This is a genomic window from Bombella pollinis (genome assembly GCF_026385485.1).
Lineage (GTDB): Bacteria > Pseudomonadota > Alphaproteobacteria > Acetobacterales > Acetobacteraceae > Bombella > Bombella pollinis.
On sequence record NZ_JANIDX010000009.1, the window covers coordinates 1 to 55323 of the forward strand.

The following is a 55323-nucleotide window of genomic DNA, read 5'->3' on the forward strand; positions in this document are numbered from 1 at the left end:
ATCATAAGAAATTCCTAAATTATACTGAGCGTCAGCCAACCCTTGCTCTGCTGCTTTCTGGTACCATTCAATGGCTTTCTTATAATCCTGCGGAACTCCTTCGCCGTTTTTGTAAGAAATTCCCAAATTATACTGAGCTTCAGCCAACCCTTGTTCCGCTGCCTTTTGGAAACACTCAACAGCTTTCTTATAATCCTGCGGAACTCCTTCGCCGTTTTTGTAAGAAATTCCCATATTATACTGAGCCTTAACATCTCCTTGCTCCGCTGCTTTCTGGTACCATTCAATGGCTTTCTTATAATCCTGCGGAACCCCTTCACCGTTTTCGTAAGAAACTCCCAAATTATACTGAGCCTTAGCATCTCCTTGCTCCGCTGCTTTTTGCTCCCGTTCAAATACTTTCTTATAATCCTGCGGTATTCCTCGGTCGCTTTCAAAGGACCTCCCCGAATTATACTGCACATTAGCTTTTTTAACTTTAGGATATCCATATGCTTTTAGGGGTAAGAAACTTGAGAGAATAAATAAACCAATTTCGCTCTTTCTCATATTAAGCTCCATATGAATCCATTATTGACATTATAATTATACTGAATCACTGAAATAGAGAAGGGATTATTAAGAAGCAATCCTCTCACCAAACCCCGAATTGTATAGCAACATTGGGTAACTTTATTCGCAGTCCCTCATAATAAGGATGACACTGCAAAGGAGCCTCTAAACTGAATAAAATCTGGCTTTTATGCCCAGTGCACGCATACGCCTAGCTACGGGGCAACAGTCTCCATCAATCGAGTTGCAAATGCTTCACCTGCCTTAATATCGGACGCCCAGTGCATCCCACAAATCACGCGACTTTCTGCAAATTGATGGGCTTTTGCTAGGAAGGCAGATCGATGTTCGGGGTATAATTTCGATAAAGCCAATGCTAGCGCGTAGGCACGTACCGTGTGGCCCGAGGGATAGGACCAACTTGTGAGAAAGCGTTGAATATCAATAACGCAACTTTGCCCGCCATAATCTATAAAGGGGCGGCGGCGTTGCCATATATATTTCTCTCCGCCCATAGCGCGGCGTGCCATAGCCTGCACGACTCTCAATCGCTGCATGAGGGCTTCTTTCTCCACCGGGGAGAGATGCAGTTGTTCAACCTCTACAAAAGCTTGAACAGTCCCTTCATCATTCAGTTTTGCATCCTCAACGGCTTGTTGCCATCGTGCCGATCCTATCAACTGTCGCGTTGTTAGATATATCTGCTTATCCAGCTCAGCATCTCGCGAGCCCAAAGCAGGTGGTGGCGGGAGACGTGACCTCGTAAAGGATGGCCTATGATGCCCTGCTACAAAGCCAGCATAGCCAGCAAGCCCTGCAAGAATCACCATGACAAAAGGAGTGAACCTCACCTTCTACGCCCCTTTATGGAGAGGGTTCCCTCACCTTCTAAGCGAGAGAACCCTATAAAAGATGCCCTAAGCTTTGGCTTTATGAGCAAGCTTGCTTGCATAAGCCGCCGCCGCCCCATAGAGGCCCGGCTGAGGATGCGTAATAATCTTTACAGGCATTTCGCTCATCATAGTTTCAAAACGCCCTTTCGCTAAGAAACGCTCTGCAAAACCAGAATGAGGCAGAATATTCGCTAATCTTTGCCCAAGGCCCCCAGCAACCACAACACCATGCGCACCATGAGCAAGAGCTAAGTCCCCAGCCACAGCCCCCAAACTAAGGAAGAAACGCTCTAACGCAGCCGCAGCGAGATTATCCGTCCCTTCCATCGCTGTTGTCCACAAGGCACGATTATCCTTGATAGTGACAGGGCGGTCCTGCAATTCCGCGATGACTTCATAAAGATTTGTCAGCCCCGGACCAGAGACGATTCGCTCCACAGAGACACGGCGGAAACGTGCCCGCAAGGCGCAGAGAATATGATCATCAATGGCATCAAGCGGAGAGAAATCCATATGCCCGCCTTCTGTCTCAATCACATGATACCCCTGCTCTCTCCGCAGAAGAAGTGCAACACCGAGGCCTGTGCCGGGGCCTAAAATCGTAATCGTCCCCGTATTCGGCAGGTCTGTGTTGGGGCCACAGAGATGATTCATATATTCCGGGCCGACTTGAGCAACAGCATGTCCAATCGCACCAAAATCATTGACCAACACAAAATCATCTAAATGCAACCGTGCCCCTAATTGAGCTGGCTGGATAATCCATGGATTGTTAGTCATTTTGAGGATGTCGCCGTTAATAGGGCAAGCCACAGCAATACCGGCCTCCCGTGGGGCGGAACGACCCAAAGACCGCTCAAAAGCCTCCCATGCCAATGCAAGCGAAGCATGCTCGGCACATTTTAGCGTTGTAGCCTCACCTAGAGAGACAACTTTGCCCTCTTTAACTTGCGCAATGGCAAAACGTGCGTGGGTGCCACCAATATCAACGGCAACAATTTCTTTCATGGACTCGTCCTTCATTTCACCTAAAGGCATATACCCCCCTTTTCCCACGCTACGCTGAGAGCTGCAAGTTTGATCAAAAATCACTATCCCTCTGGGTGTTGCATCACATCCAGACGCCGCAAAATCCGATGCGCAATCGGGCGTGGAAGAAGCATCTCCAACAGGCGCGTCAACTGGAACACCCATGGGAATACGAGAACAGCCCGCCCCGCATTAATGCTGCGTGCAATTTTACGTGCGGCTTTATCGACAGGCACAAGGAAGGCTTGCTCACCATCGAGACGCTGGCTCATAGGGGTATCAATAAAGCCGGGAGCAATCAGGCAAACGCGCACGTTGTAAGGGTCCATCGCGGCACGCAGAGCCGTGCTAAACCGCCCAATCCCTGCCTTAGATCCACTATACACGGTTGCTAAGGGGAGGTCATGGAACGAAGCGACAGACCCCATCAATGCGATGCGCCCACGCCGCCGCTCTGCCATACGATTTGCCATCTCTGTAGCCATAGCCACTGGTGTGGCAAAATTGACCATGGACATCCGCAAAGCTGTCTCCGCAGATTCGGCAAGGGCATTATGTGGGCGAATATCGGCCATCCCAGCTGAGAGAATCAAAATATCGACCGGACATTCATCATCTGCCTTAATTAAAGCCGCTAGAGCTTTGTCTGCCTGCGTTAAATCGATACAAAGCGTCTCTACCGCGGCCCCTTTTTTACGAGCGATGGACGCCGTATTTTCAAGACGCTCCTCATTGCGTCCCCACAATGTCAGCAACACGCCGGGACGTGCGTAATAGGCTGCTAGAGCTGCCCCAATACCGCTGGAAGCCCCCGTAATAAGAATGTGATGTCGCACTGTCATTGTCTCTTTTTCTGGTCTGGACATAGTGGCCCTTTCATTTTTTACCCTCTAGCGGGAAAGGTCATGTACGCGTATAGCCATTGCTATGCAATGTGAAGCGTCAAACCCTCAATCTGGTGAGATCGATGTTCGTCCCGTCGTAACACGGGGAGATTTGCGTCGTTTTATCACACTTCCGCGTCATATCTACAAAGGAATGACAGGCTTTGTCTCCCCTTTGGATATGGAGCAGAGGCATTTACTAAACCCTAAGGAATCTCCTGTTTTCCGGCATGCTGAGATTCAATACTTCCTTGCATGGCGTGATGGCAAGCCAGTTGGGCGAATCGCTGCTATTGTTGATCTCAAAGCCATTGAACATTGGCAGGAAGTGATCGGCCAATTTGGTGCGTTAGATGCTTTGCCAGAATCCCCCATTGTTTCCGCCCTTCTACAGAAGGTAGAGGAATGGCTACAAAAACGGCAGATTTCCAAGGTCCGCGGCCCTGTGACCCTTAGTGGAAATGCGGAGACTGGCACCATGGTGGAGGGGCAATGCTCTGCCCCTATGATTGCGATTCCTTGGCATCCGAAAGGCTTGGATGAGTTCATCCGCCAAGCTGGCTATAAAAAGACACAAGACCTCCTAAGCTATCGTTTAGAGCTAGGTGATAATACGGAGGAACGTTTTAAAGTCCCCGGTAATTTGAAGCTCGGCGAAGGGCGGTTAAGCAGCATCACAACGCGGAATCTCTCCAAAAAAGAAATCACCACCCAAGGGGAAGTGCTGCGGAAGCTCTATAATGATGCGTGGTCACATAAATATAATTTTGTGCCCATGCAGGATTATGAGATGACGGCCATGATTGAGCAAATCAAGCCGTTACTCCGCCCCGAGCATTATGTGCAGATTGACCAGAATGGTGAGCCTGTTGCCATGGCTATGGTATTGCCGAATCTTTACGATATTGCAGGGGATTTAGGCGGGGCCCCTAGCCCGCTGGGATGGGTGCGCCTCGGTTATCGCTTAGCGACACATAAGTTTCATTCCGCCCGCGTGATTCTCCTTGGTGTTACGAGCAAATTGCGCGGGACCATGCTTGGCTCACTCCTGCCATCCCTCGCGATTGTTGAGCTGATGCGCCGGGGGCATAATTTGCCTTATACATGGGTCGAACTCGGCTGGGTTTTGGAAAGTGATACAGGTATGAGAAATCTTGCCGAATCGCTCGTCCCTCACCCGCATAAACGGCATCGTTTATATGAAAAAGAACTACCTCCCGCATAGGGCGCAGTGTTTCTCTCAGAAATGCTGCCACCCGGAGCGAGAAAAACGGAGCGGCTTACCTTCCTCATCCAACATTGTAACCCCTGCTCCCTCTCTCACCTCCCCAATCCGCGTAATGGGAACAGACTGTGCAGCGCACTGCGCTTGTAGGGCTGCTTCTTTTGCGGCAGGGCATGTAACGAGCAGCTCATAATCATCGCCCCCTAGCAAAATACGCTCTTTATGCTGTGCAAGATGCTTCTGAACAGCCGGGGTAAGGGGCAATCTCTCCTCATATAGCGTGATGGAGACGCCTGATTCTTCAGCGATATGACCACAATCTTGGATGAGCCCGTCTGAAATATCCATGGCGGCACTCACAATCCCATAAAGGGATAAGCCAATGCGCGGCGTTGGTACGCGATAGGCTTGGGTTAAAGAGCCATCTTCATCCTCTAACGCTCCCAGCCGCGCCTGCAACCCAAGAGTTGCACGCCCTAAACTCCCCGTTACCCAAACACCATCGCCCGGCTGACTTCTATCCCGGCGGAGGGCTTCACCCTTACGGACACTCCCCAAAATCGTAACACCAAGCACCAACGGGGATGGGCTGCCAGTCGTATCCCCTCCTAACAGATGAAACTCAAAGGTTTTTTGGTCCTCAGCGAGTCCTTTTGCAAAATCAGTAAACCATGCCTCATCATAATGCCGATGAGGCGGAACGCTTACATTCAACATATAACCACGGGGACGACTACCCATGGCAGCGAGGTCGGAAAGATTGCAGCGTAAGAGCTTCTGCGCGATGGTTTTAGCAGGGTCATCAGGGAGGAAATGCAGTCCTTCGACCATCGTATCGCTAGAGAGAACAAGCTCCTCCCCCGCGGGAAGGTCCATCACGGCACCATCATTACGCAGCTCCATAGCACCAGCTCCCGCTAAGGGACGGAAATGCCGTGCTATGAAATCAAACTCACCCATAGATTTTACCTTTGTGTCGCGCTGTTGCCTTCAGCTTTCTGACGCGCGAACTTATCCAAAATGCCATTGACCATCTTCGGCTCATCCCCGTTAAAGAAGCCATGAGCAACATCAAGATATTCATTAATAGCAATTTGAACGGGCAAATCGGCCATCAATTCACCGAGAGCAGCGCGTAAAAGGGCACGAAGCACCGGGTCCAGCCGTCCCATAGGCCAGCTCTCGGGTAATAATTGCACCAAAGCTGCATCGATAGCGTCTTGCTTTGCTACAGCTTGGAGAACAATCTCATCTAACAAAGTAAGGTCGGCATCAGGAATATAACCATCCTCAAAACTACCGGCAGAGTTATTCCGGCGATGGCGTGAGAACTCTGCGAGGACAGATTCCGCATTCATGCCAGTTTGTTCACATTGATACAGAGCTTGCGTTGCCGCCATGCGGGCAATCGTGCGGCTGCGTTTACGAGGAGGAGCGGAAGGCGCGTTAGTCATGAGGTTTCCTGCGAGGGATTAGAAGGCATATTCATATCAGTAAGAATCTTCGAGAACGCCTCAATCTCCCGAAAATCTTTATACACGCTTGCAAAGCGGACATAAGCCACGCCATCAAGGCTACGGAGAGCTTCCATTGCTAACTCGCCAATGCGCCGCGATGGTATATCTTGCTCGCCAGAAGCCTCTAGCTGCCGCACTAACTTATTAAGCAAATGCTCTTGTTGAACATCATCAACAGGACGTTTGCGCAACGCAATACGAATAGAGCGCGCAAGCTTATCGCGATCAAACGGGATGCGGCGGCCATCAGCCTTAATGACGGTAAGCTCGCGCAGTTGCACACGCTCAATCGTTGTAAAGCGTTGGGCACATGCACAGCAAACACGCCGCCGCCGAATAGCCGCGCCATCCTCTGTGGAGCGACTATCCTTTACCTGTGTTTCTTGATGTCCACAAAAAGGGCAATGCATGGCATATTCCACAAACAATAACGGTAAGGCCACGCTTGATTGCTTGACCCAACATGCCACGCAGTCTATCGGAAATAAGCGCATTGAGGAATATGAAAGGGTCTTTTTCTTGCGCTCTTGAGGCGTTTCGTAACGTCATTCCGCGAGAATGAGAGAGGATATAATTATGCAATATAGTGCCTTTTCAGCAGCTGCGTTACTTTTAGCGTTTCAGAGCAGCATAGCAATGGCCGCTAATACACCTACAGCACCGAGTGTTAAGGACATTACCGTTAGCGATACGGCTTTACATACACGCTATAAAGAGGCCCCTTTTGCTTTTGGGACCTTCACTCTTACCAATCACAGCACAACCGATTTATTATTGCGCGGTATTTCTTCCCCTAGCTGCAATAGCGTAACCTCTAACCGGAATAGCCAAGTTGCCATTCAATCACCTAACGATATGGATGATATGTTCCAACATATGGCCATCCCGCGTGAGAGTACGCTTGTTTTTCCCACCAGTGAGTATCATCTTATTTGCCACGGGCTGAAAGTCCCTTATCAACCGGGGAATGCGCTCTCTTTTACATTTCACTTCCAAAATGTAGGGGATGTAACTGCCTCCTTTACAATGCAACCGATTGTTGAGGAGAGAAATGTCGGCCCGTAATGGCTGCTCGCACTTGCCTTATTATGCGTTCAAAATAGCCAAAACAGCATCGCCGTAGCGATCAACCTTACTTTGGCCAACCCCCTTCACCTCTCCTAGAGCGGGCTTATCCATTGGGTGAGCGCGGATAATTTCACGCAGGGTAATATCGCGGAAAATAAGGTAGGGCGGAATCTCTTGCTGGTAAGCCTCTTCACGCCGCCACATTTTTAACGCGAGGAATAAACGGTGTTCTTCTTCAGAGAGTTCCTCTGCTAGGTTCGGTCTTGATGTGACGTTTTTAAGGGCATGCAAAGAGTTATCTTCCCGCAACTGCACAGCAACATCCCCGCGTAAAATCGGACGGGCCGCATCGCGCCGTAACCCAAAGCCGCCATGTTCTCCCACCATGCCAATAGCACCACGGGCGATAAGCTGGCGTATGACCATGCGCCACCATATATCGCTTTTATCCTTCCCAATGCCAAAGACAGAAAGATGTTGGAGGGCATGACGCTCTACCGCCTCAGTCATCTTGCCTTTCAAAACAGCGATGAGCTGGACAATGCCAAATCGCTCCCCGGTCCGATAAATTGTAGAGAGTACTTTTTGCGCGGCCTCTGTCGCATCAAAGGTAGAGGGAGGGTTGAGGCAATTATCACAATGCCCACAAGGCTCATTTAGGCTTTCACCAAAACAGGCTAAGACAGCCTGTGTGCGGCATCCAGTGGTTTCGGTTAAGGAGATCATGCTCTCCAACCGCCCTTGCATAGCCTTTTTCTCACTCTCAGGGGCTTGTGATTCATCTAGCCAATAACGCGCCCGTGCCACCCCTTCACCACTATAAAGCAATAACGTATGGGAGGCTTCCCCATCTCGCCCAGCACGACCAATTTGTTGGTAATAGCCCTCTGGTGAAGTTGGCATCTCTAAATGGATAACGGTGCGCACATCGGGTCGGTCAATCCCCATACCAAAAGCAATAGTCGCCGCAATTACCATCGGCTCGCCAGAGCGAAAACGCAATAACACAGCCCGTTTATCCGCAGGGGACATGCCTGCATGAAAGGCAAAAGCCGTATAGCCTTTCTCTCGGAGTTGCCGCGCCATAAGCTCTGTTTTCTTACGACTACCGCAATAAATAATAGCCGCCCCCTGCCCCATATGGCGGCTCAAAGCGGTTAATACCTGCTGCATCTCAGCGATTTTGGGTTGCGCTTGAAGGAACAGATTCTCCCTATGAAAACTCCCCATAAAAATATGCGCATCGGGCATATCTAAAGCCGTTAAAATATCGCGGCGTGTCCGTGGGTCCGCTGTTGCTGTCAAAGCAATGCGAGGGACATGGGGAAAACGCTGTTTAAGATGGGCAAGCTCACGATATTCTGGGCGGAAATCATGCCCCCATGCTGAAACGCAATGCGCCTCGTCAATCGCAATGAGAGATAAACGGCAGCGTTTGAGGAGGTTCAAACTATACGGGGTTAAAAGACGCTCTGGGGAGATATAAAGGAGGTCCAACTGGTCACACGTTAAATCTTCTTGGACTGTAAGTTGGTCTTGATACTCCATCTCAGAATGGAGAGCCGCTGCCCGCACGCCAAGCTGCCGCAAACCTGCAACTTGATCCTCCATCAACGCGATGAGCGGGGAGATAATCAGCCCTACCCCCTCTCGGCACAAAGCAGGGACTTGATAACACAGGCTTTTACCACCCCCAGTCGGCATGAGGACTAAAGCATCCTCATCATTCATAACCGTGCGAACGGCCTCCTCTTGCAATCCTCGGAAGGAGGCAAAACCAAAAACCCGGTGCAGTACGGTCTCCGGCGTCTCGCCAATATAACGGGGGAAGCTATCAATCGGGTTTCCAAACCCTGAAGCCTCCCCTCCCACTACATTTTGAGCCTTAGTAGAAATCAATTCTTACCAAGGTGAATCGTCACACGCCGAAAAGCCACACGAGAATCCTCAAGGCTGGACGGTGTAAAAGGTACTTTATAGATGTCTGTTGGGTTAACGCCATCAACCTGTAAAAGGGCGATAACCTTATCAGCACGCGCCTCAGCGAGCTTCTTCAACACATCATCATCACCCATTTTCCCAGCAGAGCCAGAAACGGTAAATTGAGAGATGTGCCGTTTGCGAGCATCTTTCACCGCATTCGCGATAATAGCTACACCCGTTGCACTCGGCTTGACGGATTCTGTGTCAAAAAAGACGACATAGTCATTCCGCGGGGGATGAGACACGCAGCCAGCTAGCACAGTAACGGCCAAGAGCGAGGCCGTCCCCATAGGAGCCAACTGACGTATAAAAGCAGAAATCTTCCTCATGGGAGCGTCCTTCTCATTCAGTGGGAGTTTCCTCCCCAATTACAGGGTAACAGTCTGTTCCTTATGGGATATGGGATGTCAATAGACCATCCTGAAGGGTCCATAAGCGATCGAGCTGCTCTATACCTGTCAAACGGTGTGTGATTAGCAGAATAGTGCGGGAGCGGTCTAGCTGGTTCAACGTCTTGAGAAAGGCCCGCTCTGTGTCAATATCCAGCCCCGTGCAGGGTTCATCAAGAATTAAGATGGGAGCGTTAGAGAGCAACACCCGTGCCAAAGCAATACGCCGCCCCTGCCCGCCTGATAATTGGGAGCCATTTTCACCAACCCAACTCTCCAACCCATCAGGTAAAGAGCGTACAAAATCAGCTATCTGTGCTTGCTCTAACGCCGCCCATATCACTTCATCTGATGGAGCTTCACGCCCTAGGAGAAGATTAGCGCGGATTGTATCATCAAATAAATGGCTTGCTTGTGATAGCCATGCGATGCGCTCTCGCACAATCTCGGTTTTAATGTCTGCAATGTCAGTCCCACCAAGGGTAAGACACCCCTCTTGAGGCGAAACAACCTTTAAGAGCAAAGCAGCAAGGCTGGACTTCCCGGCCCCGGAAGGACCAATAAGAGCTACTCGCTCCCCTTCGCGAAGGGTGAAGTTAATGTTCTTGAGTGTGCTACGGCCTTCCGACCACCCAAAGGAAAGAGCCTTTGCTGTAATCTCATACCCTTCAGGGGCAGGACGACCCCCTTCTGGCGGCTGAGACGCGGGCATTTTTGTCGCCTCTATAATGCGCTCTGCTGCATGGCATACTTGCCCAGCAATAAGACCAGCGCGCGGAAGGTCCACAATATTATCAAGAGCTGTCATCACAACAAAGAGTACGGTGATGCCTATCACTGCTTGCTCTTTAGAGAAGAACAACCCTGCACAGCCCCCTAGAGCGCAAATCACTCCTAAGCGTGTAAGGAATAGAGCCAACGTATGAGTCCGCGCCATAGCACGGCTTTGTTGGCGTTGGGCTTGGTAAAAGGCCTCCTCTGCGGCAAAAAGACGTGCCTTTGCGGCATCCTCTTGCCCAAAAATACGAAGCTCCTTCATACCGCTTACCAGCTCAAGAGCTTGATTATTCATCTCTGATTGAGCCTGCTGCAAGACAGGCCCCCAACGATATGACATACGCGCCATAAAGGCTGGTAAGATAAAGGCTGTCAGGCAAAAAATGATAGCAATGCTGAACGCTAGCAGCATACTGCCTTTCAGGCAGATAAAGATAACAATCGGCAGGCTTAATAACGCCGTTGCTAAGGGGATAATAATCCGCAGGTAAAGACTATCGAGGCTTTGCACATCGGAGACGAGACGGGTGAGTAAATCCCCAGTACGGCGAAACCCCAACCCTGCCGCAGCACCCCGCGCTAGACGCCGATAAAACCAAAGACGAATATCCGCCAAGACGCGGAATGTAGCATCATGCGTCGCTAGCCGCTCTCCATAACGTAGGATGAGACGTGCCGAACCTGCCCAGCGCAACAGCCCAAATGTGACGAACGCCCCCGCTGTAGCGATTAACCCCAAGCGAGACCCTGTCTGCCCCATTAATAAAAATGCAGCGCAAATGGAGAGTTCAGCCAAAATCAGCCCAATGAATAAGCGCAGCCAACGGGCCTGCCAAACTTTGATTAAAGGGGAAAACCGCTTCATGACTGGCCCTCCTGCACTGTAAGCCGGCCCTGCTCCATAAGAAGATGGTACCTCTCACCAATCCCTTGAAATTGCTGGGAATGGGTGGAGATAACTGCCGTACGACCCTGCAATAGCGGCTTTAAAGCCGTAAGAATATCACCCTCAGTCTCGGGGTCGAGATGCGCTGTGGGCTCATCCATAATCAGGAGCGGCGCATCTTTCAGAAAAGCGCGCGCAATCGCAATGCGCTGTGCCTGCCCACCAGAGAGGCCGAAGCCCCCTTCTCCTAAGCGCGTCTCCACCCCTTCCGGCAAGAGGGGGAGGTAATGCGTAATCGCCGATGCCTCTAACGCAGCTTGGAATTGCGCCTCCGAGGCATGAGGGGCGGCAAACATGATATTCTCTTTCAATGAGCCTGCAAAAAGAACGGGTTTCTGCCCTATCCAACTTATCTGACGTGTTACATCAGCAGGATGGAGGGTCTGAATATCAACACCGCCAAGGCTAATCTGCCCTTCTAGCGGACGAATAAAGCCAAGCAACGCCTCTATGAGGGTTGACTTCCCCGCTCCAGAAGGCCCCGTTAAAAGCGCAATCTGACCCGGCTCTAAGTGAAAACTCACATGGTCCAACGCAAGTGGGCGGTCTTCCACCCATCGATAAGACACGTCCCGCACATCCAACGCGATTCCCGCCTTTGTACGCTCTGACGCGGCAGAGTTTGTTCTCTCCGGCGTGATTGATGCTTGTAAAGCGGGAAGTTTTTGCAAAGCCTCCCCGCTATGGGTAATTTGTGCCCGGTCTTGATAAGCTGCGGATAAAGCACGGAATGGTGCGAAAGCTTCCGGTACCATCAAAACGGCAAAAATAATGCTCTCTATTGATGAAAAAGACCCCTGTTGCAGCCTATGATGTTGGTCAATCACAATCCCTATCAAAGCCACAATCATGGCAAGGTCCGTTGAGGCAGACGTTAGGAAGGCAACACGCAGCACTTTCATAGTTCTTTGGCGTAGCTCATCTGCTGCGTGGCCAAGTTCTTCTGAATCCTTTACCGCATTGCCAGAGAGAACGATGGTGGCAATCCCACGGATACGGTCTAAAAAGCGGACTTGTAAGCGATTAAGGGCTAAAATCTGCCGCCGTGAAGCTATAGCCGTGGCTATCCCAAAAACAGCTTGGAAAACGGGTAAGAATAAGCAACATGCGCCTAAGATATAGCCAGCATGATGGTTCTGCCAAAACACCACCACAACAACAGACCATTGCGCTACAACCCACAAAGCGGACGCTGGCAACCAACGGGCGAAATAGCCCTCCAACGCTTCCACGCGGTCCGTCACCATCGCTGCAAGAGCTGCACTATGCTGATGGCGTAATAAAGATGGCCCTTGTGCAAAAAAACGCTCTACTATGCTGCGCCGCAAACGTTTGCGGGCCGTCTCCCCCGCATGAAGGGCAAGCGTCTCTTGCAGATACCCCAAAAAGACACGCACGAGAGAGGCAATGATAAAAAGCACCACCATAGAATGCGGTGTGGCATGTTGGCCGCCCGCAAGCCATGTAGCGAGCATGGACGCTAGGCTCCACATTAAGACCATACCGGTCACAACATTGAGCATCCCTATTAGGGCAAGACTCATTGTGGCCGAGCGATTAGCGCGATTTTGCTGCCGTACCCAGCCTTTTAGCATTTTCTTATCTGCCTTCATGCTGCGACATATACAAGGGAAGGCTTTAAAAGAACAACAAACAAAGCATAAGTTTTGTATCGGGAAAATCTTTCTCTCTGCCTTTTGGCGGTTTTAGGTTGCAAATCTTCATTCTTTTGCGCACATCAAAGCTATGTCTGCACCAATCTTGAATCTCCAAAATATCAGCTACACGCTCGGCGGTCGTCCTTTACTGGATGGTGCGGAGCTTTCCGTCCAACCGGGGGAGCGGCTATGCCTTGTCGGGCGTAATGGCTCTGGTAAATCCACTTTACTCCGCATTGCCGCAGGGGAGCTGGAGCAAGATAGCGGGGAACATTTTCTCCAACCGGGGTTGAAGGTGTATTACCTCCCCCAAGAGCCTGACCTCTCCGCTTGGCAGACTGTTTTTGATTACGTCACTTCTGGCTTAGACGAAACCGCTCATTACAAAGCGCGCGCTATGCTCAGCGAACTAGGAATGGATGGTAGCGAGCGTTGCTCTGCCCTCTCTGGCGGGGAAGCGCGGCGTAGTGCTCTCGCCCGCGCCTTGGCCTCCGAGCCTGACCTTCTCCTCCTTGATGAGCCAACTAACCATTTAGACCTCCCTTGCATTGCTTGGTTAGAACAAGAACTCCTCGCCTCTCAAGCGGGAATGGTTATCATCAGCCATGACCGCCGCTTTTTAGAAACATTATGCCGTGCCGTCTTATGGTTGGAGCAAGGCAAAACCCAACGCTTAGAGGCTAATTTTTCCCATTTTGAATCATGGCGAGATGAGCAAATCGAACTTGCTGAGCGCGCCGCTCATAAATTGGACCGTCAAATCGCACGGGAAGAAAATTGGATGCGCTATGGCGTCACCGCGCGGCGTAAACGCAATGTTCGGCGCGTTGCAGAGCTTGCGGACTTACGAGCTGAGCGGCGCGATATCGCCTCCCGTCAGCGTGGAACGCTCAAATTAGCAGTCAATGAGGCAGAAAATACGAGTAAAATCGTCATCGCTGCGGAAGATATTGGCTGGTCCTACCCGGAACGAACCCTCATAGACTCCCTAACTTTAACAGTAAGCAAAGGAGACCGGCTAGGGGTTTGCGGGGCCAATGGTGCGGGTAAAACAACCCTTCTTAAACTTCTTATTGGCGCATTAGAGCCCCAAAAGGGCGAGATACGCCGTAGCCCCTCCATCCAGATGGTCACACTGGACCAACAACGTAGTGCTTTAGAAGGCGACCAAACGGTGGCTCATTTCCTCACCGATGGGCATGGCGACATGGTGCAGGTTGGTACGGAGAAGCGTCACGTCATCGGTTATATGAAGGACTTTCTCTTTCGCCCAGAGCAAGCACGCACACCTGTCAGCCATTTATCCGGGGGAGAGCGAGGCCGCCTTGCCCTTGCTGCGGCCCTTGCACGTCCGTCTAACTTGCTTGTTCTTGATGAACCAACAAATGACCTTGACTTAGAAACATTGGACCTTCTTCAAGATATGCTCGGGGATTATACGGGCACTGTCTTACTCGTAAGCCATGACCGTGACTTTTTGGACCGTCTCGCGACATCCACCTTAGTGGCGGAAGGTGATGGCCGTTGGATAGAATATGCTGGTGGCTATTCCGATATGCTCGCCCAACGCAAGGGTACCCCACCACAAGAGCGGCAGGAAAAAACGGCTCCCACTTCCTCATCGCAAGAGAAGGCAGAGGCTCCCCCTACGCGTAGCAACAAGACAACGCACAAACTCAGCTATAAAGAGCAGCGTGAGCTAGACCAACTCCCCCTCACAATCGAGGCGTTAGAGAAAGACGCTATGCTCTGCCGCAAAGCCCTCGCTGACCCAGAGCTTTATAGCCGTGACCCCGCACGATTTGAGAAGATCACGGCTATATTAGCTGAAACTGAGAAAAAACTCAGCGAAGCGGAGGAGCAATGGCTGGAGTTAGAAGCCAAACGTGAGAGTTTGGAATCCTAACAACCCAGCCCTTACACTTTTATTTATGCAGGAGCCGCCCTTTGGCTTGCTCGAACTCAGCCTCGCTCAAAACACCGCGTTCTTTGAGCTGGGCGAGTTTGGCCAACTCATCAGCTGGGCTCGGCCCGCCGAAAGATTGTTCCCGGTTTTGATACGGGCCCCAATCCTGCCCAGATGACGCTAAACGCCGATTTACTGCCAAAAGCTCCTCACGCGGCCACAAAGACCACAGCAAGAGGCCAATCCATCCCAGCCCCGTCCAGCCTGATAAGACGTTTAGTCCAACGAGTATCCATCTCTGCGGGTGCCGTCTGATGAGGGCAATCACGCTCGGCAGAAAATACAACCCGAACAAAGCGAGCATTAATACGGCAAAAATGAGCAGGCTAACAAACGGATTTAACCCACCAACATGTGCGTAAGAGTAATCAACCGCATTCATTCTAGAAAATCCTTCCTCTCCAAAGGAGAGATTTAATGAGATAAAAGGCCTGAACTCTGTAATAACCGCCGTGCGCGTTGCATGTCCTCCCCAACGCGTAAAGCAGCATCCAAAGCACGCAAGCCAGCGTCTCCATCCACAATAACGGGCTTACCATCTAAGCAAGACGCAACAAACGCATCATGCTCGGCCGCCAAATTATCATGATCACGCCACTGCACGCTCTGACGCCGGAAGCCACCACTCCCCGGCATTATCAGACCTTCTTTTCGGTTAATAAAGGATAATGTGCGGCTTGTAAAATCGGCTGAGAGGTAGCCTTCTTGGCTAAATAAACGCATCTTCCGCTCTGTTTTAAACGAGATGCGGCTTGCTGTGATAGACGCTACACAACCATTGGCAAATTGTACCCGCGCATTGGCGATATCCTCATGCGTGCTAGAGACAGCAGCTCCCATCGCATCAATATGCAGGATTGGACTCTCAACCAACGCTAAGATGAGGTCGAGATCATGAATCATAAGGTCCAACACAACGGAAACATCCGTCCCGCGCAATTTATATGGGGCAATGCGTGTTGCCTCTATATAAAGAGGATGTTTAATGCGCGTGTTAATGGCCTCATATTCCGCTGAATAGCGTAAAAGGTGCCCTACTTGCAGGACTAACCCTTTATCGTCCGCACAACGGACAAGAGCCTCTCCATCCTGCCGCGTAGAGGCAAGGGGCTTCTCAACAAGAACATGACATCCTGCTTCAAGAGCCTGACGGGCTAGGCTGTAATGCGCCTCCGCTGGTGCGGCAATAATAACCGCATCACATTGCTGTAAAACTGTTTCATAATCCTCAAAAACAGTCGTCCCGACCTCCCGCGCAACCTCCTGTGCCCGCAGATTATCAGAGTCGTACAGCCCTATAAGAGCTTCTCGTGCATGTTTTGCTGAATGCAGAGCATGAAAGCGGCCAAAATACCCAGCCCCCACCACTGCGACATTAAGGACCCGCTTTTCCATCATAGGGTTCACCATATCTATAAGGCCGTATTTTACAAGCCATCCGCTGCATGCACAGCATGGCTATGTATAATGGTTGCATTAAAATCGTTAAAAGGGCATGGTTTGCACCATCTGTGCAGTAGGCCTCTGGCCTCTCCATTATTAACGTTTTTGAGGTTCTTGAACCCCCTATGTTGTATTATAGCCGCCTCAGGATGTTGGGCGTGGCGGGTGTCTGCCTTATTGCTGCCCTGCTTTGCCTACCTAACTTTATAAAGTCCCCTTGGCCCTCATTGCCTTGGCATCAAGTGCATCTTGGTCTCGACTTACGAGGCGGTTCCTACTTGCTATTGCAGCTTGATACGCAGACCCTTCAACGTGACCGTTTACAGTCTTTAGAGGGCCAAGTCCGCCAAAGCCTATTAGACGCTCATCTAGGCTATCGTGAGATTCGGCGTGATGATACCCATAGCGGCCTCATCATCACCCCACGCGCCCTTATGGAGCGTGATGCTGACCGCCAAGCCTTAGAAGGGCTTATCGCCGCTACACCGGGAGAGTTTACTCTTGAGGAAAAAGGAGGGTCTTTTGTTATTAGTCTGACAAAAGATTCCATCCGCAGCCGTGCGCGGGAGGCCGTAACACGCTCTATCGAGATTGTCCGCCGCCGTATTGATAGCACCGGGGCTATTGACCCTAGCATCGCGCGCGAGGGAGAAGACCGCATCGTCCTAGAGCTGCCGGGGATTAGCGATCCACAACGTATTAAAGCTCTGCTCGGCACAACAGCGCGGATGACCTTCCATCTCCTCTCCCCTGACCTAACCCATGCAGGGCCTGGTACCACCTTACTTCCGCTCGCAGATGGGCATGGGCAACTTGCTGTAGAAGATAAGATTGACGTTGACGGGGCCAACCTTGCTGACGCTGCTGCAACTATGAGCGAGAATCAATGGGTTGTTGCTTTAAAGTTCGATAATAAAGGTGCGGAGGATTTCGCCCGCATCACCACGGCCAATGTTGGCAAGCCATTCGCCATTGTGCTTGATGGCCGTATCCTAACCAGCCCCGTCATTAATGGCCCCATCACAGCAGGGCAAGGCATCATTACAGGGAGCTTCTCCGCACGTTCTGCTTCAGACTTGGCGTTGTTGCTCCGCGCTGGGGCTCTCCCTGCACCGCTTACCGTGGTGGAGCAACGCAGCATCGGCCCAAGCCTCGGGGCAGCCTCCATCCATGCTGGGATTATCAGCCTCGCCGCTGGCTTCATCCTCGTTGTGCTATTTATGCTCCTCTTTTACGCCCGGTTTGGCTTCTATGCTGATATAGCTCTGTTTGCCAACTTGGTGCTTATCTTGGCTGTGCTGTCACTCTTTGAAGCAACACTGACCCTACCGGGTATGGCCGGTATTCTCCTCACACTTGGTATGGCTGTGGATGCGAACATCCTCATTAACGAGCGTATCCGAGAGGAAGTACGCCTTGGGCGTAAGCCACTCCAAGCATTGCAGGTTGGCTTCCAACGCGCGACAGGGACCATCATCGATAGTAACGCCACCGCGTTTCTTGCTCATGTGATGCTCTTTGTCTTTGGGACAGGGGCGGTGCGTAACTTCGCACTCACCATCACCATCGGTATTGCCACAACGCTGTTCACAACCCTTATTGTCTCGCGCATGCTTATCATTCGGTGGTATGCGCATAAACGTCCACAAGAATTGCCGGTCTAATCATCATGTTTTCTCGTCCTCTTCTTCGTTTCGTGCGTGATGACCGTCAGATCCACTTTATGCGTGGCCGTCATGCGGGCTTAATCATCTCTGCATTGCTCTCTATCGCCTCCCTTGTGTTGTTCTTTGAGCCGGGATTGAATCTCGGCTTGGACTTCCGCGGCGGTGTCATTGTAGAGACACACTCCCCCACCGCAGAGGACCCTGCCCATATGCGGGCTATCCTCAAAGCTGGGCAGGTTGATGCGGCCTCCGTGCAGACCTTCGGGTCCCCGCAGGATATCCGCATTGCTATCAATCTCCCACGCGGTGGAGAAGATGAGCATGTCACCCAAAAGCTGGTCGATCATGTCCGCTCAGTAATTGTGCAGGCTATCCCCGGTGTGCAGATTCAACGTGCTGATGCTGTTGGTGGCTCTGTCTCCTCTGAATTATTTCGTGATGGTGTTTTAGCCCTGCTTTTTAGTTTGGGTATGATTCTTATCTATATCTGGTTCCGCTTTGAGCGTGAGTTCGCCCTTAGTGCGGTCATTACCTTGATTTTGGACCTTACCAAAACGATTGGCTTTCTCGTCATCACACGTTTTGAGTTTGACCTTGTGATGGTCGCCGCTCTTTTGACCATCCTCGGCTATTCTACGAATGATAAGGTGGTTGTGTATGACCGCGTACGGGAAAATCTGCGTAAGTACCGCACCATGCCTTTACGGGATTTGTTAGACCTCTCCATCAATGAGACCCTCAATCGCACTTTGGGTACCTCTATGACGGTCTTCCTCGCCGCACTGCCCCTCGCCCTCTTTGGGGGGAGTACACTTACAGGCTTTGCTACAGTGATGCTCTTTGGCATTGTGGTAGGGACATCATCCTCTATCTTTATCGCAGCCCCACTCTTGCTGTTAATGGGGCAAAAACGCTTACGCAAAACGATCTAAGTAAAAACTAGCGCGACATATAAAAAGGGAGGCTCACAAGGCCTCCCTTTTTTAATAGGCTCTCATCCAAACAACTTAGCGTGGGATAAGCTCCAAATAACGCGCAAGAACTTGATCTGCCTGAAAGTCTGAGCGGATTGTTTGAGCATTCATATTATGAAGAACCGCCTTGCGTGTGGCCTCATCTATTTGAATGAGCGTTGACATATCTTTTTGCCGTAACTTGCCAAGCATAAAGGCACCACGCGCCATCCCATTAATCACAAAATAGGAATAAAGATGCGCGTTGGGAGAGATGGGCACCCCAAAGGGTGCGTCATCAGCATGACCAACCCCAATAAGGCTACTCGCAAAAAGGGCAACGCTCAGCATTACCCCACGCTTAAGCATAAGGGAGGGAAGAAAACGGCTCATTTGTCGGAAGAACGCCCAGCTAAAATGTCACGGATTTCCGTTAGCAGGATTTCCTCTTGGCTAGGTGCTGGCGGAGCAACTGGTTTCGCTTCCTCTTTACGATGCAATTTACTAATCAATCTCATGGCCCAAAAGACAAAGAAGGCAATGATTAAGAATTGAATCACCGCATTAAGGAACAAACCAACATTAATGGTCACAGATCCGGCTTTTTGCGCCTCTGCCAAAGTATCCTTCACAGGTCCTTTTATGGTGATAAAAATATTGGAGAAATCCACACCACCTGTTAGACACCCCAAAATAGGGGTCAGCATATCCTTGACGGCACTATTTACAATTCCCGTAAAAGCTGCACCAACGACAACACCAATGGCAAGATCCATAACATTGCCACGCATGATGAACTTCTGGAAATCAGCAACCCAACCGGGCGTCTTAATCCGACTCATAAACCCAACCTAATCCTTAAAGTGAAACGCCCCAACAAGCCTATGCCCATAAAGGCGTAAAACAATGGGGAGACATATTGTATATGTTCGCCAAAACCACAAGCGGCCTTCCTCATAAGAACCCCATAAAAAGAAAGGAAACGCGCTTTATTTTATAGAAAAAATCCTGTAAGAGGGCTGCGTCTGCTCCGGTCGGCATCGGAGTTTCTTTCTTTTAGGTTCAGGAAATATTATGAAATCCGGCATCCACCCCGACTATCATGAAATCACAGTCGTGATGGCTGATGGCAGCGAATATAAAACCCGCTCCTGCTATGGCGAGCCTGGTGCTACGCTACGCCTTGATATCGACCCCAAGACCCATCCCGCTTGGACAGGCGTACAGCGTATTCTCGATACAGGGGGGCAGGTTGCTAAGTTCAACAAGCGTTTCTCTGGTATCGGTAATATCAAGAAGTAAAACGGTCATCTTTATAAGATGATATGATGTGAGACCCTCTCTTTCCCACGGAAATAGAGGGTTTTTCATATTATAAAGGCCCAGCACTCTCCTCTCTCAATTTCTCTGCTTGACGTTCCCCCCGTCCTAACGCATGGTAGCGTCACTGTCGTGCATTATGCAGGCACCGCCTCTTTTTGGGTGGCGGGTGATTCTTTTTCAGAGTGGCCCGGGCTTGCCAAATGCCGGACCTTCTACCATTCTGCAAAAGGACCGCGTTAACATGACCCTACCGTTAATGCCCAAAGCTACCGCTGTGTGGCTTATTGAGAAAACCGCCCTCACTTTTGAGCAAATTGCTGTCTTTTGCGGGATGCACCCGTTAGAGATTCAGGCCATTGCAGATGGTGAAGTGGGCGGGAGCATCAACGGGTACGACCCCATTAAAAATAATCAACTGACCGAGGCTGAGATTAAACGCTGCGAGGGCAACGCCTCTGCACGTCTAAAATTGAAGGCCGCGCCCAACCCTGTGGCACGCCGTGCAAAAGGTGCTCGGTACACCCCTGTGGCAAAGCGGCATGACCGGCCCGATGCGATTGCCTTCATTCTGCGCCAATTCCCCCAGCTTAACGATACACAAATCGTCCGGCTATTGGGGACAACGAAGGATACAATCGCAAAGATTCGTAACCGCGAACATTGGAACAGCCCCAATATCAAACCGCGTGACCCTGTCATTCTTGGTCTTTGCACACAAACTGACCTCAACGCAGCCGTACAAGCAGCTAATGATCGCCTCGTCCGTGAAGGGACGGCATTGCAGGATACACCTCATGAAGACGACCCGAACCGTCTTTTCGCGACCCCTGATGAATCACATGACGGTCTTTAAGGCATGACGGATAGCGCAGCCCCCTTAGTGGGTGTGATTATGGGTAGTCAGTCCGATTGGGAGACAATGCGCCATGGGTGCGAGCTGCTAGAGAAGCTCGCCATCCCTTACGAGGCGCGTATCGTCTCCGCCCATCGGACCCCGGACCGCCTCGCTTCATACGCGAAATCGGCCCATGATAAGGGGCTGAAGGTGATTATCGCCGGGGCAGGTGGTGCGGCTCATCTCCCGGGTATGTGTGCCGCTTGGACAAGCCTACCCGTCTTTGGTGTACCGGTCGAAAGTCGAAGCCTAAAAGGGCAAGATAGCTTGCTCTCCATCGTCCAAATGCCTGCTGGTATCCCTGTTGGGACTTTAGCGATTGGTCGTGCAGGGGCTGTTAATGCGGCTTTACTAGCGGCGTCTGTTCTGGCCCTCTCTGATGCAGAGTTGGCCAAACGCCTTATTGCTTACAGAGAGGCTCAAACAGCTTCAGTCGCGGAGGTCCCCGTTTAATGGCACAGCAGCCCTTACAACCTGGCGCATGGATTGGCATCGTAGGGGGCGGGCAGCTCGGCCGCATGTCCGCTATGGCTGCGGCGCGGCTTGGCTATAAGGTCCATATCCTCTCCAACACAGCCCCTAGCCCAGCGGCGGAGACATCTGCCAAAGTAACGATCGGCTCTTATGATGACCCTTCATGCTTAGAGAACTTCGCCCAGAGCTGTGATGTCATTAGTTTTGAGTTTGAGAATATCAGTGCCAGCGGCTTAAAGCATTTAGCACGTTTTTGCCCTGTTCATCCTTCAGGGCATATTTTGGAGACCAGTCAGGACCGCATTGCTGAAAAAACAATGTTGGGTTCTTATGGTTTACCTGTCGCCCCATGGCGTGAAATCAAAGGGACTGAAGACCTCACAGCACTAGCCTCCTTCGGCTTCCCATGTATTTTAAAGACAACCCGCTTCGGGTATGACGGTAAAGGGCAATTCCGCCTTCCAGATGAGGAGACGTTTCAGGCTCTATTACGCCAAGCTGATACCCTCCCTTACCCCCTCGTTGCCGAGCAGCATATTGACTTCGCACGGGAGATAAGCGTCATGGTCGTGCGCGGTCATGATGGGACTGTCCGGTGTTTTGATGTAGCTGAAAATCACCATCGTGAAGGGATTTTACGCGTCTCCATCGTCCCTGCCCCTATCATGCCTGCCTTAGCTGAGGAGGCGCAAAAACTCGCTGCACAGCTTGCTGAAAAGCTAGGTTTAATCGGCATTATGGGGGTAGAACTTTTTGAAGATAAAAATGGCAAGCTCCTTGTTAATGAGATTGCCCCTCGCCCTCATAATTCTGGCCATTGGACGATGAATGCCTGTCTGGTGGATCAATTTGAGATGCATATACGCGCGGTTGCAGGGTTACCGCTCCCCCCGCCTCGGCGTCATTCTGATGTGTATATGCATAATCTCATTGGCCCTGAAGATATGGCCCTCCTGCCAGAGATTGTAGCGGAGGAAAATGCCTCTCTCCATCTTTATGGTAAAGAAGATGCCCGCCCGGGCCGTAAGATGGGCCATGTAAACCGCATCTTCCCACGCGGTGGATTACCTGGTGCTATGGTCTTACAGCATTATAAGCCTATCCTTTCGGCCTAATTCAGTAAGACATAGATGGTAGATCATCTCTCAAGAAAGTAAGCCAAGCTGACGGAAGCTCGTTAAGGCCTTACGCGTTACAATGAGATGATCTACCACAGAGACCTCTACAACCTGCAAGGCCCTCTCCATCGATTGGGTCATGATGACATCCTTCTTAGAAGGCATAACTTGGCCCGATGGGTGGTTATGCACCATAATAAGACCAAAGGCATTTAACTCTATGCAGCGTTTTGCGACCTCACGCGGGTAAACCGGTGCGTGATTAATTGTGCCCCGCGTTTGTATTTCATCCAAAATAAGACGATGGTGTTTATCAAGAAATAAAAGCCGGAACTGCTCTACACGCTCCCGCGCCATATGAATCATCAAATAATCATAGAGTAATTCTGGATGTTTTAGCAGGTCCCCCTCTGGCAATAAGGCCCGACTATAACGATGGGCTAGCTCCTTCACTATCGCACATAAAACAGGCAGAGCTACCGTTTCTCGCGGTAATTTTTCCCAGTTTATTGTTGGAGTGCATAATAAATCAGCAAATGATTCATAATGTGCGATGAGATAAGAGGTTAAACCCTGCTGTGCATCTTCCGCTGTGAAGATGAGAGACGCAATCTCAGCAAAGATATCGTCTCTCTGTGGGGAGGCCATATGTTTAAGACTTGTCGGATGAGACACTTTTTATAATAACCCAGCCTCACTCATACTAACATGCCAATCTGGCGCGATTAACATACCCTCATGCACCGTAATATCTAAAGCCGATAAGGCCTGCTTCAACCCCCGTGCATCTGCCGCTAAAGCCGTAGCGGGGGCCTGAGGATGGTAATAGATAATAATTACCGCTGTAGCATGACACTCCAGAAGAATACAAGCAATGAGACGGTGCATTGTGTTTATCTGTCTTTGTTTAGGCAACTCCTTTTCCACAATAAGCCTATTATTACTATCCAAACATAATAAGCTAATCGTTTGCGTGGAAACATGCTGCAACGCCCCTTGGGCATAACGCATCAAGGCATCACTATTACTTAATTGCAAAGGTGCATCACCATCATGCTCCACAAGGGCGCGCGCTGCTATGATAGGCAGTTGAAGGAGCGCAATCGCCTTCTCACTCATTCCCGCATCTTTTAAAGAATCTGGCGCAACTTGTAGCAATTTGCCTATTGTCCCAAAGCGGGCGAGCAAAGCTTTAGCCTGCGGCTTTGTATCTCGCCTCGGTATGGCATAAAAAAGAAGCACCTCTAATAGCTCATAATCTGCAAGTGTTTCCGCCCCATAGGCCAGAATGCGCTCGCGCATACGGGCCCTATGTCCTGATTTAGAAGGTGCTACTTTACTCACAATCTGCGGTTATGTCCTAGCTATTAGAGGATGATCGCATTATATCAGATAATTGTGGTTGATGATCTTTTTTCCCCCCGTCTTTCGCCCTCCGAGCCTGATTATCTCGTTGGGCTAAACGCAGAGCAACGCCTTGCTGTAGAGACAACAGAAGGCCCCTTGCTGATTCTCGCCGGTGCGGGAACGGGCAAAACCCGTGTGTTAACAACGCGCTTTGCTCATATTCTGCTCCAACAGCGCGCTTGGCCGGAACAGATTCTGGCCGTGACCTTTACCAATAAAGCCGCGAAAGAAATGCGCGAGCGCATTAGCGTGATTTTGGATAAACCGGTCGAAGGGCTTTGGTTAGGGACGTTCCACTCCCTTTGTGCGCGTATGCTCCGCCAGCACGCCCCCCGCGTTGGGCTAGAGCGCAGCTTTACCATTCTTGATGCTGATGACCAACTACGCTTGCTCAAGCAAGTGATGGAACCTTGGAAGCTGGACCTCAAACGCTGGCCCCCTGCCCAGCTGATGCACCAAATCCAGTTATGGAAGGATAAAGCCCTCCTCCCGGAGGAGATTACCGCCGCACATGATACGGACCTCGCTAATGGGCAAGCGCGTGCGATTTATGCAGCGTATCAAGCCCGACTAAAAGAGCTTAATGCCTGCGATTTCGGCGATTTAATGCTCCATATGGTGACCATCTTCCGTCAGCATCCCGATGTTCTTGCTCAATATCACCATCGTTTCCGCTATATTTTGGTGGATGAGTATCAAGATACAAACGCCATCCAATATCTATGGCTACGTTTATTAGCCAAACATCCTGACGGCGATCCTGCAAACATCGCTTGCGTGGGGGATGATGACCAATCCATCTATTCTTGGCGCGGGGCAGAAATTGCTAATATTCTGCGGTTTGAGAACGATTTTCCCGGTGCGCGTATCATTCGGCTAGAGCAAAATTACCGCTCTACACCGCGCATCCTTAGTGCTGCCTCTCATATCATTGCCCATAATGAGGACCGGTTGGGCAAAACCCTCCGCCCCGGTTTAGAGAGTGATGAGGGAGAGTTAGTAGACGTCATCAGTACGCCTGATTCCGATGATGAAGCCCGTATTGTGGGGATGCGTATTCAGACCCTCCATCAAGAGGGGCAGGCTTATGGAGATATGGCTATTTTGATGCGCGCTGGCTTCCAGACGCGTCCTTTTGAGGAAGCCCTCATGCGCATGGGGATTCCGTATCAAATCATCGGGGGCCTTCGCTTTTATGAGCGGGCTGAAATCCGCGATGCAATTGCCTATATGCGGGCCGTTCTTTACCCGTTAGACGACCTCGCTTTTGAGCGCATCGTTAATCTTCCCAAACGTGGCTTTGGTAATGTGGCACTCTCCCGCCTGCGCCTTACTGCGCGCGAAGCGGGACGCTCTCTCCAACAGACCCTCCAACAACAAATTGAGCATAAGCTCATCAAAGGGAAATCTGCCGCTACATTAGCCGAGCTACTCGCGGCTTTGGAGAAAGCACGGAAGATTGTTGCCAAAGAGGGGCATGTAGTCGCAACCGAGACTATCTTAGAAGAGAGCGGCTACCTCACGATGTGGCGTGATGACCCCAAAACAGTAGAAGCCGCTGGACGCTTGGATAATATAGGTGAGCTTCTCCGCGCCATTGGGGAGTTCCCCACGATGGAGGCCTTCTTAGAGCATATTGCTCTCGTTATGGAGAGCGATACCCTCCAAGAAGAACGCGACAAAGTAAGCCTTATGACACTCCATGCCGCTAAGGGATTGGAGTTTCCTACCGTGTTCCTTCCCGGTTGGGAGGAAGGGATTTTCCCCTCTCAACGCTCATTGGATGAAGGGGGCAATCGCGCTTTGGAGGAAGAACGCCGCCTTGCTTATGTTGGGCTTACCCGTGCGCGGGAGCGGGCAATTATCCTCCATGCTGCAAGCCGGCGTATTTATGCAAATTGGCAAGATTCCATCCCTAGCCGGTTTATTGAAGAACTACCCGATAAGCATATTAAACGGCATAGCCCTGCGCGCCATAATCCGCGTCCCGGTTCCTTTTTTGCACGCCAAGCTCAGGCCAACATGAGCAGGTCTCCCTCCTCTAGTCGTTATAGACCAGAGGCCCTCTCCAACCGTCCTACCATTCCCCTTGGGGCGACTGTGCAGCATAGCCGCTATGGTGAAGGCGTGGTCATTGGTGTTGAAGGGGAGCGACTCTCCGTTAATTTTGAAGATGTCGGCCTAAAACGCATCATGGCCGGTTTTGTAAAGGTCGTATCATGAAGGCAAAACAAAGCCCCATCGCCCCATCCCATATTGGCACACGCCATGCGCGTATGTTGGAGACCCTCTCCATTGTGGTGGAGGAAGCACATGTTCCACTTTTTGAGCAAGTTCTCCTCGGGGTGTGCGATACAGTCGGGATGTTTGAGGAAGATGATGAGCAACGCTATTGGCGGTTAGAGGCCGTTAAAGAACGCGGCAAGAATGAAGATGAATTAGAAAATGGCCTCGCCCTTGTCCGTGCTATGACAGGTGTTGAGGCCCCGCTCCTCCGGCGGGAAACGGAGGCAGAAGGATGGTTAGCCCGCACACAAGAGGCCTTTCCTCCTCAATATGTCGGGCGGCGTTTTTGTATTCGTGGAACACATTTAAAAGATAAGGCGGCACGCAACCGGCTGAATATCACCTTAGATGCCGGGATTGCTTTTGGCTCTGGCGAGCATGGCTCTACGCGTGGATGCCTGCGCGCTTTAGAACGCATTGCGTACCGCAAACCACAACATATTTTAGATATGGGCTGCGGCTCTGGGATTCTTGCAATGGCTGCTGCGCGGCTGTTCCATCGTCCCGTTTTAGCGGTGGATATTGAGCCTTGGTCTGTCCGTGTGGCGGCCTCTAATGCACGGTTAAATAAATTGGGGCCGTTATTAGAGTGCCGCTTCGGCAATGGCTGGCTAACCGAGAGCGTGCGCAAAAAAGCCCCTTACGACCTTGTTTTTGCCAATATCCTCGCCCGCCCACTATGCCGTATGGCCAAGGATTTAGCCTACCATTTACAAAAAGGGGGTACGGCCATCCTTGCTGGGCTGCTCACCACGCAAGCGCGCATGGTTCTTGTCGCTCATCAACGCCAAGGGCTGGTTTTAGAACATCATCTAAAAGAAGGTGCTTGGAGCACCCTCGTCCTCCGCAAACCTTTTTAAGCGAATCCTTTCTCCTATCTGCATGGTGCCCCTATGTCTTTGTCGTCTCTTCCACTAAAAGACCGTCCCGCTCTCGTGCGCCAACAATTCCCGCATTTTGATATTGCAGGGTTTATCATAACGCGCGGGGATGAATATTTGGGGGAATATGTTGCCCCCTATGCAGAGCGGCTCGCATGGTTGACGGGTTTTACCGGTAGCGCAGGGCTGGCCATCTTACTAAACGATAAAGGCTGTGTCTTTTCGGATGGACGCTATACCGTGCAGATGAAGGACCAAACCCTCCCCGAGCATTGGGAGACGCGCCATAGTGGCAAAACCCCGCCCCGGCAATGGTTAGAAGAACATGCCCAGGGCTTACGCATTGGTTATGATCCAACATTAGTCAGCCAGCGGGAGCTTGCAGCATGGTCCTCTCCCCATATTCAGCTCATCGCCCTAGAGGGCAATCCCATTGATGCCGCTTGGACTGACCAACCCGTCCCCCCAACAACCCCTATCATCCATCATCCATTAGAGTTTACCGGCAAAACAAGCCGCGAGAAACGAGCAGAGCTTGCCCAACAATTACGCAAGGCAGGCCAAGAGGCCATGATTATAGCCGATTGCCCGTCTCTCGCTTGGTTACTCAATATCCGGGGCCATGATATTGCCATGACCCCCATAGCCCATGCTTATGGTATCCTTTATGCGAGTGGGCAGGTTGAGATTTTTGCTGAACAAAGCCGCTTTCATGATGCTGTAGAAGATGACGGCATTTTACCAAAAGCCCCATCTTCTTTACCAACGGCTTTACAACATCTTTCCGGCAAACTTGTCCGCCTAGACCCAGCAACAACCCCACTCTGGTTCCGTATGACGCTAGAGGCAGCAGGGGCTGAAATTGCTGATGGGCCAGACCTCTGCACATTGCCCAAAGCGATAAAAACCAAGACAGAGCAAGACGGTAATCGCCGGGCGCATCAGCTTGATAGTATTGCCCTTGCCCGTTTCCTCCATTGGGTAGAAAAACACGGTGTTGGCCAGCGTGAAACGGCACTTGCTGCGAAGTTAGAATCATTCCGGGCTTTATCACCTGATTATAAAGGCCCTAGTTTCGAGACAATCTCCGCAGCGGGGCCGAATGGGGCTTATCCCCATTACCGAGCGGAAGTAGGGCACGATAGTATCCTCACAGAGAATTGCGTCTATCTTGTCGATAGTGGGGCGCAATATCCCTTCGGCACCACCGACATCACCCGCACTCTATGGATTGGCCCTGATGAGCCACCAGCCGCCCTTAAAAAGGCCTTTACTGCTGTGTTGCGCGGGCATATCGCGCTAAGCCGCCAACGCTTCCCGCACGGCCTACCGGGGTATCGGCTCGATAGTGTAGCACGTTCTGCCTTATGGAATATGGGGCTGGATTTCGACCACGGTACAGGCCACGGCATTGGGAGTTATCTCTCCGTCCATGAAGGGCCGCAATCTATCTCCGTAGCACTAAGGCCAACCGGGTTAGTACCGGGCATGATTCTCTCTAACGAGCCCGGCTATTATGAGGTCGGTGCGTATGGGATTCGGATTGAGAATCTCCTTTTAGTGAAGGAAAGCACACTTAACGGCCCATCAGGCCCCTTCTTGGAGTTTGAAACCCTCACCCACACACCCATTGATAAACGTCTCATCGACACGGCGCATCTCACACCAGATGAGCGGCAATGGTTGGACCGTTATCACGCCACAGTGCAGGAAAGATTATTGCCCCTCCTAGAGAGGGAGCTTCATGAGTGGGTGAAAGAAAGCTGCGCCCCACTCACCTAAACAAGCCCATAAAATAAGGACGGTGCCTCCCCCTTAGGCAGCGGGGAGGTCCTCCTCCAACACGGTGAGGTTGACGGCATAAGAGACTTCGCCCTCATCCTCATCACGATATACCGTCCCTACAACCTCGCCTGCCACAGCGATCTCCACACTCATACCCTTACGAGGGGGGACATTCACCGTCAGCTTGGGAGAGCCCAAGAGACGTTGTAACGCCGCCTGTAAGCGCAGGATTTCAGAGTGGGACATATCAGCCATAAAGTAAGCTCCAAATACGGAATGAATCTTTCCCCTCTCTAGCCCATTGCTAAGAAGACGAAAACCCATCTTCCCGATGGAAAGGAAAACATGATAGAGCATCTCCCATATTTCGTAACTCTACACATATGGAAGAAACAATGACCCTCCCAAAGGTTGTCCGTTGCCTTGCTTACTTTTTGCCCGTCACTCTCACAGCTTGTGGCTATTGGGATGCGCGGGAAGCTCATCGCGCTCAATATGAGATGATCGGCATGACGACCTATGACCTCCAAGCCTGTGCGGGCGGCCCTAATTCGACAAAGACATTAAACGACACAACAGCTGTGTGGGAATATGACATCAGCCGCTCCATTCCTTCACTTCCGGATTCTGGTTTGATTCCTGCCAGTGCGGCCATTAGTGCGTATCAATCTATTTTTGGTGGGGCTGGGGCTAGCTGCCGTATGCTCATCCGCATAGACCATGACCGCGTTTCAGAGGTCCATTATACGGGTGATGATGATGAATATATCGGCCAAGATGGTATTTGCTCCATGCTCACACGCGGTTGTGCGCGTCAGCCAGAAGGGACCATGCGGGATGCACCGGGCATCTGGCCTATGGGGCCAATCTCTGCGTTCCATTCTACGCCAACGCCAGAGCAAAGCCCCAAGGCCACCTATTCAGACCAATCGGGTAAATATGTACCTTTCTATAAACATAAGCCCGGCACACCTCTCATCCAGCCTGCTCCTAAGGATGGAACAATACCGGATGTTCCCCGCAATCGTGGGCTCATTAACATCCAGCAGGGCGATAATGGCCTCCCCGTTATTAATGAGCCCGGCGACTAAACGGATTTATTACGACAATAAATCCTTCATCCGCCTTACCGAAGGCCCTAACCCAACAAAAATGGCCTCGCCGATTAGAAAATGCCCAATATTTAACTCTTTAAGATGCGGCAATTTTGTAATCGGCGTAACATTTTCATAGGTCAGCCCATGCCCCGCATGGAGCTCCAACCCTACCTCCCCAGCAATGCGGGCAGCCTGATGCAATCGCTCCAGCTCTCCCGCTTTGCCTGCGGCATAGGCCCCCGTATGCAGCTCAATCACCGGGGCCCCCAAGGCCGCAGCAGTACGGATAGCCTCTGGCTCTGGGTCGATGAATAAAGAAACACGAATACCTGCCTGAAGCAGGCGCGTGATATGCGGAGCAAGATGATCGCGCAGACCGATCACATCCAAGCCGCCTTCAGTTGTCAATTCCGCCCGTCTCTCAGGCACTAAGCAGCAGGCATGAGGCTTTAAGTCACATGCAATAGCGACCATCTCATCGGTAACAGCCATCTCAAAATTAAGTGGAGCGGGCAAAGCACGCAGCTGTTTTACGTCTTCATCTCGGATATGACGGCGATCTTCCCTCAAATGCGCGGTAATCCCATCAGCACCATGCTGTAAAGCAAGCTCTGCTGCACGCACAGGGTCTGGATAAGCCTCACCACGCGCATTTCGTAATGTTGCAACATGATCCACATTAATACCAAGACGAATCATCGGCTTATCCTTTCTTGCTCACTTGCAGTGAGACTCAGTCACTGCTCGTTGATGCGCCATATCATGGGCCATTCTCATCGCTGATAAAAGACTAGAACAATCCGCACGGCTTTTCTCCCCACGCCCCACGGCAATATCAAAGGCTGTACCGTGGTCAGGTGAGGTCCGAATAATGGGAAGGCCCAGCGTGATATTCACCCCCCCTGCCATATCAAGAGTCTTTACAGGGATAAGCCCTTGGTCATGATATAAACAAATCGCCGCATCATAATGGCTACGCACAGCGGCACTAAACATCGTATCAGGGGGCATCGGGCCAATAACATTAATACCCTCTTTAGTAAGAGCCTCAATAGCAGGGCGGATAATCCGCACCTCCTCATCCCCCATCATGCCATGCTCCCCGGCATGAGGGTTAAGACCCGCAATAGCCAATCTAGGATTCGTAAACCCAAAATCACGCTTTAGAGCCTTGGCCGTGATTTTGCTGACCTCAACAATACGCTCCGCCGATAAACACTTAATGGCCTGCTGGAGAGAAACATGAATACTCGTCAAAGCGACCTTCAGCTCTGGGCAGGCGAGCATCATCACCTCTTGTCCTGAAGCCTTACATAAAGAGGCAAGAAACTCCGTATGTCCCGGATGAGGAAACCCCGCAGCCGCTAATATATGCTTAGCAATCGGGTTAGTCACCACAGCCCCAGCCTGACCCGCCAAGCTATAATGCACAGCCTGTTTTATACTCTCTATGACCGCAGGGGCATTTTGCGCGGAAGGCTTACCCGGCTGCACAACCTCCGGGCACGATACCCGCTGAACGGGCAGGGCATGGGCAAAACAAGCTCTCGCCTCTGCTGGATGAGTGATCTCTTGCCATACAATCGCCTCACCCAACAAAGTCGGATCACCAATCCAGAAAAAGACACATCCCGTATCCCGCAATGCTTGCCAAACACGGCCTGTTAATTCTGGCCCTATGCCAGCGGGATCACCCATTGTGAGTGCGAGTGGTGCCGCCTTCATATCGTCTCACTCCGCTAAAGCTGCGAGAATGCGCACCCAAGAGCGGATCCCATGATGAAAAGACTCAAAACCATATTGCTCATTAGGGGAATGAATATGATCATCCGCTTGAGCAAACCCCACCATCAAGGCATCCATCCCCAAAGCATGCCGGACTTCCTCCGCAACGGGGATAGACCCACCACAACCCGTTGTAACGGCTGGCTCGCCCCATTCTTCGCTCAAGGCTTTGAGTGTTGCGGCAAGATATGGGCTTTCTTTTTCCACCGCAAAACCAGCAGAGGCCCCATGTGATGTAAAAGTGACAGTCACATCCTCTGGCAGGTTATCACGCACATAAGCCCGAAATGCCTCCCGAATCTTCAACGGGTCCTGCCCCGGGACAAGGCGAAACGATAATTTTGCTGAGGCTTGAGCCGGGATAACGGTTTTAAACCCATCATCTTGGTACCCACCGCCAATGCCATTAACCTCAAAGCTAGGGCGACACCATGTTTGTTCTATTGCGCTAAAGCCTTGCTCCCCTGCCGCGTGAGACAAGCCAACCTCACCTAACAAAGCGGCATCATCAGGGTATAAATGCGCCCATTGTGCCCGCGTTTGCTCATCTGGCACGGCCACACCATCATAAAAACCGGGTAAGGTGATGCGGCCTGTTTCATCGCGCAAGCCACTAATAAGGCGACATAACAAATAAGCAGGATTAGCCGCCGCATTGCCATACATGCCAGAATGTAAATCTTGCTTAGCCGCTGTTAGACAAATCTCCTCCGCCACCGTACCGCGTAAAGAGGTTGTAATGGCTGGGGTATGACGATTAGGCATCGCCGTATCGCAAATAAGGGCGATATCAGCGCGTAAATCAGCCTGATGCGCCTTGAGGAAAGGCAATAGATTCTCCCCGCCCGATTCTTCCTCCCCTTCCAAAAGGATACTCACCGCCACAGGCAAGCGGCCATGCACCGCCTTCCACGCTCGACAGGCCTCGATAAAGGTCATCACCTGTCCTTTATCATCGCTTGCTCCGCGTGCCACGATAACCTTCCGCCCTGTTTCATCCTCCTTTATGCACGGCTCAAAAGGCTTGCTATGCCATAGATGATCCGGGTCCGTTGGCTGAACATCATAATGCCCATAGAAAAGAACATGCGTTTGCCCAGCCTTGGCATAAGCGTCATTCTCATCGGCATGACCAACAACCATCGGATGCCCCGGCTCAGCCCATTTGACATCGTGCGTCTCTGCTGCAAAGCCTATAGTGCGCAACTCCTCAACCAACCACTGTGCAGCGCGGCGACAATCCTCGCGATGCTCCTTTTGCGTAGAAATACTAGGGATGCGTAGCAAATCAAAAAGCCGCTCGCGGGCAGCATCTTGCTGCTCATCAACATAATGAAGAACATCAGACATTATGCCATTCATCTTATTGTGCATCTCGTGAGCTTTCATAATCATTTGATAATGTTACCCCGATATGGGTCGGCAAGGGAGAGACATCGTCTGCCTCTTGGTCTTCCCCTTCATCTTCCTCTGCCTCATCAACCACAGGCACCGGCGGAACTTTAAGCTGAATCCGCAATGGCGCGGGAGCGAAGACTCTTTCTGGCTTAAAGGGGGGCACCTCAGGGGCAGGGTCTATCACAACCGGCTGTTGAAAGAGCTGCTCTAAAACTCGATCAAATATCTCCCGCTGTTTTGTGGCACTATGCTCTTTGCTTACAAACTCATAGGCCTTTATACGGAGGCTCTCCCATAGCTCTGGCTCCTCGTACAGGCGAATAATCTGCTGAGCAAAATGTTCTGGAGCATTTACCCCACCATCAAGAGCTTCTTGGCCATCCTTCCAGCCCAAACGCTCCATTTGCGCGCTGCTTATAATAGCGGGCACACCTTGGGCGGCAGCCTCCACTATCTCAATGGCTGTGGCCGCCAAAACACGCGCCGGATCCATAACCACACGGCATTGTTTAAGAACAGTAGCCAACCGCTCCGTCTCTGCAAAACCATCCAGAGGGGCCATTCTCTCGTAAAACCCAATATCAACAGAAGGGTGATGATACCCCCCCACATCAATAGAGAAATGGTCTTTAAAATGCCGTTGTAAATGCGGCATAATGGCAAGGCAGAACCAATCAAATCCATCATGCCCAGCATCCCCGGCCTGATAGATAGGCAAGGGAAATAAAACGCCCTTCCGCCGGGCAAAAACCTCAGCCCCCGTTTCCATTTGCTCCGGTACAACAGCATAAGGGAGCTGCACAACATTACCATAACCCAGACGATGTAACAGCGCGGCATCTACATCATCACCCGCAAGAATACCTTGGCATAACCACGCATATTCCAGCTCTTTTTGGGCTTCTCGCACCAAAGTATGAGGCTCATCCACCATACCGACAAGGCGGCGCATATGCTGCTCTAAGGCGTTAAGGCCCGTGCCTTTTTGCCCCACAATATCCAGCATAATCGCCTTATCATGAAGGGGCAGTGTCCCAGACGCCAAAACAGGCCCCACACGCCCCAAAGAGGATGCTCCTACCAGCCAAAAAAGCTTCACCCTAGCCTGATGCTGCTGCATGAAAGTTGCTATGTCCTTCACACCGCACCAACAATCTACATCCGCTGGATAATCACAAGCGATGGTAAGACGGTCTTCTTCTCCCCTCTCCAACCCTACGACCATAACCCGCCAGCCCTTTTGCCGGAAAAGCTGGATATGCTGCATGATACGCCGTGCAGGCCCACCCTCTACCGCCCTAGGGAGATGCTGAAAAATCATCATAACCTGCGGTTGACGATTCAGCCCCCCATCTCCATCGCTCGGGACGATAGAATGTGTGGGCAAGAACGTGGGGAATATCCGGCGTAACCCCTCTTTCGTGATGCGGTCTTGTGCGTAAGTCTCAGCGGTAACATGCAGGGCCTTTGCTTGGATGATAGGCCAATATACCAACCTTTCCCCCACAGCCCGCAACGCCATAGAAAGACAGGTAAAGAAGGGCTCCTCCACTGGCTTACCAACATAAGATAAAGCGCGCTCAAGACCGTCATAGCCACAAAAGAGCAACCCACCTTGCACTGCTTCTATCTCACGCTGAAGGCTCACAGAATGTGCTAAAGCCTCCACACCTTGCCTGCGTGCGGTCACAGCTCCATCACGGCAAACGGTGCTTCCGGCTTCCAACACAACATTATTGGCCGCCAAAATCTTACCACTACCCCCACTATGAGGTGTATTCAGAGCCTCCATCATAGCCGGTAACGTCATAGGAAGGAGCTGCATCCCCGACTCTATGAGCAAAATATGCGCTCCACGGATAAAGGGCAGAACATCCTGCACACGCTGCCAAAGCGGCAAATGCTCATCACTGTTAAAGTAATCAATCCCCTCAATAGCCAATTCCAGCCGCTGACGCGCTAGGCGTGATGCACTCCCGATAATGATAATTTGTAAGCCCGGTACCCCCTGCGCATGCAGAGCGGTAAGGCTTGCTACATCTAACAAATAATTCCCTTGAGAGATGAGCAACACCGTTAAGGGAGGGGTCGCATTTGCACTAAAAGACAAAGGCTGGCGGCATAAAGAAGGTAAACTCGCCTCTACCTTCTTTAACGCTACAGTCCGCGCTGCTGTGGCAGATAATTTAGCAACTGGCGGCGTCTCTGGCTCGTCTCGCTGCTTTACTAAAAGTTGGAATATATTTGCCACATGAGCTTGGTGAAGATCCCGCGGCATATCCAGCCCCGCGGCAAAGGCCCGCATATCCACCTCAGCAGAGGGATTACGCAGCTCCCTTATCCCACTACGCATGAAATGAGCATACCCATTACGGAAGGCTCCTTGGGCTACAGCCTCACGAATATCAGGATACTGCTCCAAATAATAGGATTCATCAAAATAAGGGTTAGGGTTAAAACTCTGTGGCTCGTCACAGCATAAATAATGATGAAGCGGATTAATGAAAAGGCCCTGCTCTATTAACGCTTTAACCTGCGGGTAAGTCTCTACATACCATGCTGGGTCAAAATACCACGAGGTACGGACTGTCCCCATCTCCACATCATCAAGCGATAAATACTGAGAGAATGTCCCTTGGGACGGGTCAAAAGGAATATCCTTAGCAAGGCAACTTTTAATCAGTATTTCTGGCTCAAAAAATACATGCGGAGACCGGAATTGCTTATCCCCTACCGCTAAAAAATGGTCGTACGCATTTGCATATCCCGCCTTACGTAAGGCCCTGAACCCATAATCATGATTCTCTTTAAGATAATATTCTGCCGAGAATAACCAATGTCCCGCACAGCTTTGGTTGCCTACCTCCGCATAATGCTGAAACCCATTCCGAAAAATGCCTTGCTCCTGCACACTTCGGCGCACATCAGGGTAATGTTCTAGGTACCACGCCTCATCAAAATAACGATTAGGGGCCGTAAGTTTGGCCGCCTCGTTCGTCTCCCAATAATTATGCAGTGCCTTATCATCTAAAGCAGCGTCTTTTGGGGCAAGCTGATGCGCATAGCGGCGGCGATACCACGCAGCATCAAACCCAGACCATAAAGGCCCCTGCTGATTCAGACTCGCTGGTGCCTCACCAAAAACTTCACCCTGACCCATAAATCTCCCCGCCACCTTATCTTGCTCCAAGATACTCCCCGAACCTATAGCAGAGATTCTACCCCTTAGGGAACGTAGCCTCGCCAGCCTCCCCAAAAAGCATTATGCAGACAATTTACACCCCTAGGATGACAGAATGGATAACTTCTTCTAAAGTTATGTTCACCATTCAACGCAGTTCAGCCCTTGCGCCCTGCTTTGTCGCCCTGTCTGAAGCGGGATAGGAGTACCTTAATGATACGGCTTTTAATTATTGTCCTCTTTGTGGCTTTTATAGCCATTTTCTCTATGAGCAATTTGGACGCCACCACTGTTTGGATCGCCTCTTTTGGCTTTTCCATCAAAATGGGCAAGCTCATCGCGTTGCTCTCTGTCCCATCGCTCATCCTTGGCCTCCTCTTAGGGGCTGCAGGAGATATTCGCCAACGCCGGCGCGCTCGCAAAGCCGAATCCCAATTACGCGGCGCACAAAAACAGCTTATTGAGCTGCACCAAAGACTTGACCAGCTTAAACCCGCTGCCTCATCTGCATCATCTGCCGAGACCAAACACCCCCTTCCTCAATAAGAAGAACCTCTTATGTCCAGCACACGCACACGCCTTATCGCTGCTCTTGATACCGCCTCCTATGAGGAAGCCACCCAATGGGCCACCCAGCTTGAAGGAAAGGTGGATGCCATTAAATTGGGGTTAGAGTTCACCTATGCTTGTGGTCTGGATGCTGTACGCGCCCTTGGCGAACACCAAAAATTGTTTTTGGACCTCAAGCTCCACGACATCCCTAACACTGTTGCATCAGGCTTAAAGGCTCTTGCGCCTCTCCGTCCTTTTTTAACCACCATCCACGCCCTTGGCGGCCCTGAGATGATTGCTCGTGCCCGCGCAGCGTTAGAGGAATCCTTTGAGGGCGGGCCAGACCGCCCCAAGCTACTTGCTGTTACAGTCCTCACCAGCATGAATGAGCAAAGCCTTGCTGAAGTGGGCATCAACGATACACCGCTTGATGAAGTTGTGCGCCTTGGGAAAATGGCCATTCAAGCAGGAGCAGATGGGCTTGTTTGCTCCGCACACGAGCTTGTTGCTCTGCGTGATGCCCTTGGCAATAAACCGGAACTCATTGTCCCCGGCATCCGCCCTGCTGGCAGTGCGCTTGATGACCAAAAGCGCGTTATGTCTCCCACCCAAGCCGCTGAAGCAGGGGCGGATTGGATTGTTGTTGGTCGCCCCATCACCCGCGCGGACGATCCTGCTGCCGCAGCGCAGGCGATTCAGGATGAACTACAGGCAGCCTCACAGTGAGCATAGATGTTAAAATCTGCGGCCTAACGCGGGTTGAGGACATACAAGCTTGCGCTACGTTAGGGGCCCGCTGGGTGGGGCTGGTATTTCACCCAGCCTCACCTCGCTTTATAGATCCTCATCACGCCGCAACATTACACGCCGCTATCCCCACACCTGCACAAGGTGGGCCTTACCGCGTGGGGTTATTCGTTAAACCCTCATGCGAGGACATTCTCTCTCTTTTGCAAAATGTTCCCCTCGATATTTTGCAGCTTTACACCGATGAAGCGACAGCCCTCCATATAAAACACGCCACTGGTAAAGAGGTCTGGCTCGCCCGTGGAGTAACCCATAAAGAGGATTTACCCCACTCATCCGCTCTGGATGGCTATATTATCGAAGCCCCCGCACAGGCTGGGGATACCCGCCCCGGCGGGCTAGGCCGTACCTTTGATTGGAGCCTTACAAAGACATGGCACGCCCCTGCCCCATGGCTGTTAGCAGGCGGGCTGACCCCTCATAATGTTGCTGAGGCTATCACCACCAGCAAAGCTCCAGCAGTTGATGTATCCTCTGGCGTGGAAGAACGGCCCGGCGTAAAATCCGCAGCCTTAATTGAGGCATTTATAAAAAATTCTCAAAAAGGGGCTTGCAGTCACCATAAATGATGCTATTGTCCGGCTCACGCTCGCAGGAGAGGTGGCCGAGCGGCTTAAGGCGCACGCTTGGAAAGCGTGTGTACGTTAATAGCGTACCGAGGGTTCGAATCCCTCTCTCTCCGCCAGCATCCCCCCTAAAAATTGTCATATGGCCTGTAGCTAGGGGAGTTTCTCCCCCAGCCATTAATTATGCCTCTTAGGCCTTAGAGAATAAAACATCTTCCCCTAGGCGGGATTTAGGACGCTTTGCATTATTATCGCGTTCTGCATGATATCCCAGAGAGACCATCACAAGTGGGGTTAAGCCTTTCTCTTTTAAGCCAAACTCATGAGAGAGTGCTTCTGGCTCAAAGCCTTCAATAGGGGTTGCATCAATCCCTAACATAGCTGCCGAAAGTAGCAAAAACCCTTGCGCTATATAGACCTGCTTTTGGTTCCAATGGGCTACATCACCTGCTGTTTTATGCTGTTGCACATAGCCCGCGCGTGCTGCTGCAAGGTCATCGCGCGCCGCAGCATCCTGATAGCGACCATCTTTTTCTTCTTGCTCTAACACAGAGTGCAGATACGAATCTGTTAGCTCATTCTTCGCACACAGTAAGACAACGTGGGACGCATCTATAATTCTTTCCCTATTATAGGCCACCGGGCTCTCCACTGGGGTTGCCTTAGCTAAACGCTGCTTACCGGCCTCATCATCAGCAAGAATAAAGTGCCACGGCTGTGCATTCACTGATGACGGGCTGAAACGCAGAGCCGCCATTAACTGCGTCACTTTATCCTGAGGGATTCGCCGCGTAGCGTCATAGGCTTTTGTCGTGTAACGCGCCTGCAAAATATGGGGGAGGTCCATGATGTATCTCCATCTTGTTTCTAATCGTTCCATCTCTATCAAACAAACAAGAACCCGTAAAGCCTTTTGCTAAAGGATGAATACTCTGAAAGGCATAGCTTATTATCCCTATTATCCCCCCTAAAAACCAACCAAAAATATGGGATATGATGTAATTTCAAAGATGAAGCTGATAATCTTTTTCAAATAGCAATATATGATAATGATTATCACCTACGAATACATGAAATAAAATTTTTTTATTGATTTTTTACAAAAGAACTTTTATGTGTACTGCCGTTGGATGCGTTCCTACTTTCATAAAATCATCAAAGGAGAGGCAGATGCCTGTAAAAGACCCTAAAGTTATCGAGTTCTTAAATGCTCAGCTGGCTAATGAGCTAACCGCCATTAACCAATATTTCCTTCACTCCCGGACACTGAACCACTGGGGTGTTACAAAATTAGGCAAAAAGGAATATGAAGAATCCATCGAGGAAATGCGTCACGCCGATTGGCTGATTGAACGCATCCTCTTCTTAGGTGGCTTGCCGAATCTACAACATCTCAACCCGCTGCAAATCGGTGAGAATGTTCAAGAGATTCTAGAATGTGACCTGAAGGTCGAGGCTCTCGCTCTGGAGAAAATCCGCGAAGGTATCGCTTATTGCGAGAGCGTGCGTGACTTCGTCTCCCGCGATCTTCTTTTCCGCATCCTCGCTGATGAAGAATCCCATGAGGACTTCATCGATACCCAGCTCGACCTCATCAAGCAAATTGGCATCGAGCGTTACATCACTCTCAACTCCGAGAGTGCAGACCAGAATAGCGGCTCATAATAATTACTGTTAGCTGCTAAGCTTATAAGAGAGGCCTCCCTATAGGGTGGCCTCTTTTTTTATAACCAGCTCCTCATCCCCAACAGCCTGAGCTGCCATTTGCTCCTCCAACTCCAAGGTTGTGGGGCATGGGCAATTTGTTTCGCGAGCCGCTTTGAGCAAACACGCTACGCCCTTTACGCAGTTCCCACATTTTACCCGGCATTGTCGCGCCGCATAAATCTCAGAGAGTTTCACAACTCCGGCTTGGATGGCTGTCTGCACATCCCTATCCGACAACCCATTGCATGAGCATATAATCATCTATCTTCGCCTCTGGCTGGCTAATCTTTCTTCACGCTAGTGATAATGACATTCTTTCGCAACTAAAATCTTTAAGCCATTACCCTCCCTCCAACTCTTGCAACACATCATGGGAAAAGACTCCGTAAAAGCGATGAATACCCATAATAACTTCATCATTATAAGAAATAATAAGAGATATAGGTCGCCCCTCAAACACCCATAGATAATTGAAAAAATATCCTCATCATGCTATGGAGGGGATAATCGTAAGCTTATAAGTGTTAGGCTTAAATATTGAGAGGATATTCAACACCATATCACCTCATCATCCACTAAGAATGAAGGGATAAAGCCATTTAATATGGTTTTCTTCTTTCTTTACATCATGGGAGAGATTTTTAATGGCAGACTCTGTGACCAAAAAAACAAGTTTTGTCGAGAAAATAGGCATCCCAAAAGCCCTCTTTTGGGCCTTTGTTGGGCAACTACTTTTCATGGTGGGCGATGGTGTCGAGGCAGGGTATTTAGATACTTTCATGCTTCATACGGGCCATCCACAAAGTTTTGTGAATGAGCTTTTCACATGTTACGGCATTACGGTCATGCTTGCTGCATGGTTCGCCGGCCCCCTATCGGACCTAATGGGGCCTAAAAAAGTAATGTGGATTGGCCTTATTTTATGGGCTGTTTTAGAGGTCGGCTTCCTCATCTTCGGGCTGACGCCTAATAATAGCACGTGGATTCTTACATTTTACACGTTACGCGGCTTTGCTTACCCCCTCTTTGCTTATGGCTTCTTGGTTTGGATTGCCGCAGCAACCCCAAGTACAATGTTAGGTGCGGCGGCTGGATGGTTTTGGTTTTCCTTCTCCGCCGGGCTGCCAACGTTAGGCTCTCAATTCGCCCGTTTCGCAATTCCTGCGATTGGTGAAATCAATACCTTCTGGTGTTCATTAGGGCTTGTCGTTATTGGCGGGTTGTTGGCCCTCCTTTTCACGCATGAACCAACCGGTACACAACGCCTCCTCCCCACTGATGTCTCCCCTAAAAAAGCGTTTTTAGGCTCTATCAGCATCATATGGCGAGAGCCTAAAACCCTCATCGCAGGCATTGTAAGGACAGTCGATACCTCCTCCGAATATGCCTTCCTCGCTATTATGCCGGGCTTCTTTGTAGACCATCTAGGCTTTACACTTGGGCAATGGTTAAATCTTCTATCCCTAATTTTCTTAAGCAATATTATTGTTAACCTCATCTCTGGCATGGTGGCGGATAAAATCGGCTATCGTTTTGTTGTAGCTGTCTTTGGTGGGATTGGTGGATTCGTAACCATTCCCCTCTTTTATTACATTCCACTTTGGTATCCGGGTAATTTTGCTGCTGCCGCCGCAGTTGGGATTTTATATGGAGCTTCTATCGCAGCCTTTGTGCCTCTCTCTGGGCTTATGCCGCAAATTTGCCCCCGCGAGAAAGCCGCTGCCCTCTCTATTCTTGGCTTAGGGGCTGGGGCCTCAACATGGGTTGGTCCGGCCATTGTATCCCTCTGCGAACTCATCTTCGGGACAGGCATGGCCTATGTTATCTGGACATTCGCGGTCATCTATCTCATCACGGCAGGCCTAACAATGACGCTGCGCATTTCGCCTGAAGCACGGCGTTACATTCAACAACAAGAAGAACAAAATAACTAACCCCATGCGAGAAAGGCCACGACGACTTACCGTGGCCTTTCTCGATCGTCATAACGGCCATGCACAACAATGCGCGCAAATCCTAGTGAGGGCCTTGCAGTTCTCGCCATACTGGCGCACTCTCTCCCTGTCGTTAAACCTTATATATTAAGGAGTTCATCATGGCTGTAACCAAGCTTGTTCTGGTTCGTCACGGCGAGAGCCAGTGGAACCAAGAAAACCGCTTTACCGGTTGGTATGACGTAGATTTGTCCGAAAAAGGACGCAGCGAAGCCAAAGCAGCGGGCGAACTCCTGCGTAAGGAGGGTTATTCCTTCGACTTCGCTTATACATCCGTTCTAAAACGCGCAATCCATACATTATGGAACATTCTTGATGGTGTGGACCAAGCATGGCTCCCTGTTGAGAAAAACTGGCGTCTTAATGAGCGTCACTATGGTGCGCTCCAAGGGCTGAACAAAGCCGAGACCGCCAAGAAATATGGCGATGAGCAAGTTAAGCAATGGCGTCGCGGTTTTGCTGTTACCCCCCCTGCGCTGGAGCGGTCTGACGAGCGTTTCCCCGGCCATGACCCACGCTACGCTCATCTTAGCCCTAATGAGCTTCCCACCACAGAGAGCCTCGCCCTCACCATTGAGCGCGTTATCCCTTATTGGGAGAAGAGCATTCTACCCCGTATCAAAAAAGGTGAAAAGGTCATCATCGCAGCCCACGGGAACTCCCTGCGCGCGCTGGTGAAATATCTGGATAACATGACAGAGGATGAAATCCTCAACCTGAACATCCCCACCGGTGTGCCTTTGGTTTATGAGTTCGATGAGAACTTTAAGCCTGTGAAGCATTATTACCTCGGCGATGCAGAAGAAATCGCCGCTAAGGCTGCTGCCGTAGCTAACCAGGGTAAGGCTAAGTAAGCTTCTGGCTTTACTTTGCTAAAGAAGGGGACGGTTTTTAGCCGTCCCTTTTTTATATTGTTAGCTGACGCATAGGCTGCTCTACAATAAATAAAATGGTGAAACTTTTTCATGAGAAAGGAATCATGATGTTTGGAGTTAGAAGAACAGAAGACGATAAAATTGCTTCTGTTAATATTTATCTAGAGGCATGGAAAAGAGTCATTGATACACAAGAACATTTTAACGATATTAGTATGCGCGTAAGAGGATTACTCGGAACTTGTTTTTCAGCTCTTTTCTTATTCGCTGCTTACCTGTTGAAAGATTCAGATATAAATAATGAAAAATATATTATAATTTCTATATTATTTTTTTATGTTATCATTGCTCTTAGCTGTCTCTTTGCAGAAAAATGGTACAGAAACTTTCTTATTAGTGCAGTAAAAGTTGGAGAAGATATTGAAGAGAAGCTAAAAACCTATGGCTACGAGGCAATACAACTTACAACACAAATTAGTTGTGATGATAAAAACAAAAAAATTAATAGCCAATGGTTCTTTAGATTATTTTATTTTTTTCAAATATTCCTCCCGATTTGTGTGATTTGTTTGTTATTTTTCAAGAATAAAGTATAATATATATAAAACTCATGATAGCCAAACAAATCACAATATAACTTTTCAAGCGCTAGCAATGGAAAGATGACCATCATAATATCCGTGCTAGAGCTATTTAACAATTGCCACACATCTTAGAAATATACTAGCAAAAAAAACCGACTCTTTAGTAGGAGGATAATTCGATCAGATTCCCATCGGGATCACGACAATAAACGGAGGAAATTTTCCCACGAGCTCCCTCTTTTATTACAGGTCCACATTCAATCTTTACGTTATGATGTGTCAGATGCTTTACAACATCATCTGCAGACAGACTGACGAGGAAACACAGATCTGCTGTTCCCTCAAGGGGATGTCTCGCTGTAAACCAGTCTTCTTGCGATATATCCTTCTGTCTAAGATTTATTTTCTGATTACCAAAGAAAAGTATATTTTTCGCACGCCACTTTTTTTGAAACAATCTTCTTCCCACACATTTCAAGAATATTTGAATACCAATCAAACGATACATCAATATCATTAACATTCAGAACAAGATGATCAATCGCTTCAACAAATAAAGTAGGCATGGTCTATCTCCATGTTCATGCTGCGACTGCGTGATAACAGGAAGCGGACGAAAAGCTTTCGCTAACCCCGAAATAGCTAGACATCCAATTCTATACCATTTTGCCAATAATATAACAAACTGCGACCAAAAAATAGACTTTTCTAGCCTGCGCCAGAGAAACATCTAAATATGGCTTAATTAATAATGTATTCTCTTTTCTACTTACTTTGTACCTGAGCAGCTATAGTTTCGATCCATTAAGCAGTACTCTGATAACTAATCCCTCTTTACTATGAAGCTTCTCTTAGGGTTGAAACGTTTTATAACAATATCGGTAAGCATTTTCCCTCTATAGCCGAGCTATTACCCACACAACTACCCATATTTTCCTATCATTAAATATCACTTCATGTCACAATCTGTCACATTCTGACGTTTATTTTTGGCTGTTTTCTAAGAAGCGAGATAACAGAGCGCGCGCGAATCTGCCCGCAGAGAAACAGATTAATTGTGAGAGAGCGCAGAAAAATTGGGGGCCTCGCTGGGGGCCTCAAAAAGGGGAGATAATCTATTTTTGAGGTGTTCTTTGCTATTTTCTAGGAACCGTGGCGGAGGGGATGGGATTCGAACCCACGATACGGGAGTTACCCGTATAACGGTTTAGCAAACCGCCGCCTTCAGCCTCTCGGCCACCCCTCCGCTATAAACGGTTTTTACACGGCGTTTGCAGAACTGTTTGTAGGGGGAAACGCGCGTGACGTAAAGCCCCCTACACCATTCTTTTTACGATTTTATGAAGCTAAAAGTTTCTTCAGCAGCTCATTAACCATGGCCGGGTTAGCTTTGCCTTTCATGGCTTTCATCGTTTGCCCAACAAAGAAGCCAAAGAGCTTATCTTTGCCGCTCTTATATTCAGCAACTTTATCCGCATTAGCTGCTAAAATCTCGCTAATTGCCGCTTCAATCGCGCCTGTATCCGTCACTTGGCGGAGGCCCTTACGGTCCACAATGGCGGAAGGTTTATCACCTGTCTCCACCATATCTTCGAGAACCTCTTTTGCGATTTTCCCGTTAATGGTGGAATCACTTATCAAGGCAAGAAGCTCACGCAATGATTCAGCAGAGACCGGGCTATTCTCAATCGTCCGGCCTGTTCGATTCAATGCTGCGAAGAAATCACCCAGAATCCAGTTTGTCGCCAAGCGTGCATCTGCCCCGCGTGCCACTGTCTCGTAAAAGTCCGCTACAGATTGTTCAGCCGTCAGAACGCCCGATTCATAGCGAGAGACGCCGTATTCTTTCTCCAGCCGTGCGCGCTTATCCTCTGGCAATTCTGGCAGAGCCGCCTTCAGCTCATCCACCCAAGATTGCTCTAGCACCAAAGGCAGGAGGTCCGGCTCTGGGAAGTAGCGGTAATCATGCGCATCTTCCTTGGTCCGCAGAGAGCGCGTCTCGCCCTTTACATGGTCAAAAAGGCGGGTCTCTTGGTCAATTTCCCCACCAGATTCCCACACATCAACCTGACGCTGCGCTTCAACTTCAATCGCCTGCATGACAAAGCGTACGGAGTTCACATTCTTAATCTCGCAGCGCGTGCGATAGCCCTCTTCCCCTTCACGCCGGACAGAGACATTGACATCCGCGCGCATGGAGCCTTCCTCCATATTGCCATCGCATGTCCCCAAATAACGCAGAATCTGCCGTAATTTGCGGATATACGCACCGGCTTCTTCTGGGGAGCGAATATCGGGCTCACTCACAATCTCCATCAACGCCACACCAGCACGGTTGAGGTCGATGAAAGACCGTGTCGGGTCTTGGTCGTGAATGGACTTCCCGGCATCTTGCTCCATATGCATCCGGGTCACGCCGATATGCCGGGTTTCACCATCGGCTAGCTCGATCTCGACAGTGCCCTTCCCCACGATTGGATGCTCAAACTGGCTAATTTGATAGCCTGTCGGCAAATCCGCATAGAAGTAATTCTTCCGGTCAAAGCGACTGAAAAGATTAATCTGCGCTCGCAAGCCGAGCCCTGTCCGTACCGCTTGGGCTACGCACTCACGGTTCAAGACAGGCAGCATACCAGGGAAGCCCGCATCAATCAGGCTAACATGGCTGTTAGGCTCCCCGCCATAGGAGGCAGAGGCCCCAGAAAATAACTTCGCTTGGCTTACAATCTGGGCGTGGACCTCCAACCCGATGACCACTTCCCATGCACCAGTTTCACCAGTGATTCGATACGCGCTCATGCTGATACCCCTGCATGGATAGTAGGACGATGGGTAAAAGATGCTGCTTTCTCCAAAACGGAGCCCGCAGCTAAGAGTGTTTCTTCATCAAAGAAGCGACCAATTAACTGCAAGCCAAGTGGCACGCCGTGGCTATCCAACCCTACAGGCACGGATAAAGCAGGCACACCGGCCATGCTAGCAGGCACGGTAAAGACGTCATTAAGGTACATCTGCACGGGGTCAGTTGGTTTTTCATCCCATGCAAAAGCCCCAGAAGGTGCCGTTGGGGCGAGGATGACATCTACCTTTTCGTAAGCCTGCAAGAAGTCCCGCTGTAACAAGGTACGAACCTTTTGCGCGCGCAGATAATACGCATCATAATAGCCGGAGGACAGCACATAAGTACCCAGCAGGATACGGCGTTTTACTTCCTCACCAAAGCCCGCTGCACGCGTTGCTTCATAAAGAGCATCCAGTGACGCCCCCGTTACGCGCTCACCAAAACGCACACCATCATACCGCGCAAGGTTGGAGGATGCCTCCGCCAAAGCTGCAATATAATAAGCTGGGAGGCCATATTGTGTATGTGGCAGAGACATATCGACAATCTCGGCCCCTGCCTCTTTAAGCCAGGCAATCCCTTGGTCCCAAACAGCAGCAATCTCAGCAGGGAGGCCATCAATCCGATATTCTTTCGGAATCCCCACCTTTAGGCCCTTCACGCCTCGCCCCAAGGCCGCCTCATAATGTGGGACGGGTTTATCCACACTTGTAGAATCTTTTGGGTCGAACCCTGCCATAGATTCCAACAAAATAGCGCAATCTTGTAGGTTACGCGCCATCGGGCCTGCTTGGTCTAAAGAGCTTGCAAAGGCGATGGTCCCAAAGCGGGAGCAACGGCCATAAGTCGGCTTAATCCCTGCAATACCGCAAAAAGCCGCAGGCTGGCGGATGGAACCGCCCGTATCCGTCCCAGTAGCCCCAAGAACCAACCCCGCCGCCACTGCTGCGGCAGAACCACCAGAGGACCCACCGGGCACTAACTTCGCTGTGGAACCACGCCGTTGCCATGGATTCACCACCCCGCCAAAAGCGGATGTTAGGTTGGTGGAACCCATAGCGAACTCATCAAGATTCAGCTTACCAAGAGAGATAGCTCCATCCTGCTTGAGGTTAGCTGTCACCGTACTCTCATAAGGGGGGACGAAATTATCAAGGATTTTACTCGCAGCCGTTGTGCGGACATCCTTGGTGGCAAAAAGGTCTTTCAAACCGATTGGCAGGCCACATAAAGGCCCCCCTTCCCCTTTTGCTAAAGCAGCATCTGCCTCCTTCGCGGCAATGCGCGCTTGCTCTGGCGTACGGGTGATGAAGCTATTCAGCCCATCATCAAGGCGTTCAATAGCCTCAATATGAGCATCGACCAATTCCACAGCGGAAATCTTGCGGGCGCGCAAAGCATCCCGTGCGGATGCTAATGTGTAATCAAACAGGCTGCTCATTATTCCACCACCTTCGGCACGGTATAAAAGGGACCTTCACGCTCCGGTGCGTTGGAGAGGACGGCTTCTGGGCAATTTCCATCCGTTACTTTGTCATCACGCAAGCGTGGCTGAGCCAAACCCGTGCCGACCATCGGGGGGACATCTGTAATATCAACCTCATTGAGATGATCGACCCAACCGATAATTCCCTGCATTTCTTTCTGATGAGCTTGTAGCTCCTCCTCAGAAAGACCAATTCTTGCCAGTCTGGCCATTTTTGCCACTGTTTTCACGTCAAGCGACATGTATAGTCCCGTCCACCAATATCGTTACGTTAGCCTCAAGCTATGAGAGAGCATACCCTCTTGCCATGACACTATTCAATCCACACGCGCTACGCAATCAGCTTCAACCTTCACAATCTGTTCTGGGGATAGACCCTGGCAGTAAGCAGATAGGCCTTGCTCTGTCTGACATATCGCTCATGCTGGCCTCGCCGCTTACCATTGTGGTGCGAAAAAAACTTAAACAGATGCTGCCAATCTTTCAGGAATTATGCACCCAGCACGCAATAGGGGGAATCGTTGTCGGCCTTCCCCTCTCCCTTGATGGCAGCTTCGGCCCTGCTGCTCGTGCTGCTCATGATTGGGCAAAAGATTTGAGCGAGCGTCTTAATATACCTACTTGCTTATGGGATGAGCGGCTCTCCTCCAGTGCTGTAAATCGCTTTTTGATTCAAGAAGCCGATATGAGCCGTAAAAAACGCGGAGACGTGATCGATAAAATGGCCGCAGCCTACATGTTGCAAGGCTGGTTGGATGCCACGATAGCCTCTTAATATATCTTACCCACAAAAAAGAGGGCCACATGCTCCATGCGGCCCCCTCCTCATCAGAGCGTCTTAAAGGACGATCAGATGGTCTTACGCCAGTCACCCCAATCAGTGGAGACAGGGCGACTACCAGAGTTAGCAGACTGATACATAGCTTGAATCAAGCGTACATCCTGCATGCCTTCTTCACCCGTTGCAGCGAGCGGTGTGTTATTAGCTACGCTGATGGCTAGATGGTCTAGCTGAGCGGAGAATTGGTTCAATGCTGGGATGGTGAACATCGGTGTGGACCATGTTTGTGTATCCCCACTTGTGCAGTGGCTTACGCTGTTACACCAATAGCTTGTTGCAGGATCCATCCGCAGGGAGGCTTCTGTCCCTTGCAGGTTAAAGCGGGACATCGCATTGACGTTAAAGGAGGCACTACCATGTGCCACCGCGCCAGAGCGATACCGCATGATCCAAACGATTGTCTCGTCAATCTCACGGAACATCGGGTCAGATGGCGGCATGATTGTGGCCTGAACCTCAATCGGATCCTCATCCAGCATGTAACGAGAGCCGTTCACCCCGTAAATACCGAGGTCCATCAGCGCACCACCGCCAGATAGCGCGCGTGTTAGACGCCACTGGTAGGTAGGATCGGTCGGGTCGGTATTATCGCCGTTATCTGTGCTGATAATCTGTGGCTTACCGATGCTGGTGCGTGCCAGCTCAATAGCTTTATGTGTAACGGGGTCGAAGTGGCAACGATAGCCAATCATCAGCTTCTTGCCAGCTTTCTTACCAGCGTTAATCATACGCTGACATTCTTCCACCGTGACAGCCATTGGCTTTTCACACAGCACATGCTTGCCTGCGCGGAAAGAACGCTCCGTAAAATCAGCATGCAGGGAGTTCGGCAGAATGATGTACACGGCATCAACTTCCGGGTCCTGCGCGATTTTATCGAACGTGTCGTATGTATAGAGGTGAGATTCCTCAATACCATAATGTTTGCCAAGACGGCGTGCCTTCTCGATGTCACCGCTGACAAGAGCTGTAACCTTCGCATATTCACACTCTGCAAAAGCAGGCAGAATCTGGTTCACAGCATATTTGCCAAGGCCAACAATGGCGTAACCAAACTTACGCGGGCCGTCATTCAGCGGGCGAAGAAGATTCGGATAAGGACGTTTCCCCAAACCAGCCGGCGGAGCTGGGAAACCAAGAGACTGCGCCACAGCGGAGCTTGCCCCCCCTGCTACGATGGAAGCCCCAAGGGCGCCCAAAACATGCCGACGGCCTGTATTGACCGATTTTTTGGATGATGAATGAGCATTCATTTAAGTACATCCTCTCCACTTAACAACGGCTCCGCACAATTACGAAACCTAACGACAAGCAGGCTAGCTTCACTATTACCTGCCTTCTGCCGAGGAAGTTAAAGCTGCTCAGAAGGGCTTGGCAATCACCCCTTGTTACGGAATATCTCCGTTTACGATATAGAAATATAAGAAAAATCTATTACACTCATAAAGTTATTATTTTACAGAGCGTTATAACCAGCCTCACAAAGGTTTTATTTTTCACTCCATTAGCAAGTTATAGATGAATTGCATTTTAATCATGGCACACCCCTCACAACCCCACGCCGCATCTTTAAAAACATAACAGCTTCTGGGTAAGGATAATCACCCCATCACGAGAATAGGTCATCATGGCACAGCAGAGGTCCCACAAAGGACCAGTCCCAACTAAAAACATCAATTTTTCAAGGAGATAATCACCAGAGGGGTGGTGGGCGCAACAGGGATTGAACCTGTGACCCCTACCATGTCAAGGTAGTGCTCTACCGCTGAGCTATGCGCCCCGCCTGGTGTAAGAGGGTATTTACCTTGCCCTATAAGATGTGGCAAGCCTTTATCGTGAAAAAAATTCAAAAAACTCCCTGTGCGCTTCCACTCCGCTCCTCCCACGCTGTTGGGGTACAGCTGCCACCCTGCAAAAGCCGGACGCCCTTCTTATTATCATCCCCTCATTCTGGGCAAAATTATCCGCCTGAGTTCCTAAAAACGACTATTCTCTCCTTAAATGAACTAGAGCGCATGGAGGATCGTTTCATTCATGAGCTTTTACAGGATCTTCCCGCCCATGGCCTCAGCCTCATTCAGGCTCTCTTTCCACGAAGTTTTTGCGATGTAAACCGAGATTGGCGGGAGCTTGATGCCAGCATGTTCTCCCCTCCACTTGTTGAGCAAGACCTCATCTATAGTGCAAAAGTGCGTGCAGGTTATGGCGTCATACCGCGTTGCCTTGCGCCGGGGAAAAGTATTTACCGTTATTGCTTACCCGTCGAGGAAGCCAGAGCACGCCTTACCCATTATTGGCAGCCTTATCATCATGCCCTCCATACAACGCTGAACTCGCTCACCGAGCAATTTGGTACGGCTATTTTATTGGATATTCACTCCATGCCGCCACTTGCTCAAACACGGCCGTGCGACATTGTACTCGGCAATAAACACGGTACAACATGCTCTCATGAACTCATCAGCATGGCCGAAGATTTATTCACCGCTAAAGGGTACCACGTCCAACGCAATGTACCCTATCCGGGCGGTTATATAACAAGCCGGTATGGCGTAATAGAGGAAAATAAACAAAGCCTACAGATTGAAATCAACCGCGCTTGTTATGTAAACTTAGGAACACTAAAGCCTAATCGTCACTTTGAGACTATGCAAAAGGACTTAACAGAGATTCTATCAACAATGGCACACTCTTTCCCCACCACTAAAGGATAAGGAAAGAGCAGCAACGCATCTTACTTCTCTAACAGGAAAGCAACACCTGCAAGTTTGTTTGTTTTCGCAACCTGCGCCACAACGACCCCTGCTTTATTACGCACAGTCCCGTTATCATCGACAGAACCAACAGCACTGCCCTGATTGTTATAAACAACGCCGCCGCGATCAATCTCGCCAATAATCTTGCCCGTCTTATTATCCAACACTGCCCCTGCTGGGCTTACAGAGCCAGAAAACTGCGTTGTGATTTGCTTCACGCCGGTCGCAGGTGCCTCAGACTGAGCGGCTGCTACACCTAAAGATGTTGCACAAAGCCCCAGCACCATACCCAATAATAAGCATGTCCGCTTTAGCATAGACGATACCGACATTTTTAACCTCTTTCTCTATCAAACAATTCCACAAGCTTATCACATTGAGGGACAGGGGCCATCCATATTATAGCCCCACTCCAACCCTTGCAGACTGTTACAGGTCGTACCGTCCGCAAAGCTTATTGCCATCTGGATCCCGCAGATAAGCAAAAAAATACTCCGCATCGCCGACTTTACGTATCCCCGGCGGGTTCTCTATATCCAAGCCGCCATGCTCAATGCCCGCTTTGTGCCATGCTTTCACCTCATCTTCGCTTCCAAGAGCAAATCCCAACGTGAAACCATTCGCCACCGAGGCAGGATTACCATCTATTGGCTTACCAATCATGAACATCTGACCGTCTTTTTCGTAAAGCAACTTACCGGGCATTGCCTCCCCTAAGGCTTTCCCACCCATAACGGAGAATAACGCATCATAAAACTTCTTAGCGCGGGTAAGGTCGTTCGTACCCAACACAACATGTGTATATAACATAGCAAGCTCTCCTCGCCTGAAGATATTCATCTTGCTAGGATATGGGCACGCATACATTACTTTCAATAAGATGCGTGCCCTTTAAAATCTAACTTTTCCGTAAGGGCTAGCGTTTATAAACATCCTCTAGCCGCACAATATCATCTTCCCCCAAATACGGACCAGATTGCACCTCTATCAAAGTAATTGGGATACGGCCGGGATTCTCCAACCGATGAACAGCCCCTAATGGCAAATAAACGCTCTCATTTTCTTTAACCGTAAGGACTTCATCATCACGCGTTACAAGGGCCGTACCAGCGACAACGACCCAATGCTCTGCACGATGAAAATGCTTCTGTAGCGATAACTTCTCCCCCGGGCTTACGTGAATACGCTTCACTTGGAAACGATCACCCTGAATCAAGCTCTCATAGAAGCCCCAAGGCCGATACATCCTTACATGCTTCTCAGCCTCCGCGCGCCCTTCTTCCCGAAGGCGCGAAACCATATGCTTAATATCTTGCGCACGGTCACGATGCGATACCATAACAGCATCTTTGGTTACGATAATGATAAGGTCATCCACGCCTGTTACGGTCGCAACGACACTATCAGAATGTACATAGCAATTCTTGGCTCTGTCTAAAAAAACATTGCCTCGCGTTGCATTACCGTCACTATCTTTGGGTGTTAACTCCCAAACGGCATCCCAGCTCCCAACATCCATCCAGCCGAAACGAGCAGGCACTACAGCAGCGCGCTGCGTCTTCTCTGCCACAGCATAATCCACCGAGATGGACGGAGCTTGTGCGAAACTTTCTGCCTCTAACTGAAGGAACCCTAAATCTGTCTGAACATTCTCAACCGAACGCTCAACCGCATTGTAAATCTCTGGAGCAAGAGCTTTTAACTCAGACAAAAACACCTTGGCTCGTGCCATAAACATGCCGGAGTTCCAAAGATATTTCCCCGCTGCTAAGAGACGTTTTGCCTCCTCCTCATTTGGCTTTTCGAGGAAGCGCGTAATATGGAACGCATTTTTCGTACCGTCTAACGCCTTGCCTTGCTCAATATACCCATAGCCTGTCTCAGCTTTTGTGGGTGTCATGCCAAATGTCGCGATATAACCTTTCTCGGCAGCTTCTCGCGCTTGAGAGACCGCCTCTCGCAGAGCGGGAATATCTGTAATCGCGGCATCGGCTGGCATAAACCATAAAATAGCCTCATCATCGCTTTTGGCTTGCCAAAACGCCGCTGCGGCCATCGCCGCAGTAGAATTACGCGCGACTGGCTCCAACACAATCCGCGCATCCTCTATCCCAACCTGCCGCAGCTGCTCAGCCATGACAAAACGATGATCACAATTACCCACAATAATAGGAGCTGCCTGCAATCCTAGCAACTTCGTCCGCTGCACAGTCTCTTGAAATGGCGTCTCCTGCCCCAAAAGCGTACAAAACTGTTTGGGATAACTCTTACGCGAGACCGGCCATAACCGCGTACCAGAACCCCCAGATAATACTACAGGAACAATCATGTTACGTTCCTTCACCAATAGGACGAATGCTACTCCACATACATGGCTGTCCCCTTCTACTATTCCTCTCTAAAAGTCAACTCCTAACGGGCAAAACAGACCACTAAACCATAAAATTAAAATTACTTTTTTATCCATATTTTCTTACTTTACTGTACAAATAATTCTATTATTCCTTTAATAAAAATATGAAATACAGGATCGTATATCATGAAGAAATGGCTAGGCTGCACTAGCTTACTCTTGTTTTTTTCATACTTCAATAATATAGCATCCGCACAAGAACAGAAGAATGAGGTTGCACTATGTGCTAGGTTAAATCAAGCTAATATTCTCTCTACTGCCGCCTGTTCCGACCCAGCACTTAGGGTTACTGCCTTCCATTACGCACAAACATACTATGCCCTTAAAGGGCAAAATACACCGGTCGAGAATCAGCTTTTAGAGAAGCAACTAACCGAGAATAATGCTGCTCTACAACATGAATGTGCCCTACCACCGACCGGCCCGACAACGACCCCACCCACTGAAGTAGAAAAAACCTGCTTTATTAAAACACGGCAAGAGCAAATTTGCCGTATTATCACGTATAGTTTAGGCGGCGGAGGCGACATTATCGGCCTTTGTATGGGTGGTATGAGTTGCGGCAATAGCGGCGAGCCCAGCATGGGCTTTGTCATTTGGGCCAGCTCCTACACTGGCACCCCTCCAAATGGGCAAGAAAAATCAATACCCATCATCTCCGCCCAAAATGGTATGGTTGGCTACCCCAAATATAACGAGGCCGGAACAACCATCACAACACTCCTCCGCCCAGACATCGCCTTCTGGCAACCTCTTATATTAGAGAGCAAATACGCTCCTGCAAACTGGCTTCCCCCAGAAAATAAGCCAAGTAGCCTCACCAACCAAAGTCACCAGCTTATCAGCAAAGCCCCTTGGGATGGCCTGTGGCTACCCATCGCCATCCAACATGAAGTCTCAACAGAAATAGCGGAAGGCAAATGGCACACAACCATAGATTGCATCCGCACCAATCTCGGCCAAAAACCATCTCATAAATAAGAGGTAACCTTAGCAACCAAATGCTTAACTCACCACGCTAGCTGTCCCACATCAGCGTCCACTTCCATATTTCTACTATCACAAACAGCCCACTGAGGGCCCATGCCATAATATGTTTCTACGTTAATCGCCCGTGCGTGATGAAGAACATCTCCCCACTCATACCCCATATTATCCAACAATCCCCCCATGATAATAGCACAGGGGCCATACCGCCCCTTTTGCGACAACACTAAATCCGCTGCATTCTCCGCCCATCCCCTCAAAACACCAGCCTTCACAAGCTTCTTAATCGTCCCTTTCCGGTCCTCCCGAAAAGCCTTCTGCAACCGCTCAATC

Annotated in this window: 56 protein-coding genes and 3 tRNA genes; 24 read left to right on the top strand and 35 right to left on the bottom strand. The window is 50.2% G+C overall.

Annotated elements, in window-relative coordinates; translation table 11 throughout:
* The 4 genes from NQF89_RS08430 to NQF89_RS08445 form a co-directional block, all read right to left on the bottom strand.
* The coding region (locus NQF89_RS08430; protein ID WP_266137965.1) for a tetratricopeptide repeat protein at positions 1-561 on the bottom strand (561 nt) is incomplete at its 3' end.
* A 206-nt stretch (positions 562-767) separates the two neighbouring features.
* A complete protein-coding gene (locus NQF89_RS08435) occupies positions 768-1403 on the bottom strand; it encodes an acid phosphatase (protein ID WP_266137966.1) in 636 nt (211 codons plus the stop codon).
* Between the two features lie 66 nt (positions 1404-1469).
* A complete protein-coding gene (locus tag NQF89_RS08440) occupies positions 1470-2453 on the bottom strand; it encodes a glucokinase (protein ID WP_155579319.1) in 984 nt (327 codons plus the stop codon).
* Between the two features lie 83 nt (positions 2454-2536).
* Positions 2537-3340, bottom strand: a complete 804-nt coding sequence (locus tag NQF89_RS08445; RefSeq protein ID WP_155573175.1) for an SDR family NAD(P)-dependent oxidoreductase — start codon at positions 3338-3340, stop codon at positions 2537-2539.
* A 61-nt stretch (positions 3341-3401) separates the two neighbouring features.
* Here NQF89_RS08445 and NQF89_RS08450 point away from each other — a divergent pair, with 61 nt between their 5' ends.
* Positions 3402-4583, top strand: a complete 1182-nt coding sequence (locus tag NQF89_RS08450) for a hypothetical protein (RefSeq protein WP_266137967.1) — start codon at positions 3402-3404, stop codon at positions 4581-4583.
* A gap of 15 nt (positions 4584-4598) precedes the next feature.
* On the opposite strand, the gene thiL is transcribed toward NQF89_RS08450, so the two are convergent.
* The 3 genes from thiL to nrdR are packed head-to-tail and all read right to left on the bottom strand — an operon-like array spanning position 4599 to position 6510.
* Positions 4599-5543 carry a thiamine-phosphate kinase gene (gene thiL / locus NQF89_RS08455; protein ID WP_266137968.1) on the bottom strand — a complete coding sequence of 315 codons (945 nt, stop codon included), beginning with the start codon at positions 5541-5543 and terminating at the stop codon, positions 4599-4601.
* Positions 5544-5548: 5 nt separating this feature from the next.
* On the bottom strand, positions 5549-6037 hold the full coding sequence (gene nusB, locus NQF89_RS08460) for a transcription antitermination factor NusB (protein ID WP_155573172.1): 489 nt from the start codon (positions 6035-6037) through the stop codon (positions 5549-5551).
* The gene (gene nrdR / locus NQF89_RS08465) at positions 6034-6510 is read right to left on the bottom strand and encodes a transcriptional regulator NrdR (protein ID WP_155573521.1); all 477 of its coding nucleotides are present in this window, start codon (positions 6508-6510) and stop codon (positions 6034-6036) included. The genes nusB and nrdR overlap by 4 nt, the downstream gene beginning before the upstream one ends.
* Before the next feature lie 166 nt (positions 6511-6676).
* On the opposite strand from nrdR, the gene NQF89_RS08470 reads away from it, so the two are divergent.
* On the top strand, positions 6677-7165 hold the full coding sequence (locus NQF89_RS08470; protein ID WP_196424593.1) for a copper chaperone PCu(A)C: 489 nt from the start codon (positions 6677-6679) through the stop codon (positions 7163-7165).
* A gap of 21 nt (positions 7166-7186) precedes the next feature.
* Here the strand turns inward: NQF89_RS08470 and recQ are convergent, their stop codons facing one another.
* The 4 genes from recQ to cydD form a co-directional block, all read right to left on the bottom strand.
* Positions 7187-9007: a DNA helicase RecQ gene (gene recQ / locus NQF89_RS08475; RefSeq protein ID WP_266137988.1), complete on the bottom strand. Its 1821-nt coding sequence runs from the start codon at positions 9005-9007 to the stop codon at positions 7187-7189.
* A gap of 56 nt (positions 9008-9063) precedes the next feature.
* Positions 9064-9480: an OmpA family protein gene (locus tag NQF89_RS08480; protein ID WP_266137969.1), complete on the bottom strand. Its 417-nt coding sequence runs from the start codon at positions 9478-9480 to the stop codon at positions 9064-9066.
* Positions 9481-9541: 61 nt separating this feature from the next.
* A complete protein-coding gene (cydC, locus tag NQF89_RS08485; protein ID WP_266137970.1) occupies positions 9542-11182 on the bottom strand; it encodes a thiol reductant ABC exporter subunit CydC in 1641 nt (546 codons plus the stop codon).
* Entirely contained in the window at positions 11179-12876 is a 1698-nt protein-coding gene (gene cydD / locus NQF89_RS08490) for a thiol reductant ABC exporter subunit CydD (protein WP_266137971.1), read from the bottom strand. Before cydD ends, cydC begins: the two co-directional genes overlap by 4 nt.
* A 133-nt stretch (positions 12877-13009) precedes the next feature.
* Here cydD and NQF89_RS08495 point away from each other — a divergent pair, with 133 nt between their 5' ends.
* Entirely contained in the window at positions 13010-14827 is a 1818-nt protein-coding gene (locus NQF89_RS08495) for an ABC-F family ATP-binding cassette domain-containing protein (protein ID WP_266137972.1), read from the top strand.
* Between the two features lie 19 nt (positions 14828-14846).
* On the opposite strand, the gene NQF89_RS08500 is transcribed toward NQF89_RS08495, so the two are convergent.
* Both NQF89_RS08500 and NQF89_RS08505 read right to left on the bottom strand, forming a co-directional pair.
* Positions 14847-15269 (bottom strand): superinfection immunity protein, encoded by a 423-nt coding sequence (locus NQF89_RS08500; RefSeq protein WP_196424610.1) that lies wholly within the window; start codon positions 15267-15269, stop codon positions 14847-14849.
* A 32-nt stretch (positions 15270-15301) separates the two neighbouring features.
* Positions 15302-16285 (bottom strand): Gfo/Idh/MocA family protein, encoded by a 984-nt coding sequence (locus NQF89_RS08505; RefSeq protein ID WP_155573165.1) that lies wholly within the window; start codon positions 16283-16285, stop codon positions 15302-15304.
* A gap of 170 nt (positions 16286-16455) precedes the next feature.
* Between NQF89_RS08505 and secD the strand changes: the two genes are divergently transcribed.
* Positions 16456-17994 carry a protein translocase subunit SecD gene (gene secD, locus NQF89_RS08510; protein WP_155573164.1) on the top strand — a complete coding sequence of 513 codons (1539 nt, stop codon included), beginning with the start codon at positions 16456-16458 and terminating at the stop codon, positions 17992-17994.
* A 5-nt stretch (positions 17995-17999) separates the two neighbouring features.
* On the top strand, positions 18000-18929 hold the full coding sequence (gene secF / locus NQF89_RS08515) for a protein translocase subunit SecF (protein WP_266137973.1): 930 nt from the start codon (positions 18000-18002) through the stop codon (positions 18927-18929).
* A gap of 75 nt (positions 18930-19004) precedes the next feature.
* On the opposite strand, the gene NQF89_RS08520 is transcribed toward secF, so the two are convergent.
* Positions 19005-19343 carry a hypothetical protein gene (locus tag NQF89_RS08520; protein WP_155573162.1) on the bottom strand — a complete coding sequence of 113 codons (339 nt, stop codon included), beginning with the start codon at positions 19341-19343 and terminating at the stop codon, positions 19005-19007.
* On the bottom strand, positions 19340-19792 hold the full coding sequence (gene mscL, locus NQF89_RS08525) for a large-conductance mechanosensitive channel protein MscL (protein WP_266137974.1): 453 nt from the start codon (positions 19790-19792) through the stop codon (positions 19340-19342). The genes NQF89_RS08520 and mscL overlap by 4 nt, the downstream gene beginning before the upstream one ends.
* Before the next feature lie 232 nt (positions 19793-20024).
* Here mscL and rpmE point away from each other — a divergent pair, with 232 nt between their 5' ends.
* The 4 genes from rpmE to NQF89_RS08545 all read left to right on the top strand — a co-directional run bounded on the left by rpmE (position 20025) and on the right by NQF89_RS08545 (position 22757).
* Positions 20025-20252, top strand: a complete 228-nt coding sequence (gene rpmE, locus NQF89_RS08530) for a 50S ribosomal protein L31 (RefSeq protein WP_099027348.1) — start codon at positions 20025-20027, stop codon at positions 20250-20252.
* A 262-nt stretch (positions 20253-20514) separates the two neighbouring features.
* Positions 20515-21126, top strand: coding sequence for a DUF1013 domain-containing protein (locus tag NQF89_RS08535; RefSeq protein ID WP_155573160.1), 612 nt, complete (start codon positions 20515-20517; stop codon positions 21124-21126).
* Positions 21127-21129: 3 nt separating this feature from the next.
* Positions 21130-21621 carry a 5-(carboxyamino)imidazole ribonucleotide mutase gene (gene purE, locus NQF89_RS08540; RefSeq protein ID WP_155579309.1) on the top strand — a complete coding sequence of 164 codons (492 nt, stop codon included), beginning with the start codon at positions 21130-21132 and terminating at the stop codon, positions 21619-21621.
* Positions 21621-22757 carry a 5-(carboxyamino)imidazole ribonucleotide synthase gene (locus NQF89_RS08545; RefSeq protein WP_266137975.1) on the top strand — a complete coding sequence of 379 codons (1137 nt, stop codon included), beginning with the start codon at positions 21621-21623 and terminating at the stop codon, positions 22755-22757. The genes purE and NQF89_RS08545 overlap by 1 nt, the downstream gene beginning before the upstream one ends.
* Before the next feature lie 30 nt (positions 22758-22787).
* On the opposite strand, the gene NQF89_RS08550 is transcribed toward NQF89_RS08545, so the two are convergent.
* Together NQF89_RS08550 and NQF89_RS08555 are read right to left on the bottom strand one after the other, a co-directional pair.
* Positions 22788-23408 (bottom strand): JAB domain-containing protein, encoded by a 621-nt coding sequence (locus NQF89_RS08550; protein WP_155573157.1) that lies wholly within the window; start codon positions 23406-23408, stop codon positions 22788-22790.
* A gap of 30 nt (positions 23409-23438) precedes the next feature.
* Positions 23439-24062, bottom strand: coding sequence for a JAB domain-containing protein (locus NQF89_RS08555; RefSeq protein ID WP_155573156.1), 624 nt, complete (start codon positions 24060-24062; stop codon positions 23439-23441).
* 72 nt (positions 24063-24134) lie between these two features.
* On the opposite strand from NQF89_RS08555, the gene NQF89_RS08560 reads away from it, so the two are divergent.
* From NQF89_RS08560 to NQF89_RS08570, 3 genes are read left to right on the top strand one after another with little or no spacing between them, the layout of a single operon-like run.
* Positions 24135-26390, top strand: a complete 2256-nt coding sequence (locus tag NQF89_RS08560; protein WP_407652364.1) for an ATP-dependent helicase — start codon at positions 24135-24137, stop codon at positions 26388-26390.
* On the top strand, positions 26387-27313 hold the full coding sequence (locus tag NQF89_RS08565) for a 50S ribosomal protein L11 methyltransferase (RefSeq protein ID WP_099027355.1): 927 nt from the start codon (positions 26387-26389) through the stop codon (positions 27311-27313). The genes NQF89_RS08560 and NQF89_RS08565 overlap by 4 nt, the downstream gene beginning before the upstream one ends.
* Positions 27314-27346: 33 nt before the next feature.
* The gene (locus NQF89_RS08570; protein ID WP_266137977.1) at positions 27347-29116 is read left to right on the top strand and encodes a M24 family metallopeptidase; all 1770 of its coding nucleotides are present in this window, start codon (positions 27347-27349) and stop codon (positions 29114-29116) included.
* 33 nt (positions 29117-29149) lie between these two features.
* Here the strand turns inward: NQF89_RS08570 and NQF89_RS08575 are convergent, their stop codons facing one another.
* On the bottom strand, positions 29150-29374 hold the full coding sequence (locus NQF89_RS08575) for a DUF3126 family protein (RefSeq protein WP_099027357.1): 225 nt from the start codon (positions 29372-29374) through the stop codon (positions 29150-29152).
* Between the two features lie 140 nt (positions 29375-29514).
* Here NQF89_RS08575 and NQF89_RS08580 point away from each other — a divergent pair, with 140 nt between their 5' ends.
* Complete coding sequence (locus tag NQF89_RS08580) at positions 29515-30210, top strand: hypothetical protein (RefSeq protein WP_230873278.1); 696 nt, start codon at positions 29515-29517, stop codon at positions 30208-30210.
* Positions 30211-30219: 9 nt separating this feature from the next.
* On the opposite strand, the gene NQF89_RS08585 is transcribed toward NQF89_RS08580, so the two are convergent.
* From NQF89_RS08585 to NQF89_RS08600, 4 genes are read right to left on the bottom strand one after another with little or no spacing between them, the layout of a single operon-like run.
* Entirely contained in the window at positions 30220-30915 is a 696-nt protein-coding gene (locus NQF89_RS08585; protein ID WP_155573153.1) for a pyridoxine 5'-phosphate synthase, read from the bottom strand.
* An 18-nt stretch (positions 30916-30933) separates the two neighbouring features.
* Entirely contained in the window at positions 30934-31941 is a 1008-nt protein-coding gene (pdxA, locus tag NQF89_RS08590) for a 4-hydroxythreonine-4-phosphate dehydrogenase PdxA (RefSeq protein ID WP_155573152.1), read from the bottom strand.
* Positions 31942-31947: 6 nt separating this feature from the next.
* A complete protein-coding gene (locus NQF89_RS08595; protein WP_230873277.1) occupies positions 31948-33351 on the bottom strand; it encodes a M20/M25/M40 family metallo-hydrolase in 1404 nt (467 codons plus the stop codon).
* Positions 33352-33364: 13 nt separating this feature from the next.
* Positions 33365-36589, bottom strand: a complete 3225-nt coding sequence (locus tag NQF89_RS08600) for a glycosyltransferase family protein (RefSeq protein WP_266137978.1) — start codon at positions 36587-36589, stop codon at positions 33365-33367.
* A gap of 204 nt (positions 36590-36793) precedes the next feature.
* On the opposite strand from NQF89_RS08600, the gene NQF89_RS08605 reads away from it, so the two are divergent.
* The 4 genes from NQF89_RS08605 to NQF89_RS08620 all read left to right on the top strand — a co-directional run bounded on the left by NQF89_RS08605 (position 36794) and on the right by NQF89_RS08620 (position 38624).
* Entirely contained in the window at positions 36794-37126 is a 333-nt protein-coding gene (locus NQF89_RS08605; RefSeq protein ID WP_266137979.1) for a LapA family protein, read from the top strand.
* A 12-nt stretch (positions 37127-37138) separates the two neighbouring features.
* On the top strand, positions 37139-37858 hold the full coding sequence (pyrF, locus tag NQF89_RS08610; protein ID WP_155573149.1) for an orotidine-5'-phosphate decarboxylase: 720 nt from the start codon (positions 37139-37141) through the stop codon (positions 37856-37858).
* The gene (locus tag NQF89_RS08615; protein ID WP_266137980.1) at positions 37855-38508 is read left to right on the top strand and encodes a phosphoribosylanthranilate isomerase; all 654 of its coding nucleotides are present in this window, start codon (positions 37855-37857) and stop codon (positions 38506-38508) included. The genes pyrF and NQF89_RS08615 overlap by 4 nt, the downstream gene beginning before the upstream one ends.
* A gap of 25 nt (positions 38509-38533) precedes the next feature.
* Positions 38534-38624: transfer RNA gene (locus NQF89_RS08620), tRNA-Ser, on the top strand.
* A gap of 71 nt (positions 38625-38695) precedes the next feature.
* On the opposite strand, the gene nfsB is transcribed toward NQF89_RS08620, so the two are convergent.
* Positions 38696-39352 (bottom strand): oxygen-insensitive NAD(P)H nitroreductase, encoded by a 657-nt coding sequence (gene nfsB / locus NQF89_RS08625; RefSeq protein ID WP_266137981.1) that lies wholly within the window; start codon positions 39350-39352, stop codon positions 38696-38698.
* A 323-nt stretch (positions 39353-39675) separates the two neighbouring features.
* Between nfsB and bfr the strand changes: the two genes are divergently transcribed.
* On the top strand, positions 39676-40170 hold the full coding sequence (gene bfr, locus NQF89_RS08630; protein WP_155573147.1) for a bacterioferritin: 495 nt from the start codon (positions 39676-39678) through the stop codon (positions 40168-40170).
* A 39-nt stretch (positions 40171-40209) separates the two neighbouring features.
* Here bfr and NQF89_RS08635 read toward each other — a convergent pair whose 3' ends face one another.
* Positions 40210-40473, bottom strand: a complete 264-nt coding sequence (locus tag NQF89_RS08635; protein WP_155573146.1) for a (2Fe-2S)-binding protein — start codon at positions 40471-40473, stop codon at positions 40210-40212.
* 383 nt (positions 40474-40856) lie between these two features.
* On the opposite strand from NQF89_RS08635, the gene NQF89_RS08640 reads away from it, so the two are divergent.
* The 3 genes from NQF89_RS08640 to NQF89_RS08650 all read left to right on the top strand — a co-directional run bounded on the left by NQF89_RS08640 (position 40857) and on the right by NQF89_RS08650 (position 43677).
* Entirely contained in the window at positions 40857-42146 is a 1290-nt protein-coding gene (locus tag NQF89_RS08640) for an MFS transporter (protein WP_155573145.1), read from the top strand.
* 161 nt (positions 42147-42307) lie between these two features.
* A complete protein-coding gene (gpmA, locus tag NQF89_RS08645; protein ID WP_155573144.1) occupies positions 42308-43060 on the top strand; it encodes a 2,3-diphosphoglycerate-dependent phosphoglycerate mutase in 753 nt (250 codons plus the stop codon).
* Between the two features lie 125 nt (positions 43061-43185).
* On the top strand, positions 43186-43677 hold the full coding sequence (locus NQF89_RS08650; protein ID WP_099027369.1) for a hypothetical protein: 492 nt from the start codon (positions 43186-43188) through the stop codon (positions 43675-43677).
* 398 nt (positions 43678-44075) lie between these two features.
* On the opposite strand, the gene NQF89_RS08655 is transcribed toward NQF89_RS08650, so the two are convergent.
* From NQF89_RS08655 to gatC, 5 genes are all read right to left on the bottom strand, one after another.
* Positions 44076-44231, bottom strand: a complete 156-nt coding sequence (locus NQF89_RS08655) for a VOC family protein (RefSeq protein WP_196424767.1) — start codon at positions 44229-44231, stop codon at positions 44076-44078.
* A 587-nt stretch (positions 44232-44818) separates the two neighbouring features.
* Positions 44819-44911 (bottom strand) — tRNA-Ser (locus NQF89_RS08660).
* 92 nt (positions 44912-45003) lie between these two features.
* A complete protein-coding gene (gatB, locus tag NQF89_RS08665; RefSeq protein ID WP_155573098.1) occupies positions 45004-46464 on the bottom strand; it encodes an Asp-tRNA(Asn)/Glu-tRNA(Gln) amidotransferase subunit GatB in 1461 nt (486 codons plus the stop codon).
* Positions 46461-47948: an Asp-tRNA(Asn)/Glu-tRNA(Gln) amidotransferase subunit GatA gene (gene gatA, locus NQF89_RS08670; RefSeq protein ID WP_266137982.1), complete on the bottom strand. Its 1488-nt coding sequence runs from the start codon at positions 47946-47948 to the stop codon at positions 46461-46463. Before gatA ends, gatB begins: the two co-directional genes overlap by 4 nt.
* Complete coding sequence (gene gatC / locus NQF89_RS08675; protein WP_099027382.1) at positions 47948-48235, bottom strand: Asp-tRNA(Asn)/Glu-tRNA(Gln) amidotransferase subunit GatC; 288 nt, start codon at positions 48233-48235, stop codon at positions 47948-47950. The genes gatA and gatC overlap by 1 nt, the downstream gene beginning before the upstream one ends.
* Positions 48236-48300: 65 nt before the next feature.
* Here gatC and ruvX point away from each other — a divergent pair, with 65 nt between their 5' ends.
* The gene (gene ruvX, locus NQF89_RS08680) at positions 48301-48768 is read left to right on the top strand and encodes a Holliday junction resolvase RuvX (protein ID WP_266137983.1); all 468 of its coding nucleotides are present in this window, start codon (positions 48301-48303) and stop codon (positions 48766-48768) included.
* 74 nt (positions 48769-48842) lie between these two features.
* Here ruvX and NQF89_RS08685 read toward each other — a convergent pair whose 3' ends face one another.
* Entirely contained in the window at positions 48843-50087 is a 1245-nt protein-coding gene (locus tag NQF89_RS08685) for a Gfo/Idh/MocA family protein (RefSeq protein WP_155579296.1), read from the bottom strand.
* Between the two features lie 452 nt (positions 50088-50539).
* Positions 50540-50614 (bottom strand) — tRNA-Val (locus NQF89_RS08690).
* Positions 50615-50669: 55 nt separating this feature from the next.
* Here NQF89_RS08690 and NQF89_RS08695 point away from each other — a divergent pair.
* Positions 50670-51548: an N-formylglutamate amidohydrolase gene (locus NQF89_RS08695; RefSeq protein WP_266137984.1), complete on the top strand. Its 879-nt coding sequence runs from the start codon at positions 50670-50672 to the stop codon at positions 51546-51548.
* 20 nt (positions 51549-51568) lie between these two features.
* Here NQF89_RS08695 and NQF89_RS08700 read toward each other — a convergent pair whose 3' ends face one another.
* The 3 genes from NQF89_RS08700 to NQF89_RS08710 all read right to left on the bottom strand — a co-directional run bounded on the left by NQF89_RS08700 (position 51569) and on the right by NQF89_RS08710 (position 53919).
* A complete protein-coding gene (locus tag NQF89_RS08700) occupies positions 51569-51922 on the bottom strand; it encodes a hypothetical protein (RefSeq protein ID WP_155573094.1) in 354 nt (117 codons plus the stop codon).
* Positions 51923-52019: 97 nt separating this feature from the next.
* Positions 52020-52400: a VOC family protein gene (locus tag NQF89_RS08705; protein ID WP_155573093.1), complete on the bottom strand. Its 381-nt coding sequence runs from the start codon at positions 52398-52400 to the stop codon at positions 52020-52022.
* A gap of 106 nt (positions 52401-52506) precedes the next feature.
* Positions 52507-53919: a mannose-1-phosphate guanylyltransferase/mannose-6-phosphate isomerase gene (locus NQF89_RS08710; protein ID WP_266137985.1), complete on the bottom strand. Its 1413-nt coding sequence runs from the start codon at positions 53917-53919 to the stop codon at positions 52507-52509.
* 210 nt (positions 53920-54129) lie between these two features.
* Between NQF89_RS08710 and NQF89_RS08715 the strand changes: the two genes are divergently transcribed.
* A complete protein-coding gene (locus NQF89_RS08715) occupies positions 54130-54984 on the top strand; it encodes a hypothetical protein (protein WP_266137986.1) in 855 nt (284 codons plus the stop codon).
* A gap of 29 nt (positions 54985-55013) precedes the next feature.
* Here the strand turns inward: NQF89_RS08715 and NQF89_RS08720 are convergent.
* Positions 55014-55323 (bottom strand): hypothetical protein (locus NQF89_RS08720; RefSeq protein WP_266137987.1); only part of this gene is annotated, 310 nt, incomplete at its 5' end.

Excerpts from the sequence above, each read along its gene's own strand:
- NQF89_RS08440 (WP_155579319.1), bottom strand. The coding sequence starts at position 2,453 with ATGAAAGAAATTGTTGCCGTTGATATTGGTGGCACCCACGCACGTTTT.
- NQF89_RS08445 (WP_155573175.1), bottom strand. The coding sequence starts at position 3,340 with ATGTCCAGACCAGAAAAAGAGACAATGACAGTGCGACATCACATTCTT.
- NQF89_RS08450 (WP_266137967.1), top strand. The coding sequence starts at position 3,402 with ATGCAATGTGAAGCGTCAAACCCTCAATCTGGTGAGATCGATGTTCGT.
- thiL (WP_266137968.1), bottom strand. The coding sequence starts at position 5,543 with ATGGGTGAGTTTGATTTCATAGCACGGCATTTCCGTCCCTTAGCGGGA.
- nusB (WP_155573172.1), bottom strand. The coding sequence starts at position 6,037 with ATGACTAACGCGCCTTCCGCTCCTCCTCGTAAACGCAGCCGCACGATT.
- nrdR (WP_155573521.1), bottom strand. The coding sequence starts at position 6,510 with ATGCATTGCCCTTTTTGTGGACATCAAGAAACACAGGTAAAGGATAGT.
- NQF89_RS08470 (WP_196424593.1), top strand. The coding sequence starts at position 6,677 with ATGCAATATAGTGCCTTTTCAGCAGCTGCGTTACTTTTAGCGTTTCAG.
- NQF89_RS08480 (WP_266137969.1), bottom strand. The coding sequence starts at position 9,480 with ATGAGGAAGATTTCTGCTTTTATACGTCAGTTGGCTCCTATGGGGACG.
- cydC (WP_266137970.1), bottom strand. The coding sequence starts at position 11,182 with ATGAAGCGGTTTTCCCCTTTAATCAAAGTTTGGCAGGCCCGTTGGCTG.
- cydD (WP_266137971.1), bottom strand. The coding sequence starts at position 12,876 with ATGAAGGCAGATAAGAAAATGCTAAAAGGCTGGGTACGGCAGCAAAAT.
- NQF89_RS08495 (WP_266137972.1), top strand. The coding sequence starts at position 13,010 with ATGTCTGCACCAATCTTGAATCTCCAAAATATCAGCTACACGCTCGGC.
- NQF89_RS08500 (WP_196424610.1), bottom strand. The coding sequence starts at position 15,269 with ATGAATGCGGTTGATTACTCTTACGCACATGTTGGTGGGTTAAATCCG.
- NQF89_RS08505 (WP_155573165.1), bottom strand. The coding sequence starts at position 16,285 with ATGATGGAAAAGCGGGTCCTTAATGTCGCAGTGGTGGGGGCTGGGTAT.
- secD (WP_155573164.1), top strand. The coding sequence starts at position 16,456 with ATGTTGTATTATAGCCGCCTCAGGATGTTGGGCGTGGCGGGTGTCTGC.
- secF (WP_266137973.1), top strand. The coding sequence starts at position 18,000 with ATGTTTTCTCGTCCTCTTCTTCGTTTCGTGCGTGATGACCGTCAGATC.
- NQF89_RS08520 (WP_155573162.1), bottom strand. The coding sequence starts at position 19,343 with ATGAGCCGTTTTCTTCCCTCCCTTATGCTTAAGCGTGGGGTAATGCTG.
- mscL (WP_266137974.1), bottom strand. The coding sequence starts at position 19,792 with ATGAGTCGGATTAAGACGCCCGGTTGGGTTGCTGATTTCCAGAAGTTC.
- rpmE (WP_099027348.1), top strand. The coding sequence starts at position 20,025 with ATGAAATCCGGCATCCACCCCGACTATCATGAAATCACAGTCGTGATG.
- NQF89_RS08535 (WP_155573160.1), top strand. The coding sequence starts at position 20,515 with ATGACCCTACCGTTAATGCCCAAAGCTACCGCTGTGTGGCTTATTGAG.
- purE (WP_155579309.1), top strand. The coding sequence starts at position 21,130 with ATGACGGATAGCGCAGCCCCCTTAGTGGGTGTGATTATGGGTAGTCAG.
- NQF89_RS08545 (WP_266137975.1), top strand. The coding sequence starts at position 21,621 with ATGGCACAGCAGCCCTTACAACCTGGCGCATGGATTGGCATCGTAGGG.
- NQF89_RS08550 (WP_155573157.1), bottom strand. The coding sequence starts at position 23,408 with ATGGCCTCCCCACAGAGAGACGATATCTTTGCTGAGATTGCGTCTCTC.
- NQF89_RS08555 (WP_155573156.1), bottom strand. The coding sequence starts at position 24,062 with ATGCGCGAGCGCATTCTGGCCTATGGGGCGGAAACACTTGCAGATTAT.
- NQF89_RS08560 (WP_407652364.1), top strand. The coding sequence starts at position 24,135 with ATGATCGCATTATATCAGATAATTGTGGTTGATGATCTTTTTTCCCCC.
- NQF89_RS08565 (WP_099027355.1), top strand. The coding sequence starts at position 26,387 with ATGAAGGCAAAACAAAGCCCCATCGCCCCATCCCATATTGGCACACGC.
- NQF89_RS08570 (WP_266137977.1), top strand. The coding sequence starts at position 27,347 with ATGTCTTTGTCGTCTCTTCCACTAAAAGACCGTCCCGCTCTCGTGCGC.
- NQF89_RS08575 (WP_099027357.1), bottom strand. The coding sequence starts at position 29,374 with ATGGCTGATATGTCCCACTCTGAAATCCTGCGCTTACAGGCGGCGTTA.
- NQF89_RS08580 (WP_230873278.1), top strand. The coding sequence starts at position 29,515 with ATGACCCTCCCAAAGGTTGTCCGTTGCCTTGCTTACTTTTTGCCCGTC.
- NQF89_RS08585 (WP_155573153.1), bottom strand. The coding sequence starts at position 30,915 with ATGATTCGTCTTGGTATTAATGTGGATCATGTTGCAACATTACGAAAT.
- pdxA (WP_155573152.1), bottom strand. The coding sequence starts at position 31,941 with ATGAAGGCGGCACCACTCGCACTCACAATGGGTGATCCCGCTGGCATA.
- NQF89_RS08595 (WP_230873277.1), bottom strand. The coding sequence starts at position 33,351 with ATGTCTGATGTTCTTCATTATGTTGATGAGCAGCAAGATGCTGCCCGC.
- NQF89_RS08605 (WP_266137979.1), top strand. The coding sequence starts at position 36,794 with ATGATACGGCTTTTAATTATTGTCCTCTTTGTGGCTTTTATAGCCATT.
- pyrF (WP_155573149.1), top strand. The coding sequence starts at position 37,139 with ATGTCCAGCACACGCACACGCCTTATCGCTGCTCTTGATACCGCCTCC.
- nfsB (WP_266137981.1), bottom strand. The coding sequence starts at position 39,352 with ATGGACCTCCCCCATATTTTGCAGGCGCGTTACACGACAAAAGCCTAT.
- bfr (WP_155573147.1), top strand. The coding sequence starts at position 39,676 with ATGCCTGTAAAAGACCCTAAAGTTATCGAGTTCTTAAATGCTCAGCTG.
- NQF89_RS08635 (WP_155573146.1), bottom strand. The coding sequence starts at position 40,473 with ATGATTATATGCTCATGCAATGGGTTGTCGGATAGGGATGTGCAGACA.
- NQF89_RS08640 (WP_155573145.1), top strand. The coding sequence starts at position 40,857 with ATGGCAGACTCTGTGACCAAAAAAACAAGTTTTGTCGAGAAAATAGGC.
- gpmA (WP_155573144.1), top strand. The coding sequence starts at position 42,308 with ATGGCTGTAACCAAGCTTGTTCTGGTTCGTCACGGCGAGAGCCAGTGG.
- NQF89_RS08650 (WP_099027369.1), top strand. The coding sequence starts at position 43,186 with ATGATGTTTGGAGTTAGAAGAACAGAAGACGATAAAATTGCTTCTGTT.
- NQF89_RS08655 (WP_196424767.1), bottom strand. The coding sequence starts at position 44,231 with ATGCCTACTTTATTTGTTGAAGCGATTGATCATCTTGTTCTGAATGTT.
- gatB (WP_155573098.1), bottom strand. The coding sequence starts at position 46,464 with ATGAGCGCGTATCGAATCACTGGTGAAACTGGTGCATGGGAAGTGGTC.
- gatA (WP_266137982.1), bottom strand. The coding sequence starts at position 47,948 with ATGAGCAGCCTGTTTGATTACACATTAGCATCCGCACGGGATGCTTTG.
- gatC (WP_099027382.1), bottom strand. The coding sequence starts at position 48,235 with ATGTCGCTTGACGTGAAAACAGTGGCAAAAATGGCCAGACTGGCAAGA.
- ruvX (WP_266137983.1), top strand. The coding sequence starts at position 48,301 with ATGACACTATTCAATCCACACGCGCTACGCAATCAGCTTCAACCTTCA.
- NQF89_RS08685 (WP_155579296.1), bottom strand. The coding sequence starts at position 50,087 with ATGAATGCTCATTCATCATCCAAAAAATCGGTCAATACAGGCCGTCGG.
- NQF89_RS08700 (WP_155573094.1), bottom strand. The coding sequence starts at position 51,922 with ATGTCGGTATCGTCTATGCTAAAGCGGACATGCTTATTATTGGGTATG.
- NQF89_RS08705 (WP_155573093.1), bottom strand. The coding sequence starts at position 52,400 with ATGTTATATACACATGTTGTGTTGGGTACGAACGACCTTACCCGCGCT.
- NQF89_RS08710 (WP_266137985.1), bottom strand. The coding sequence starts at position 53,919 with ATGATTGTTCCTGTAGTATTATCTGGGGGTTCTGGTACGCGGTTATGG.
- NQF89_RS08715 (WP_266137986.1), top strand. The coding sequence starts at position 54,130 with ATGAAGAAATGGCTAGGCTGCACTAGCTTACTCTTGTTTTTTTCATAC.